This window comes from Paenibacillus violae (assembly GCF_032461945.1).
GTDB classification, from domain to species: Bacteria; Bacillota; Bacilli; order Paenibacillales; family NBRC-103111; genus Paenibacillus_E; species Paenibacillus_E violae.
This window is the reverse complement of sequence record NZ_JAWCUD010000012.1, coordinates 170,050-226,004: the sequence shown is the minus strand read 5'-3', so window position 1 is coordinate 226,004 and position 55,955 is coordinate 170,050. Positions and strand designations below refer to the sequence as shown.

The window sequence follows — 55,955 nt, the reverse complement described above, 5'->3', positions numbered from 1 at the left end:
GGGTGATGAGCAGATCCTTTACGCTGTTCATATCGATCCCGTACTGTAGTGAGTGCATCAAGGTATCAGGTGGAAAATCGACCTTCAAGTCGTCGTCAAACATGACGGAAGTGCGGGAACGAATATTTTTACCTCCGCGTTCGCGGGCTTGTTTGCAGGTGAGACATTGGCAGAAGAGCGAGGGGATACCCTCATATGCTGCTGTTCCCAAAAAATGAACCTTCATGGATGAATCCTCCTTAGCGCATAGACATTGTTGTTTCATGATCATTTAATGTTGTTTATTGTGTGAATGTTGTTGTATTCTTGTTGTTTAGTGCCAATTGTATCCCCGCATGGCAGCGCTGTCAATGGAGAAAATTGATTACTACGATTCCAAACAAAGGGAAGAATAAAAAAACAAATCCCGTTGGTTGGAGGTCATCAGCAATGAATTCGTTATTTAAATTGAAAGAACGGGGCACAACGGTGCCGACGGAACTCATGGCAGGGGTCACGACGTTTTTGACGATGGTTTATATTGTGATTGTGAATCCGGGGATTCTAAGCAAGGCGGGGATGGATTTCCACGGGGTGTTCATTGCAACGGTGTTGGCAAGCATTGTGGCGACGCTGATTATGGGAATTTTTGCGAATTACCCGATTGTGCTTGCGCCAGGAATGGGGTTGAATGCGTATTTTGCTTTTAGCGTTGTAGGCGGAAGCGGTGTCAGTTGGCAGACTGCGCTTGGTGCTGTTTTTGTCGCTGGAGCCTTGTTCATTGTGTTATCGTTAACTTCTTTCCGATATATGCTGCTGGACGCGATTCCCACAAGCTTGAAGCATGCCATCACTGCGGGGATCGGCTTGTTTATCACATTTATCGGCCTGCAAAATGCCAAGGTTATCGTAGCTTCTCCCTCAACGCTGCTAACATTAGGTGATCTTAGAGAACATATGACCTCGTTGACGATCATTGGCCTTATCGTTTCGCTGATCCTGATGGCTTATCAGGTGCGTGGCTTTTTGTTCTTCGGCATGTTGATTACCGCTGTATTGGCCTGGATTATGGGACTTTTGACGATGCCGGGATCATTCGTTGCAGCGCCGACGGGGCTTTCTGCGACGGCTTTTCAACTAGATATCAAGGGTGTTTTTTCGGGAGGGATGTACGCTGTCATTTTTACATTTTTATTGATTACCTTATTTGATACAACGGGAACGATGCTTGGGGTTGCCGAGCAAGCGGGGCTTCTCAAGGACAATAAATTTCCGCGCTCAAGAGGCGCACTGCTGGCCGATGCGATAGGAACTTCGACAGGGGCATTGCTTGGAACGAGTCCCACCTCCGCGTATATTGAGTCCAGTTCCGGCGTTGCTGTAGGCGGGAGAACCGGGCTGACGGCGATCACGGTGTGCGTATTGCTGGCCTTAACCTTGTTTTTCTCGCCAATCATTGCCGTGCTTGCCAGCATTCCGGCCATTACTGCGCCTGCGTTAATTATCGTCGGTTTCCTGATGATGAATGTGCTCCGTAAAATAGAGTGGCAAGACTTGGAGGAAGCCTTTCCGGCTTTTCTTATCGTGGTGTTGATGCCCTTGACGTATAGTATTGCAACTGGAATTGGCATCGGATTTATCGTATATCCGGTATTAAAGCTGCTCCGCGGAAAACGAAGCGATGTGCATCCGATTTTTTATCTATTTGCGGTGCTGTTCTTTATTCAGATTGTGTTTTTCAGTCATTGAGCAAGAATTTTGCCTATTAATTAAATGAATGTAACAGAAGGCACCTTAACCGGTGTCTTTTTTTATAGTGGCTAGCTTATCGCGGACGGAGGTCTCCAGCTTATAGATTCGCTGTTTCTCGTCATTGACTTGACGCTGGAGGGAAACCATGGAGCTCATGGTGCTTTGGACCCCGATCGCATCCCCTTTCTTGGCGCTTTTCTTAAAAGCGCTCCATAGCGGAGACAAGCTTTTGCGAGAAGATTGGACAGCGCTCATTTTAGCTTTAATCTGCACGTTAGTTGTATTGATGTCCTCGAGACGGTCACGTATGTCCTTCGTTGCTTTGGAGGCTTTATCTTTGGCTGCCCGGTGGGCTTTCTCCTTCGATTGAATGTCTGCGCGCGCTAGCTGGGCGGGAATTTTCAAAGCCGTGGCCTGAAGACGGAGCATGGTGTTCAAGCTTTTGTTTTTGAGCGGCCGCACATCTTCGATTTGTTTATTAATTGCGGTGTAACGGGATAATAATGGTTTGTAGCGTTCTCTCGTTCGCAGTACATCCTCTTCCAGCTTGGCTAGTTGAGCAGCGTCGATTGCTTTAGCCTGTTTGCTTAGCGCTGCCAGTGTCTCTTTATTTTGATTGTGCTGCACCGTAATTGAATGATCCCATTCTTGTTCTTGCTTCTGAAGGGTGACCAGTTCATCCTGTAAAGCGTGAATACGATTGGTTTGAGCTTGGGTGGAAGCGGCTAGCGTTTTATCCAAAAGTCCTGTCGTGAAGCTGAACGGAGCTGCTGCAGACGCCTCTCCCGGAAGGGCTGAGACTAGAACAAAAGCGGCGAGAAGCAAAGTGAATAGGTTCAGATACAAGCCTCCTTAAGTTTCGAGGAAAGACAAAAAAAGCACCTGCAAGAAAAGGCCAAAGCCTTATCCTACGGGTGCTTCCCGACGTAAGTTTTCACTCGAAATATGATAAATGTACTATATCAAGCGACCGCGCAAAGTGTCAATACGAACACCAAAATTTGCTCACGGACCTTTCGTACCTTACACTAGATAAGACTGGTAAAATAACCACGATTAAAGGATGGAACTGCCATGATGAATCAGCTTTCTATGAATGATTTGAAACGATTTAAGCACGAAATTACAAGGTTTATGATGACGTACAAATTCGCTTTGGACGCCATGGAAACCCGCGTAGAAATCTTAGTGCAGGAATTCGAGATGCTGCATGAATATAATCCGATCGAGCATACCAAATCCCGCTTGAAATCGCCCGAGAGTATTTTTCATAAGCTCAGCAGGAAGGGAGGAGACATGTCTTTTGACGGGATCAAAGCATGTGTGAAGGATATTGCCGGCATGCGGATTACATGCTCATTCGTCTCGGACATCTATGCCATTTCCAATATGCTCAAAAACCAAAGCGACCTGAAGGTGCTGGGTGAGAAAGATTACATCAAGCATCCGAAACCGAATGGCTACCAAAGTCTTCATTTGCTGGTTGAAGTGCCGGTGCATTTGACGGATCGGCAAGAAAGCGTGTGTATTGAAATTCAAATTCGTACCATTGCGATGGACTTTTGGGCCAGTTTGGAGCATAAAATATTTTATAAGTTCAATGAAGGCAATCAAGCTGTTCCTGCACGATTGTTGGAGGAGCTTAAACAAGCAGCTATGGCAGCATCTGCGCTTGATCTGCAAATGGAACGTCTGCATGCGGAAATCGAAGAGATTAAAGAAGAGCAGACCTCCAGCATTTTGGCCAGTGACGCGCTCAATAAGATCGTCATTAACAATCAGCAGTTTGCGCTGCCGCAGGCATTGCTGGAGCTTTTGAGTGATGATGACGGTAAGTAAGACCGCATCCTACAAATGGATGCTTTGTCTGCGTACTTCTGTGCTATAATGAAAGGATTGGAACAGAAGGGTGTTGCTTCGGACATGCAGGTATTTGAGGATTGGAATCAAAAAGTGAAAACGACGTTCAACGCGACAAGTAATGAAGTTGTATTAACGGTGATGGAAGCTGGGAAATCGCTAGGTCTGACCAAGGATCAGATGAAGCAGTATGTAGACAAAAACAATTTAACCAAGGTGCCAATTATGAGAAGTGTGCATCGCTACTTGCTCTTGAAAAGCGAGATTGATGAGATTGTGGGGAAATCATGAAAAACGGCGAACAAACGTATGCAAATCACCGCAGAATGCATCCATTGTTTCATTATGTGTTCTCTTTGCTAGCGTTAATTCTATTGGTTACGTCGATCGTAGAGTTAATTAGATCCGTGCAATCAGGGGATCAATTGCTGCCTTCCTTTCTTTTTCTACTCATTTCTATCATTGTGATCATTGTATTTCTGCTGATTCGTTCCTATCCGTTGAAAGCACAGGATCGTGCGATTCGTGCAGAAGAGAATCTCAGGCACTATGTGTTAACTCAAAAGCTGCTGGATGCGAGATTAACAGTGGGTCAGATCGCTGCGCTGCGCTTTGCCTCCGACGAAGAGTTTCCTGCTCTATGTCAGAAGGCGGCTGACGGGCAATGGTCATCGGATACGATTAAGAAATCCATCAAGAGCTGGAGAAACGACGATTATCGCATATAGTTTGTAAAACTGAAAGGGGCTTCCCAGAATGGTCATATCTGACCTCCTGGGAAAGCCCCTTTATTTGTTGCGCAGACGTTCCTTGCGCAGCAGGTAAATAAAATACGGCGCGCCGATCACGGCCGTCATGATCCCTACAGGCACTTCCCGCGGGAGGATGATGATGCGGCCGAGGAGGTCGCCGAGCAGCATCAAGTCCGCGCCGATGATAGCTGCCAGCGGGATCAGCCACTGATGCCGGCTGCCGACGAGGCTGCGCGCGATGTGCGGGGCGATCAGGCCGATGAAGCCGATCGCGCCGACCGCCGACACGGAGATGCCGGCCAAAGCAACGGCAAGAAGCAGCAGCAGGAAGCGCTGCTTCACGATGTTGAGGCCCAGCGAGGCGGTGATGTCATCGCCAAGCAGAAATACATTCAGCTTCGCAAAGTTCGCCCACACGATGGGCAGGAGCACTGCGATCCACGGCAGCAGGGTGTAGACATCGTGCCAGCTGCGGCTCCACAAGCTGCCGGAGAGCCAGAGCAGCGCCATGTTAATATCGCTGGGGTGCCTGACAATCAAGTACTGTGTGCCAGCTTGGAACACAGTACCGATCGCTACGCCCACCAAAGCTAATGTGGAGGGGTTAAGCGTTAACCGGCGGCTGAGCAGCAGCAGGAGCAGGAAGGCTAGAAAGGCGCCGGCGAAAGCCGCAATCGGCAAGACGTAGCTTGGCGATTTGGGGAATAGAAAGAGCACCGCTGCCGCCATGAAACCGGCCCCTTTCGTAATCCCCACGACGTCAGGGCTGGCCAGTGGATTTCGCACTAAGCCTTGCAGAATGACGCCGCCGGCGGCTAACCCGAAGCCCGCTAAAATCGCAACTAACACGCGGGGCAAGCGGACTTGATGCACGATGAAGTAAGACTGGCTTTGTGCATCTGTTAACCCGGACCACACATCGCCAAACGGAATGCGCACAGCACCTACATGGACATACAGGGCAGTTAATACAAACATGATAATCAGAGCCACAATCAGTGAGAGGGAGGAGGTGTGTGTGTATTTTCTCACTTCGCACCTCCTTGCTTACGTGCCAAGTAAATGAAATATGGTGCACCGATCACCGCAGTCACGATACCGACCGGCGATTCGAAGGGAAAAGCAATGAATCTGCTGAGAAAGTCGGCATAGACGAGCAAGATTCCTCCGAGCAGAGCCGTCATCGGCCCTAGAATTTGCAGGTTCGGCCCAATCATCGCCCGAGCGATGTGTGGAACAAGCAAACAAATGAAGCCGATCGGGCCGCATAAGGCCACGGCAGATCCGGCGAGCAGGAGCACAAGCACGATGCTGATGCCGCGCACGATGTTGACGCGCTGACCTAAGCCCGCTGCAATGTCATCATCAAGCAGCAACAGCTTGAATGCCGGCAGCATAAGGCTGAACAAAGCCATTCCCCCTATGAAGAAGGGTAAAATGATTCGCACATCCGACCACCCTGCTTGATTCAGGGAGCCGACCAACCAGAAAATCATGCTGTCCGTGGCATGCTGATTCATAATAATGAAACCTTCCGTCAAGGAAGACATGAGGAAGTGGATTGTGATGCCGGCTAACGCCAGACGCACATACTGCTGGCGTCCTGCGCCTGCTAACGACCAGATCAGCAGCGCGCTTAGTGCAGCACCGACGAAGGCAAAGCCGATGAGCCCGAAGTTTCCGAAATGGGGCAAAATGACAAGCCCGATCACAACGGCTAACGCCGCCCCGGCATTAATCCCGAATATGTGAGGGGATGCCAAAGGATTTTTGGTTGTGATCTGAGTCAACATACCGGCCAAAGCTAGCTGCATCCCAACGATACACGCCATGATGGCGCGTGGTAGACGAAGCGTTTGGATGTACAGATGGGTTTTGTCGCTGCCCTGGTAAGTCACCGCTTCGTACAAAGTGTGCCAGGAGACATAGGCCTGGCCCCATTTCAAATTGCAAATCACGCCGATCAGCATCACAAGAACAGCGGCAGAAAATAGGAAGAGCAGAGGCCATTTCTGGCTCTGCTTCTCAGTTATAGGCTTCATTGGACTATTGCCCCAAATTCTTCACGATATCATCAAGAATTTTCTCGGATCCGAGGAATCCGCGTGATAGAGACCAGTCACGACGCTCTACAGTAAATACTTTCTTGTTAGCTACAGCGTCAATTTTCTGCCATAGCGGATTTGTTTCCCATTGCTTAACAATCGTTTCTTTCTCCGTTGGCATCAGGAATAGCACTTGCGGATTTGCTTCTACGAGCTGCTCAAGTGTAATTTGCGGGTAGGCGGCAGCATTTTTAACTGGATCCGTGTAACCAAGCATCGCTAGGAAAGAACCGCTGTAAGCGTGATCTGAGTGTGCGAAGAATCCTTTGGGATTCACAACCGCTGGAAGTACGCGAAGGTTTGTAGCGGTTAGTTTCTTTTTCACTTCATCAACTTTAGCTTGGTGTTCAGCCAGACGTTTCTTGCCTTCCTCTTCCTTACCGACAGCCTTGGCGATAATGCCAACGTTTTTCAGCATTTGATTGTAGTCGGCTTGGAAATCATCCAATACCAGAACAGGCGCGATACCTTTAAGTTGGGCAATGGCATTCTTATGTTTGTTAATGTCAGCAATGATCAAATCTGGTTTCAATGAGGAAATTAGTTCAATGTTCGGCTCATAACGGGACCCTACGGACTTGTAGGTTTTGAGTTGGGCTTTGACAGAATCCATCAATAGATCCGGGCTGTCATCATCTGCAACACCAACCGGCTGTACGCCTAATGTGACGAGGGTGTCCGTGAATCCGAATTCCATAGCTACGATGCGTTCAGGTTTCTTAGGTAGTTCAAGTGTTCCTGTAGCATCCTGTACGGTGATTTTACCGTCCGTCTGAGCGGCAGGTTTCTGGCTTGCTGCAGCAGACGTTGTTGCTGCCGCGGATTCGATATTCGTAGATTTGCCGCAAGCCGCTAGGCTCAGTGCAAACACGGTGATCAGTGCAAGCAAGCTAAAACGTGTAAAATAGTGTTTCATTTTGTTGACTCCCCCATGACAATGATTATTATTCTCATTTGAAATAATACGCTCAATTTCCGCGTAAGGACATGTCTGATTTGCATAATCAGCATGTCTAATATTTAGATTAATTTTGATTGGCGACGAATTCCGACGGGGAGGTGCCGGTCTTCTTTTTGAATACTTTGCTGAAATGGAAATAGTCGATGAATCCGACACGTCCTGCCACTTCTTTGGCCAGTAAATCGGTGTGAAGAAACATTTGTTTCGCTTTCTCAATACGCAGGGTATACAAGTAATTCATCATCGTCATCCCGGTTTGTTTTTTAAAAAGAACGGTAAAATAGCCGACACTCATGCCTGCCCGTCTAGCCAGCATCGGAAGCGAAAGCTCCAACATATAATGCTCGTTCATATAGGAAAGGATCTCTTCAATGGATTCGCTGGATGACTTCTTGTCCTGAGTTAAATGAGATTCATATAGATAAATGAAAAGAATACGCTCCAGCATCATGCGCTTTCGAATCGTCTGAGCAGCTATTTCCTCTGCCGATAGTGGATGGATATCCTCCGTTGTGCGGAGCAGCTCGTCCAACATATAGTGGATTTTGATTTCACTCAAGGTTGTGAGAGGGCCATACAAGGACCAGGGGTAACCGTCAGGTATCATCCTGTAGGTGATAACGATGTATTCGGCGGTTTTGGTTTTGGGAACTTGTATCGTGTAGGGACCATGCTCGGGATGGCAAGCATAGGCTTGCGAACAAACCGACGGTTCTTGGTTACTTTGATGCAGCGTTATATGACCGCGACGAACAATAATAAGCTGGTACATGCCAGCTGGACATCCGAGTGTAAGGGAGGTGCCGCAGGTCTCGATTTGCTCAATGATCGGGACGAGGGGGATAAGCTGTTGAAAATTCATATTCGGAATCCTTTCCAATCCTAGAAAATGCTTTCTTTGATAGTGACACAGAAAGGAGTTTGCAACAAGTGGAGAAAATATGCAAATGAGGGCGAGTTCCGGCCGAATCTGGCGAAATAGCGTCTCCTGAGTCCGTTACAAAATGTGGGCTACTTGGGGGGCTGGTGGATGAGCTGCATTGGTGGGATTTGTGGCACTTTAACTAGTTGTGGAACTGGTGGATAAAGCTGCGACTGGTGGGAATTGTCGTACTTTAACTAGTTGTGGAACTATTGGCGGAGTTTTTTAATCGCTAACTTGGCACGTGTGAGCAACAGCCGTCGGCTAACGGACTGAGATGACGCTATTTGCTGTTTGTAGGAGTGGATTCGCATCTAACGGACCCAGGAGCCGTTATTGGCCCGAAAATGTCCGAAACAGCAGCAAAATCCGTGAATAATGTCTCCTCGGTCCGTTAGCAACTGGAAATAGACCAAATCTGGCGAAGTAGCGTCTCCTGAGTCCGTTACGGAATGGTAGCTACTTGGGGGCTAGTGGATAAAGCTGCAATTGGTGGGTATTGTGTTACTTGAACTAAGCTACCTGAGAAGCCAGCCAAAAGGAAAAAGGCCGTCTCAAAAGTAGAAATCTCTACTTTCGAGACAGCCCTCGACATACGCCGACTCTAAGCTGCAATTATAAGGCGTAGACGCTTCTCATGATGATTTCGGGCAGTTCAGCTTGCTGAGCGTAGTACTGCTCCGGTGTGATACTGCCGCTGGACAGGCGCTCATCGAGCTGTTCAATGAGCTCGGCGAGCTGAAGATCAATTACTTTTTGAACGTCGACCTTATTCGCCTCAGCGATATCGGCCAGTGACAGCCCATTATATTGGGCATTGTAAATGTCTTCCTCGGAAGCCAGCCCAAGAACGTGGAGCAAGTCATATTTTGCGGTTATAAGTTGTTTTTCCATCATAGATACCACCGTACACAGGTTATAGTCCAGCTGTTGGATTCAGCTGGAGGTTGTGTTCCCAAAAGGGTCCTGCTCCAGTATATGCAGGCGTTCACGATATGGCTTGGGGACTTACCTTATTACACCAGTTTGGTGGGATTGAATCACGGAAAAAGAAAAAAAGAGCTATCCCTGCCAAGCACCTATAATGATGCCGCCGATGACATAGGCCACCAGGTGGTAGCCTACGGTGATGAAGTACAGCGGGAGCTTGGCGTTTTCAAATAGGTAATTCATGCCGATTTTCAGAGAGATACTCAGACCGATCAACGCGCCGACCGCAAGTCCGGATACCCAAGTGGTTTCAGTGCCCATTGTCAGCAGCAGAGCCAGAATAAAGCAACCCCCAAGAGCGGTTAATGCAGTAAGGATGTAGGTGAGCGGGCCACCTCCGGACATCTCGTCCATTTTAAGATTACGCTGCTTAGCCCATGCATGACCGAATAAGACGGGCGAATACCACAGGAAACCGAGCACCATCGTGACCGCTGTAGCAACAAGCACAGCAAGATAGTTCACTTCTAATAAATTCAAGATAAACCCTCCACTAATCATGTATGTTAGATCTTTTACAGACGAATTGTATCGTGGCGCTTCATTCTTGTAAATGAAGTTTCTCTTCGATCTGGTACGAAAGTATACCATCGACCCCCCGCCAAGGTAGTAGTAATAAATTACTCTTGTGTGGGAAGGCGCAAAATGGATGCTGAGCTACAATAAATTTGTAAGCAAGTGCAGAACACGAAGGAGGCAGGGCAGCGCGATGATCCGTTTAAAACGAAAAGTGATGATCGGTTCATTGAGCCTCTCGACTTTCCTCATCATGAGTACGGCCTATGCCTACTCCGATGCGAGCTTGCCGCTGCAAAACTGGTACAAGGCGAGTTTTCAGACGGGCAAGAGCGAAGTGAATAGCAAAGCTATTCGTGCTTTGAACGAAAGCAGACAAGCCATGCAAGCACGGGCCGATGAGATGCGCTCAAGCCATGCCGCCAGACTGAAACAAGTTCAGGACGTCCAGAGTCAACAAGCGAGGAACCGTGTAGAGGCGGTTAGGCAAGACTACGTCAGCCAAATTGAAAGTAAAGCGGAAGAGCTGATGAAGACAGAAGGGCCGGCCCAATTTGACAAGTATGTTCTTGCTTCGAACGAGAAGCTTGACCGTGAAGTGGATCAATTGACCATCCAGGTGCTTCAGGAATTAACGTTAACGCCGGGCAAGTAGTCAGTCATTGTGAATTATGATTCAACAAATAAAATGATGCCAAGGGAGATTGATGAACGATGAAAGCATTGAAAAGTAAATTAGCAGTTGGGGTTATCGCAACAGGATTAGTAGCGGGTATGGGGACAGCTTTTGCTGCAACAGATGCTGGCGGACAGCTTCAAAGCTGGTATAACAGCGCCACTAAAGTAACAAAAGCTCTAGTAGCCGGAGATGTAGCAAGCTTCGTCGCTTCCAATAACGACAAGTTGGTTTCGGATTACAAAGCGATCAACAATGGTGCTGTTAATGATGTGAAAACAGCGGGCACAACAGAAACGACGCAAACACAAGGGGCTATCAACGGTCAAGTAACGGCGTACTCCAATTCCATTGACGCTAAAAAAGGAAGCATTGTAGCTAGCATGCCTGGCGAGTACGACAAAGTCGTAAATGATGCCAACAACTTTAACAATGGTGTTATTGATGGCCTTGGATTTGCCGGCAAATTAGACATCATCCACGATGTAAACGAGCAAGGTAAAAAATCCTTGAATGCTCTTGAAGCAGGCGTTGCAACAACGCAAGCGCAAGCAGCGGCGACATTGACTACGAAAATTGAAACGACAAAAACAGAGCTCAACAACTTGCTGAGCCAAGAAAGAACAGCAGCATCCAAAGAAATTAAAGATAACTTAACGGCTAAAATTGCAGCTAAATTGGCAGAACTTCAAAAACTTGCTGATGATCTGGAAGCAGCTAACATCAAAACAATTACAGATAAAGGCGACGCTCTTGAAGCTTCAGGTAAAACAGCTCTAGAGAACATCGTACTTAACGGTTTGAAATAATAAAATGCCATAAGCGGAGGGGCCCCGGTTTCGGGGCCATACGCTTACTTTGAGAAAGGGAGGAATGAACATGATGAGGAGAAATGAGAAGAAGCGTAAGGTGAAGTCCAAGCAGATTGTCGCAGCCGGAATTGTTTCTTTAACTGTCGTTCTCACGGCGTCCGCCGGAATTTCCTATGCGGATATGGATATTGCCGGTGCAATGGCTTCTTGGTTTAACAAGAAGACGGAGCAGGTCATCCAAGGATTGGATCAATCCATGAAATCAGAGACGGATGCGCAGAAGGAATTGTTAAAGAAAGAATTGCAGCTTCGACTTGAAGCATCCACTAGAAGTCTTCAATCTTTCACTGATACGCAGAAACAGCTTTATCTGCAGGCACTCGAGCAGCATGCACAATACCTGCTTGCCGGCACGGAGGTCAAAACGGAGCAGGACCGCAAACAAATTTTGGATAAGCTGCAAACCATTCTCGACAGCGCCAAAGATGCCATGGATTCATTAGCAGGCAGCTACGTACCGCCGGCTATGGTGTTCACGCAGAGCCCGCCTATCATTTTGGTTGCGCCGCCACCTAGCGCACCAGCGATACCACCGGCAACACCGCCAGCAGCACCACCGTCTGTAGTACCGCCGACTGCACCACCTTCAGTGCCACCTGCGTCACAATCGGAGATCCAACCGCCAACGGTCATTTCGGATGTCTATGGGCAACAGCGATAGGATGCAACTGTAAGTCATGTCACGTACAATCAATCATAATTTAGCGAGAAAGTTAGCGAGGGTGGGAAAGTATCATGGCAGATGAAGTTTTGGCACGTAAGAAGCCGGCAGCGACTAAGCATAAAAGTGAATTCTGGGGTTGGGTTCGATTCATTTTACTGCTCTCTCTAGCCTTTATATTGATTAATAACATGATAGGACTGACGAGGGTTTCTGGTAATTCCATGAATCCGACGCTGCAAAGCGGCAATGTTCTGCTGATGAATAAAGTATCGCTATTTTTTAAAACGCCGAAGTATGGCGATGTGGTTGTAATCAAGGATGATCGGTTAGAATTCAGCATTATTAAACGTGTCATTGCCGTTCAAGGCGATCGCGTATTCATTCGAGATGGCGTCATCTACGTCAACGAAACACCGCTGCCTGAGCTGTATACAGCCGGCAAGTCGGAAAATATGGACGTACAGACGATTCCAAACGGCTACCTGTTCGTAGTTGGAGACAATCGCAACTTGGGCGAAAGCAAGGATAGCCGTGACCCCTCGCTGGGTCCTGTACACATCAAAGATGTGAAAGGTTATGCCGTCTTCTCGCTGCTGCCGATGCATCGCATTGCTGAGCCTCTTGACCTGTAAAGCCAAAAAAAGATCCGGCGGGTTATCCCGGCGGATCTTCCTTTATGTATAGGCGATTAACGCTGCATTTCGAATTGAACCAGCCCTTTGGATAAGGCGTACAAGGCGGCTTGCGTCCGATCCGCTAGTTCTAACTTGGCCAGAACCTGGCTTACGTGCTTCTTGACGGTAAACTCCGTGATATAGAGGGCGTTAGCGATTTCCTTGTTCGAGCGGCCTTTACCGAGCGACATCAACACTTCAAGTTCTTTGGGAGTCAATTCAGACAACTCTTGCTTTTCCCTGCCTGATTTATGCTCCATGATCGACCCCATCAACACCGGATCGTAGTACTTACGACCGCGAGCGACAACTTCAATGCCGTACAACAAATCTTCTGGAAACGCTTCCTTTAAACAGACGCCTTCAATTTGCATGGACTGTGCGAGCTGAAGCTCACTTTGCGTAATGGACGAAGTCAAAATGATATATTTACAAGCATGTCCTGCCCTGCGTGCCTCTTGTATGAAATCGATGCCGTTCTCATTTCCCAAATTTAAATCTACGAGCACAAGATCGGGGTTTGTCTGATCAAGAAGCCGTAGAGCTTCCTTCGTATTCGCTGCTTCCCCAACAATATTCATGAACTGACCAGATGAAACAATGGTACAAATACCTTTGCGTACAAGCGGATGGTCATCAAGGATAATCATATTCATCGATTGGTTTCCCTCCAAAATGATGCGATCTATGATATACTGAAACTAGGTATAATTTCCTAGTGCTTTTTACCTATTATTGTAGTTGACTGCTTCATTGTATAACAAATGCAGTCGAAAGACCATTAAGAATTGATAAAGTTTAGGAGTATTTGTCGATGTTTCTAACTACCAAATCAAGCTTGTATGTTTTTTTTGGAGGCAGATGGGTGCTGCTGTTGATGGGGCTCCTGATTTATACCAAATCGGGGAACGTGACACCGGGATTGTTGTTGGCTGCCGTTCTTTTTCACACGGCCTACAGTCTGTTATATCTTTTTAAAATGGGTAAAAAAGCCGCGATTGCGGCATCTGCTGTGGATATTAGTTTTGGGATTTACCTGCTTTGGTTAACAGGAGGGTTGTCCTCACCGTTCTTAATCTACTGTTTTACCGGCTTATTAATGGTCAAGCGCTTCGTGACATGGCGGGGGTATTACCGGATCTCTTTTTGTTATGCGCTTTTACTCCCGTTGATCTTTGCGCTGACTTCTGATGCGGCCGCGTACATCTATCTGCTGAACCATTTTGATTATAGCTTTGTTATCCTTGGTTACTTTTGTTTGATAAGTTTTGCGCACTACACTATCCAAGCAGTGCGTAAACAGTATCGCAAGATGGTGATGATTTATTCCTCTCGTTTTATGGCTCGGCAGCCGAGGAAGCAGGGGGGTATTCTTTATTTAGAAGGTCTGCTCAAGAAAATTTTGGATGAGCGTGAAGTCATGCTCTGTATGGAAAGAGATAGACAGAACGAGAAGGCGCTGAGCTGGAAGCATACCTATTTCACGAACTATATGAAGCAAAATGCATCGCTGCACGGTCAGAGGATGTACGCCCAATTGCCTTCTCCTACAGGTGAATTAGAGTCGCTGTACATCCAGACACTGCTCGATCGGGGCGGGAAATCGTATGGCTGGCTGTTGGTGAAGGCGGAGAAAAATGAATTATCCATCCTGCACAAAATGTACATCCAGTTCATTCTTATGAGGCTGGAAGCCATTCATTTCAGCGACGAGGAGCTGCTGGAAGCAGAGGAAGCAGCGGTCGCGATAGAGCGCAATACGATCGCACAGAACATTCATGACGGCATTACACAAGAGCTGTTCTTCATCTCCATTCAGCTGTTTCAGTTGAAGAATGCCCTACCCGCGCATGCGCGAGATGAAATGCTCCCTTATGTCATCGAGATCGAGAAGAAGGTGAAAGAAAGCCACCGCGATATCCGGCAATTCATAACGGAGCTTAAGGACGAAAAAAGAACGCTGAATCTCCATTACGCGATTGAAAAAATGCTGCAGCGCATCACAGAGAACACGGGAGTGAAGCCGATTTTTGAACATGTCGGTTGGGTTTCGCAAGAACAGGTGGACGTCGAAGGTGCGATCTATCACTTGGTGGAGGAAGCGGCCAATAACGTCATCAAGCACGCAAAAGCGAAGCATCTTCACGTTATGATTGAAGTTACGAGTGTGCAATGGACCGTTATGATTAAGGATGATGGAATCGGAATGAAGTCCGAGGACAGGCATCAAGAGGGAAGGTTCGGACTGGGCGGCATGGAGAGCCGGATTAGAGCCTTGAATGGCTCAATCACATTCCAATCTGAGGAAGCCGTAGGAACAACAGTTACCGCATATATACCGCGCGAAAGGAGTACTGCTTATGTATAAAGTCATTATTGCTGATGACAGTTCCATTGTAAGGGCAGGTCTTCGCATGCTGTTGGGCAGCTGCGGCGCTTACGCGGTAACCAGTGAGGCTACCAATGGCAGTGAAGCTATTGAGCAAGCCCTCTCCATCGTGCCGGATCTACTGTTGACGGATCTCAAAATGCCCGGCATACCGATCATTGAAGGTGCGAAGGCACTTAAGAGCATATATCCGCAGATGAAAATCATTATCCTGACCGCATTTGATGAAAGTGAGGATATTTATCGTGCTTTTCAAGCCGGTGTGGACGGTTATTTAATGAAGGATACGAGTCCAGAGGTCATATTATCGACCATTGAAGAGGTCATGAAAGGAATTTCTTATTTCCAATGCAAAGAGTACGGAACCTACCCCGTCTCCAAAAGGAGTTCGCTCATATGAACATGCAGCGCCTCGAGAATCAGCCCGTCGATCAACTGATGATGTTCATTATCGCAAGTATGGCTTCGTTATGCACGATTGGCGGGATACTCTACTGGCTCGTTATCCGAGACTCGGAATCTTATCTTTATATGGTAACCTCGCTTACCGTGTCGCTTTTCTGTTGGGGAATTCTTGTGATTCAAAAGAACTTGCCCAAAGAGAATGTGTATACAAAGCTCATATCTCCAATCATTATCTTTGTTGTTGTTGTCGTGACTACGCTGTACAACCCTTTGTCCTTATGGCACATGTGGGTGGCGATTGCCTTTTGTCCCATTCTGCTTAGTTTGCTGGTAGATTCCAAAATATATGTATACGGCTGCCTCATTATTATGATGTACGTCGTACTTCTCTCTATATTCGGGCCAACTTCCGTTATAGTTGGAGACATTTCACCGATTATTGCTGCAATAACCAGAGGTGTATATACATTTGGAAGCGCGATCTTGGGAGGGGTCATCCTTGTTTCGCGCAATCAGTTTAAAAAACGTGTCGAGGCTTTGGCTTTCCAGCAGCAGAAACAGCAGGTGATTAACCTTCTGCAAAGCTTTATTCCCGTTGGGGAGCGGAAAACCCAGACATCACGGAAAGAAATCGGAGAGATGAGCATGCTGCTCAAATCACTGGTGAAGGCATATGGGGGAATGCGCGTACAGGACTGGGAGATTGATCTGCTGTCGCTTCTGCATTTTGTTAGCAGGGTCAAGCTGCCGGATTATATGTTCGAAAAGGAAGGCAAGCTGTCCGAATTCGAATTCGAAGTCGTTCAGGAGCACTGCTACATGGCCAAGGAATTATGCGAAGGCATCCCTGACTTTCAAGAGGTGGAGAAGGCGTTCCTGTATCATCATGAAAAAGTGGATGGCACCGGCTACCCGTATCGGCTTGCTGGGGATCAAATCCCTCTGCTATCGCAGATGCTAGGATTAGTGGAAGTATTCCTGGCGCTAACGACGCCGCGTTCCTACAGGGAAGAGATGTCCCAGCGGGAAGCCTATGCCGAAATTCAAAAGCTGGTGGGGCACTCGTTCCGCGCGGATATCGTGGAGATTTTCGGCAAAGTCATTGATTGATCCGATTAGAGGATTGGTGCCGAGCATCCAATATTACCCTGCTCGAATCACGCCTACTCCAGCCTTTCCTGTGGAATATTAGTAACAGTCTATGAAGGCTGAACTCAACCACAGAAGGCAAGGAGTGAATCTGCACCCGTGAATTACATCCGTATCCTTACCGTCGTGATTGCGATGCTGCTCGGACAGGCCACGCTCGTATCCGCTGACGGGTCTTATCATTTCGGCTTCAAAAAAAGCACCAACGGACAGCGTCCTTCCATTGATGAAGAAGGCTTCAAGAATCTGTTGAAGCAGCATGGGGCTATCTTTACAGGTGATTTAGCGGTCAAAGAATTGTACCTCACGTTCGATAATGGGTATGAGCAGGGGTATACCGGCAAGATTCTGGACGTGCTAAAAGAAAAGCAAGTGCCAGCCATCTTTTTTGTGACCGGCCATTACATCAAAACCGAGCCGGAACTGCTGAAACGCATGGCGCAAGAGGGGCACTTGATTGGCAACCATTCTTGGAGCCATCCGGATATGAGCCAAATTTCCGCCGATCGGATCAAGAAAGAGCTCGATCAAGTGAGGGATGGCGTGAGCGCTGTCACTGGACAGAAGGAGATGCATTATTTGCGCACGCCGCGGGGCATCTTCAACGGTCAGTCGCTAGCCGTCAGCCAGCAGCTTGGCTACACGAACGTGTTCTGGTCCATTGCGTACCGCGACTGGGAGCCCAAGCAGCAGAAGGGCTGGGAGTATGCGTATAGAAATGTGATGGCGCAACTGCACCCTGGCGCGGTGATTTTGCTGCATTCCGTATCCAAAGATAACACGGAGGCGCTGGCCAAAATCATTGACGACGCCAGAAGTCAAGGCTATCAGTTCAAGAGCTTGGACGAGATGAAAACTCGTACACCGTAAAATGAAAAAGGATGCCCCATGGGCATCCTTTTTTGCTGCTGGTCGTGGAGGCAGCCGCCTCTGTCTTCACGTACAGTGGAATAGATGGAAGGATACGTTAAGCTCCTTTAGGCTTGCTCAAATAGTTCTCAACCGTCGACTGCGATTTCTTATCCTGCAGCCATGTGGTGGAGAGGGAAGCCAGTTTCTGAGTGGTGATCGCCGACTTAATATCTTCTTTTTTCTCCTCCATTGTAGGGGTGGAGGCTGCTTTGTGGTCTGTTACTTTAATGATGTCGTAACCCGTGCTTGTCTTAACAGCGCCGCTGGTTTCGCCAACTTTTAAAGCAAAGGCCGCGGTATCGAAAGCTTCGTCCATATTGCCGCTAGAGATGTAGCCAAGGGATCCACCATTATCTTTGGTAGCTGTGTCTAAAGATTTGCTTTTAGCTACCGTGGCAAAGTCGGCCCCATTTTTCAAATCGGCTATAATAGCATCCGCCTCTTCTTTCGTCGCTACGGAGATGTGAGAGGCTTGAACTTGCTCAGGAACCTTCAAGGTTTCGAGGTTTTCATCGTAATATTTTTTGATTTCATCATCTGTAATTGTGATTTGAGGCGTTAATATCTTTTTCAAAAGGACCTGCGACTTCATGCTTTTCTTGAGATCGTCTATAGTCATACCGTAAGAAGTGAGCGCTTGTTGAAATTCAGCGTCAGAGCCATAAGAGCCTTTTACATTGGCAACTTCTTTATCAATATCTTCGTCGGTGACGGTGATGCCTGCTTTTTGACCTTCTTGATTAATGAGCTCTTCAGAGATCATGGAATCAAGAGTCTGCTGACCGCCGCTAGCGAGCATAGCTTGATATAACTGTTCGGAGTTGATGCTGACACCATTGACTTTGGCGACGGGCTCTACTGTCCCCGCGCTACCCGCAGCGTGTTTAGTTGGTGGGTAGAAAGCGATATATGCGATAAGGCAGATCAGCAGTACAGCTGATACCCATTTCCATGTGCGATTAGATCTTATTTGTGTTTTATTCATATTTGCTCCCTTCAGTATGTGTCTCTGGATGACATGGTTCTATTATGCCTATGGAATCTGAAGCCCACATGAAGTCTAACTGAATGTTTTATGAAGGCTTAACCGGTTTCTGGAAGGAGTAAAGGTTTCTACCTTCATATTTAATTTGTATGCAATTTAATTGTTGACAAATTTAAATGAAATTGATATGATCTGTTCATAAGGTTTGCATCAAATTAATTTGCTAACAAAACGATGGTAAGAAATGAGAAAAGAGAAATAAGAAATGAGAACTAAGAAATAAGAAATACGAAATAGACAACAAGCAATCAACAATAGGAAATAAACAAATATCGATGAATAAAAGGAGGCATTTGTATGCACCACAAATCGATCATTATCGGAACAGGCCCGGCCGGATTAACGGCTGCGATCTATTTAGCGAGAGCGAGCATGGAGCCGCTTGTCATCGAAGGCATACAGCCTGGCGGTCAATTAACCACTACAACGGAGGTGGATAACTTCCCAGGGTTCCCGGACGGTATTATGGGCCCTGAACTGATGGACAACATGAGGAAGCAGGCGCTGCGCTTCGGCGCTAAAATCCAGTCAGGGCGCGTGACGGAAGTGGATATGTCGAAACGGCCGTTCACGTTATTTCTAGAAGGTGGGGGTCAACTGACGGCGGATTCAATCATTATCTCTACAGGCGCTTCAGCTAAGAAGCTGGGCATCCCCGGCGAATCTGAGAACATCGGAAAAGGAGTCAGCACTTGCGCCACTTGTGACGGATTTTTCTTCAGAAATAAGAAAATTATCGTGATTGGCGGCGGGGATACCGCGATGGAAGAGGCACAATTTTTGACCAGATTTGCATCTGAAGTGCGCGTCGTGCATCGTCGTGATGATCTGAAGGCGTCGAAAATCATGCAGGATCACGCCCGCGGCAATGAGAAAGTGGTTTGGAGCCTGAACCGCACCCCGCTGGAAGTAGAAGCCGGACCGCTTGGGGTCAAAGGGCTTAAAGTGCGCAACAACGAAACAGGCGAAGAAGAATTGCTTGAAGCAGACGGCATCTTCCTGGCAATCGGTCATACGCCGAATACAGGATTCTTGGGTGGTCAACTGCCAACCGACGAACTCGGTTACCTGCAGGTCATCCCGGGAACTTCCAAAACAGCGATACCAGGCGTATTTGCCTGCGGTGATGTGCAAGATCACATTTACCGGCAAGCCATCACTTCAGCAGGCAGCGGTGCTATGGCGGCACTAGATGCTGAGCGATATAATTCAGTAAATGCTGTTGCTCTTGTAAGCAGCAAATAACCAACATCAAACAACTTAAATCCTAGGAGGAATTAATCATGTCAGTTAACCAAATTTCCGATGCAACCTTTCAAAGTGAAACAAGTAGTGGAACCGTGCTCGTCGATTTCTGGGCACCTTGGTGCGGCCCTTGTAAAATGATCGCTCCGATCTTGGATGAACTCTCCGCCGAGGTTGGCGACAAAGCCAAAATCGTAAAAATCAACGTGGACGACAACCCGGAGTCCGCTGCTAAATATAACGTCATGAGCATTCCAACATTGCTAGTTTTCAAAGACGGGCAAGTGGTGGATCAGCTGGTAGGCGTGCAACCCAAAGAGAAACTTAAAGCTGTAATCGAGCAAGCTTAATCCCTTTTCCCAGCATCAAAACATATAAACGACATCAACCATTCAGGAGGAACTATCATGACACAAGTACAAGAACGCACAGGAGTAGCAACTGTTGGAGGAAATCCAGTCACTTTGCTAGGACCGGAGATTAAAGTTGGGGATAAAGCGCCTGATTTTACGGTGAATAAAGATCTTATGACAGAGGTGAGCCTGTCGGATTATGCGGGTAAAATAAAGCTGATTTCCGTTGTTCCTTCCGTGGACACAGCAACTTGCGATGCGCAGACGCGCCGATTCAATGTGGAAGCAGATAAACTGGGGGATAACGTTGTCATTCTGACGATTTCCGTGGATCTTCCTTTTGCGCAAAGCCGTTTCTGTGGGGCTGCCGGAATTGATAAAGTTATTACACTTTCCGACTACAAACATCGTAACTTCGGCCAAGCGTATGGCGTATTGATTAAAGAGATCCAGCTTGATCAACGGGCCATCTTCCTTGTAGATGCTGACAATACAGTTCGTTATGTTGAGTATTTAACCGAAATGAAAGAGCATCCGAATTATGACGCGGCGCTTCAAGCTTTGAGAGAGCTTGTTTAAATAAAAAAAGGACGAGGCAGGTTCATTCCTGTTTCGTCCTTTTTTTTATGCGTGAATACCGGCAGACTGCTGAAGTCTTGCGGCAATTTTCATGAAGTCTTCCGGGAAAATGCCAGGGGCAAACTCTTCCGGTGTGTCTGCATACTCTGGAATGGGGCCTCCTTCCGGAATGCCCTCCTTGACGATCAAATCGCCGCCATCTTCAGGATGTGTGCCTTTCCAGATCTGCTCCAGGTCGCGGTAGTCCTCATCGCTGAAGCGATACAAGACCCGGTGGACGCCTTTTTCCTCATACTTGCGAGTTTCGTTGAACGCTCTGTTGTCCAGGCTCGGAATGGGTATGAGTTTGGTCACGTCTGCACCGGTAGCTACTTCAAGCGCCTTGGCGTAAGCGACCACATGCACGCCTCCGCGAACTAGCAGGTAGCCGATCATCGCGCGAGCAACGGGGTGAGTGGTCATTTCGTAGACGCGCATTTTGTGTGTGCGAGCTCCGCACTCCAAGAAGAAGTTGTGCAGCAAATCTAGAATGAGATTACCGCTGTTAAACACATTTTCGCCGGTCCAAGCTTTGCCCATCGAGTCCACGGGAAGCGCATTTTGACCGGCAAAGATGAAATGCTGCGTATTGCGCACATCCTTGGCAGCTGCCAAAGGTGTTGAATCCGGATCACCTGGTTTCGTTGCACCAGCCAAACACAGGTTAATGGTGTGTGAAACGAGCTCAACATGGCCGAATTCCTCAGCAGTTATGCTGGAAATCAGGTCGTAGAAAGGTTTCAGCTTCGTCTTATTCTTGAAATTAAACGACTGAAACATGTAATTGTTCAGCGTGGACATTTCTCCGAATTTACCGCCAAGCAGCTCTTGTACAGCGGCTGCTGCGTTTGGATCGGCTGTTGTCGGCTGCGGAAGCTCAATAGCTAATCGATTGAATCTTTTGATCAAAATGATCCCCTCCAACTGGTCAGATACGGATGTATTCTAACCAAGCAGGGGTCATATCATGCAATCCCCCGAGCTGGCGAGCTGGCGGGCTAGCGGGCGAGTGGGACGAGCCTGCTGCCCTTGACCATGGCCCCGCCGCACAAGGGGCACGCCTTCGCCGTTCTCCGCGATTCCTGCGGCGAAGAAATGCGCGACCAGGCCTTGCAGCCGGCCTGGCCGCAAACCCACGCCGCGACCGACTCCGTCGTGGTGGGCTTCGTAACCGCCGACGTTCTCGGCGCGGCTGACTTCGTCACAGCCGCCGCCACAGGCTTGCGGCTGTCCGTCCCGTCCGCGTCAGGGAACGCGGACAGCAGGAAGCGGGAAGGCTCCGCCTTCTTCCCGCGATAATACGCCGGCGAGCTGATGAGCAGCTCGGCCTTGGCGCGCGTGACGGCGACGTAAGCGAGTCGCCGTTCTTCCTCCAGCGCGGCGGCGGTTTTGTCGCGCGCGGTGACGCCGGCCAGCTGAACATCGTTCAGCTGGTTCGCTTCCAGTGCCGAGCTATGCGGCATGTTGCCCTCGATTGCACAGAGCAAGTAAACCACTTTGAACTCGAGGCCTTTCGATTTGTGAATCGTCATGAGCGAAATTTTATTCGCAGCTTGCTCTTTTGGCAGTGCGCTCATTTCCGTGCGTTTTTCTGCGACTTCATGGATAAAATAAAGGAACTGCTCCACCGAATCAAAACGCTTGGCAGAGGACTCGAGCTCGTCCAGGGTCTCCTTCAGCATCTCCCGGTGATGCGTAAGCTTGCTGCGCTTATTCGTCTCCAGAAAGGCGTCGTAGAAGTCTTTGCGGATCGCCTGGATGGCTTCCAGCGGCTTCATTTCGGCAAGCGACTTGATTAGACGGATGCGGCTTTTCAGCTTTTCTTTTTGAAAATCCTTCAGCTGCGGCAAGCCCAGAAGGTGGATCAGCGGCCACTTTTTAGCCTGAATCGCCTCCTGTTCCTGAATAATCCGCATGCCTTGGTCACGCCCTATATATAATGAAGGTAGGACACCCTCTATCGCTTCAAAATTGCGGCGTTCATGAGCGATCCGAAGATGATCGATAATCGGCTTGACCATCCATTGTTCATAGAAAGAATCGCTGCTGCCATAGTCGACAAACGGCAAATTATGCAGAATCAACTGCTCAATAATAGCCCTGCTGTTGCTTTGCGTGCGGTATAGAATGGCAAAATCCCCAAACGTGCAGCCGCCTTCAGCGACCTTAACGCGAATATCGTTGATCAGCCAATCCGCTTCGTCATCGCTGCTGGCAGGCCTTACATACAACGGTTTCGTTTCACTTTGTTTGGTGGCTAGCAGTGTCTTGCTCTTGCGCTGGACGTTATGCCGAATAATAGCATTGCCGAGTCCAACGATACTCGAAGTGGATCGATAGTTAATATCGAGCGTGACGGTCGTCGCAGTAGGATACTGTTCATGGAATTGTAAAATAAATTCATTCCGAGCTCCATTAAACGAATAAATGGTCTGGTCATCATCCCCGACGACCATCAAATTTTGATGATTTCGAGCGATCATTTTAATAATCTCATATTGCACGGTGTTCGTATCCTGAAACTCATCGACGCTGATATAAGAAAACTTTCGCTCCAGCGAGCGCAGGATATCGCCATTGTCATTCAGCAGCTGATGCGCGAGAATCAAAATATCGTCGAAATCGATCTTCATCTGCTCCATTTTCCACTGTTCATATTGCAGAAAAATTCGCTTCATCTCCTGATCTTCTTCCGTATCTTCGGGAAGGTCGCTGACGTTGATCAGCTGCATTTTGTAGGAAGAGAGGATGGTAATGAGAACCTCGGGTTGATAGGTATCCTGAAGTCCCATGCTCAGCATGATGCGTTTGAAAACAATCTGCTGATAACGGCCGTCGCTCAGAATCTCCTGATTGAACCCATTCATTCGCAGCAACCGGAGGCAGAAGGCATGAAACGTCCTCACTTGCATCGAGTGAGTCATACTCGCATCCAGGCCAGGCAGGGAAGCGAGGCGCTCCCGCATTTCTTCAGCGGCTTTTTTCGAAAAAGTAATCAGCAGCACATTCGACGGATGCACCCGGTGAACGCGCAGCAAATAAGCGACTCGGCATACCAGTACGGTTGTTTTGCCAGAACCTGCTCCCGCTAACGTGAGAAGAGGACCCTTGAAATGGCGCACAGCTTGTACCTGCGCTTCATTCAACAAAATGCGATGGCGTTCCAAATCGCGGAAAAAATAAGCGTCCCGATCCTCGTCGGGCACAAAATCCGAGCTATTCGTTAACCGAGCCATCTGAGCATGCGGAATCTTTCGCTCAGCAGCCGGTTTAGAGCTTATTGGAGTAGGGTAAATAGATAGAGAGTTCATTGATAGGGTAATCACCTGTTCCTTGCAGGACTGAACTACCTATTTTATCACAATTCTTGAGCAATGAAAGGATAACTCCGCCAATGGTTATATCTAACTTAAAATTGCTCTGGCACCAATTCCAAAAGCACGATGCTACGGGGCTGGCTGCACAGTGCGCCTACTATTTCCTGCTGTCGCTGTTCCCGTTTCTACTCTTTATTCTGAGTTTGCTCGGGTATTTGCCGTTCTCATCTGACGATGTGGTGTCACTAATCAAAGACTACATACCAGGCGCCGTTTCCAGCTGGCTTGAGGATACCTTGACCAATTTGCTCGATGTAAAAAGAGGTGGGACCTTGTCCTTCGGGTTAATCCTGGCCTTGGTGAGCGCTAGCGCAGCGATGAATGCGATCGTGATAGCCGTGAATAAAGCCTACGGCTTGCCGGAGCGCAAAAGCTTTATTCACTCGCGTTTTTTAGCGGTTATGCTGACGCTCGGCATGCTTATTGTTATTGCTTCTGCGCTGCTTCTGAGCGTATTCGGCCATTGGATCGGCGACTGGGTACAGGCCCATGTTCATCTGGCGGCAACGAAGGTTAACGTTTGGAACAATCTTCGCTGGATTCTGAACTTCATTATCCTGTTCATAGTTTTCACAGGTATTTATTACATAGCTCCGAACACCTGTCTGACATGTAAAAGTGTGCTCCCCGGCGCCTTATTCGCCTCCCTTGGCTGGCAGGGGACAGGTCTGGGTTTCTCTTTCTACGTGAATAACTTTACGAATTATAGCGCCACTTATGGCAGTGTCGGGGGGATTATTGTCCTTATGACTTGGTTCTACATCTCCGCGCTGCTCATTATTATTGGAGGGGAGATCAATGCCCTGAAGCATGTGAAGATGCAGGAGCATGTTCATACGGTATCGTTGGATAAGCGGGATTGGCAGGATAAACAGGATAAAAAGGACATGCAGGATAAGAAGGATAGGACTGTGTGGTGACGCTCCGATTTCCAGGGCGAAGCCCCATACCACCGACTCCTAGAGGTGCGGTCACACTGACATAGCTGGAAAATCTACCTCTAATCCAAGCTGCGTCGGCTCAGGAAACGGAATAACTGGAAAAGCTCCATCTAAATCATCGGTGTTTCCGGAAAATGGTTCATTTTGAACAAATTAACGTTAGAGAATCCATCTATCTGTGCAAAAATGAATGAGACGAGGAAAATAACGGGAGTAATCGGCGTTAATACCTGTTGCTTCCCCTCACTAATCCCACGGCTCAACCGAACCCAAAAAACCGTAGAACCAAGCGGAATCCGCTCCGTTCTACGGTCTTTCTTTACCTATCTACCACTCCAAAATGCCTCCATCAATCCGCTTAATCCCCCGGATCTTACCCAGCTGCTCCGCCAGCTGGAATAGAGAAAGATCCTTCATCTTCGCCTCTATCATGACGTCGACGCGGTCCAGTCCTGCCTCCTTGCAGCTTTTGAGGAAAGCGACCAGCTGCTCCGGCTCAATGTAGTCAGCATGGGAGCGAAACTCCTTCGTGTCCTTGGGAGACTTCGGAGACGAAATATGGATTTTCATAGGGATATCGCCCCAAGTCTTCGCGATCTGCGGAAGCAGCTCCTGAGGTGTGGCCTCTGATGGGTTGCACCAATCATGATGCAAATCCAGCATACAGGGACGCTGCAACCGCTGGCTCACGGCGAGGGTTTCCTCGAGGGTGTAGGTTTTATCGTCATTTTCAAAAGTAAGCCGCTGCATGATGTGATCCGGCACCTCGGGGACCTTCGCAAACAGCCGCTCCGTCGCGGCGGCTTTGTCGCCGTACACGCCTCCGACGTGGATGTTGATGATGGCTGATTCATCCAGCCCCATCCCATCGAGAATAGCAGCATGGTAGCGCAAGTCTTGAATCGCCGCCGCAACCACCGAGTCGCTCCCGTTCAGCAGGGTAAACTGGTTGGGGTGCATGCTGAGGCGAATGTCATGTGCCTTGGCGAAGTCGCCGAGCTTCTTGAGCTCTTTTTTATATTCGCCGGCTACGTCAATTTGCACATCCGGATGCGTGGCGAGCGGAATGAGCGAGGAAGAGAGACGAAACAAGCGAATCCCATGAGCGGCATTGTAAAAGAGGATGCGCTGCGTGGCTTCGAGGTTTTTGCGTCCGATATCAATCGCACGCTGAAGGGCTTCCTCGCGCGGACGCTGTGAGAACAGCTTATACGTAAATGTCGAGCTGGGTGTATTATTAAAAATCGCGAGCGCAATCGATACGAATCCAAGTCGGATAATCATGGAGCCTCCCGTTAAAAGTGCATGATAAAGTTACCGTTAATTTGCCCCTTGGCTGAGGTTTTAAGGCATTAAAAGAGAAAAGACACCCATAAGGCGCCTTTTCTCTATTGTGGATCTCTTTGTTCTCTCTGATCCATCTATTCTCTCTTTTTATCCGATTCTCTCCAAACGATCCTTTAAACCAAACGATTTATACCCGCTCAACCTTCAACAGGTTGGTTGTTCCCGATTTCCCCACAGGAACACCTGCGGAAACGACGGTAAGGTCGCCTTTTTTCACGTAGCCGAGGGTTTCGGCATGTCCGATAGCCGAGCGAATCATCGCATCCGTCGATTCGCAGAACTCGCCATGGATGGGGATTACACCCTGTACCATGCTAAGCAGATTGATCGCGTACTCGTTGGACGTTACCGCAATAATCGGCGCCTCCGGACGATACTTGGCAATCATCCGTGCGGTAAATCCGCTCTCTGTAGGCGTCAGAATCGCTGCAGCCTTCAGCTTATTCGCAGAAGATACAACCGCTTGGCACAGCACTTCCGTCACTTCGTTGTTCGATTGCAGCTGTGCATCGATCATGGAGCTGCGCTCCATCGTCTGCTCAACGCGCTCGGCAATTGTCGCCATCATCGTCACGGACTCGACGGGATATTTGCCTGCTGCGGTTTCGCCGGAAAGCATGACCATGTCACTGCCGTCAAGGACGGCGTTAGCGACATCGCTCACTTCTGCACGCGTCGGACGCGGGTTACGCTGCATGGAATCCAGCATTTGCGTTGCTGTAATAACCGGTTTGCCGGCTAGATTACAAGCACGGATCATATCTTTTTGCGCGATAGGGACTTCTTCTGTTGGAATTTCTACCCCAAGATCACCGCGCGCAACCATGATGCCGTCGGAAGCCTCGAGGATAGAAGCGAAGTTCGTCATGCCTTCTTCATTCTCAATTTTGGAGATAATCGGCGTATTGCCTGCGCCATGCTGCTCCAGAATGCCGCGAACTTCCTGAACATCGTTCCCGTTACGCACGAATGACATGGCGACGATGGAGATGTTCTCTTCGATACCGAATTTAATGTGCATCACGTCACGTTCAGTTACACCTGGCAGAGATGTGCGAACACCTGGCAAGTTAACGCCTTTACGCTGCTTCAGAACACTTTGGTTCAAGACGCTGCAGATGACTTCCGTGCCATCGATGGATTCAACGCGAAGCTCAATGGAGCCGTCGTCGATAAGCACAAGATTGCCTGGCTTAACGTCCTGCGGGAGGCCAGGGTAATTCACGGAAACGCGGTTGCCGTCCCCGACAATTTGTTCTGTCGTCAGGACGATGCGATCGCCGGCTTTCAAATCATAGGAAGCATCTTTCAGTTGTCCGATGCGGATTTCCGGTCCTTTGATATCCATCAGAATCGGAACGACAACACCTAACTCCTGAGCCGCTTGACGAACGCGCTGAATGCGTCCGCGGTGCTCATCCAAATCGCCATGAGCCATATTAAGTCGGGCAACGCTCATACCGGAGCGAATGAGTTCCTTTAGAGTCGGGACGGAATCGCAAGCAGGTCCCATGGTACAAATGATTTTCGTTTTACGCATTGTTTAGGACTTCCTTTCGTTGTGGACGAATCAATTTTGGCTTCATTATATGCCTTATTTCGACAAAATTCCATGAAATATAGTATGCTATATGAAAAATAGTATGCAGGTGGTGGAAGATGAAGGTAACAAGTTACACGTATGATAAAAGCAGCAATTGGTATGGGGAATCACAGGAGGGGTGCGAGGATTGGACGCTTGTGCTTGTTACTTACGGCCGCTGCGTTTATTGGATCGAGGAAAAAAAGCAAGTGCTGGAGAAGGGGCAATGGCTGCTCATCCCAAGCAGTATTCCCTTTTACGGACGAAGTGTTCCAACCATGCTGCACGAAAAATATGTCGTTCAATTTGATCCGAGAGCCGTTCAAGCTCATGCGTCATTTCCGCTTTTTAAGCTGTCCAGCGCCACAAGTCGATTCACGAGCAAATATGAACTGATTCTCGACCGGCTGCGACATATCCATCAGCAATGGCAGGACAAACAGCCCTATTATCAGACGCTGTGTGAAGCGCTGCTAACAGAGCTGTTCGTTTATTTGCACAGAGAGTGGGACCAAGAAGCTGCAACGAGCGCCACGCTGCAACTAGTCGAGCAGATGAAGAGTTACATCCAGAACCACTACCGGGAGCATGTCAGTAAGGAGGAACTGGGTGTCTGCATTAGCAGATCGCCGAACTACACAGCTACCCTATTTCGCAAAGTGACAGGACAGACGATCAGTGAATACGTGCATGCAGCCAGGATCAAAACGGCTGTGTACATGCTCAGGCATTCGGCGTTAACGGTGACGGAAATATCCGATTTCATCGGGTACAATGACCCGTCCTATTTTTATCGTGTGTTTAAAAGGTTGACCGGACTAGTGCCAACTGATCTGGTTTCCGACCGCGAAAACGTCCGTAAATAGCTGGAGTTCGTCTACTTGGATGGTTACATCGTTCCGCCGCCACGGCGCACTTCAGGCGGGATCTTCTCAGGACCTTTATCGATATACTGGTAAATGAAAGTTCCCACGCTGGCTTCGTCAAACTTAGGAAGCTGCATCGTTTTCGTCCAGGCCGTTACGACAACCTCTTTATCGCTGGGCACATCCGGGTTAGGCACAGCCAGCACACCGGCGCCTGCTTGTTTGAAGTGGCTCAAATATTCGAGGCGATCCTTGAGTTCTTGAGGTGCATCGGGATGATAATAGATGATGATGTCACCGTGCTCCAAGTTATGCACAAGCATAGCATATGTCGGTTTTTCCTTGTAAAAACCGAACTTTAAGTCATGGGGGCTATGCGTGCCTGAAGTCGGGATTTTCATCTCGTAGGTCAGCATACCCTCATCATGATTGCGCCCGTAATCCTTATCCGTCGTGACCTCGATAGGCGCATTGTAATTAAGCTTTTCGACGCTATATTTGTTGGATGAAGACTGGATCAGAGAAGTTCCCAAAGAACAAACGGCCAAAATCATAAGAGTATGAGAGAGAAGCATCCAAGTCTTGCGTTTTTTGTGCAGGGCCTGCTTCTCGGCCTTTTTCAGCTTGCTCGTGTTCGCTTTGTTCGTCTTCGCGGCAAGCACGTAACCAAGGATGGCCAAAATGAAAAGAGCAGCCCCTATATAAATTAGAATTGCAGTAATATCCGGTCCGTTCTGTATGGTGCTAGTGTCCATTCGATATGAGCTCCTTTACGTTATAATCCGTCATACACTACATATTGTAGTTTCGATAGAGACAAGAAGTCAAATTCTTTGTAAAGATCCCGTTTTCGGTATACAAAAAGGAGGATTTTCCCTTTCAATTGTTGAATGATGTAAGTAAATGTCTATTTTTGTAGAAAAATTTATAGAAAAAAGGGGGGAAGACCAAATGACAGCGCAGATGCTGGAACTACATAAAAGAAACGGATTAATGGTGAAGCTGTTATGGGCTTGTTTGGTGTTAGGAATGGGGGCTTCCTATAGATCCATGGGAGTCGTTATGACGCTGCTGACTTTTGGAGCGCCTATTGCGCTAATTTGTACACTGCTGATCTGGAGGAAAATCGGGGTCACTTACACCAAGTATATCATTGCCATAGGCCTTAATGTGATTTCATATTTCTTCATGACGCATAATATCGCTTTGTCCAGCATGCTTATCTTGTATTTAAGTTTAGCGCTGGTCTCCTTGTATATGGATTATAAACCGTTACTGCTTAATGGCGTTATCGGGATCTTAAATTTGAACTATTTCTGTTCCACGTTGTCAGGTCCAATTGACTATATTGCTATCAATGTTTTTTATGTGCTAATCATCATTACGCTAATAGGTCAAGGCCAGATAGGAAGCCGATTATTAAGCCGTGTAGCACAGAGCGCTCGGGAGTCCGAGGTGTCACGCATGAAGACGGAAGAGGTTCTGACAGGCGTCCGTACGACAACAGAGGCGCTGGGAACTTCCAGTAATACGCTTCATGAAAATGCATCCGTGACAGGCAGAATCACAGAAGAAGTTGTTGCGGCTTTCCAAGAAATTTCCATCGGTATTGAATCTCAAGCAACTTCCATTACAGACATTACAACGGCTATCCAAGAAGTGAATGAGACGGTGGAGATGACCTCTTCCGCATCGAACACGATGAGCAGCAGATCCAGGGATACAGCCCGCATGACGAATGAAGGTAAGAACCAAATGGAGGATTTGACGCATAAAATCAAGGACATCACCGTGATCGTAACGGAAACGTCCAACATCATGAATGAAGTGAACGAAGAAAATGTGAAAATCGGAAATATCGTGACAACGATTGCCGATATCGCGAATCAAACGAATCTGCTGTCGCTCAATGCGTCCATCGAGGCTGCACGAGCCGGGGAACATGGCAAAGGGTTTGCGGTAGTTGCCGGTGAGATTCGGAAGCTTGCGATGAACGCTCACGTAGCTTCAACGGATATTTCAGAGATTCTAGGCTCCATTCAGCAGAAGGTGGAAACCGCTGTTGAGAAAGTAGCTGTCGGCAAGCTAGCGGTAGAATCGGGCAGAAAATCAGCGGAAAGTGTTGATCAGCTATTCGAGGTTATTAACACGAATACAGCTGAAGTCATGGAGCAAGCCGAGAATTTGCAGCGCATGAACCAGCAATTGCAACTATCTTCCCAGAAGGTGGCCGAGGAGATGACATCCGTGGCAGCCATTACGGAAGAGTCCGCCGCATCCGTGCAGCAAGTGCTTGCTAGCGCGGAAGTGCAGCAGAAACGGGTGGAAGATATTGTTGACAGCATCCGCCAGTTATATGGATTGACATTGGATTTAAAACTTTTGATGGAAAAATAATTTCTCCTAAGGCATTGCTAAATATCGGTTAATCCGCTACAGTTAAGCCAAATGAATAGCAACACGGGTGCTTGATGAAGTCAGGCTGAGATAGTGGCCCTATGCCACTGACCGTTAATCTGATCTGGGTAATGCCAGCGTAGAGAATTGGAGTGCCTCTTTTTGCACTAATTTTATGCCTGCCGCATCCCGGTAGGCTTTTTTTGTCGTGTTCGCCTATCTCATTTTAACAAAAAAGGTATCCAGGAAAAGGAGTGGGAAGAAGAAATGGCACAAAAAGAAACAAGAGCAAAAGGGTTAAAATTGACCGATATTTTGGTTACCATCGTGATCGCGGCAGTATTTGGGGTGATTTATCGCATATGGGGACCCATGTATGATCTTCTAAAACCGATCGGTCTGCATGCAGAGCAGTTAAGCTACGGCATGTGGTTCATGGCGGCTACATTTGCTTTCCTCGTTATTCGTAAACCAGGCGTCGCCTTATTGGCTGAAGTTGCAGCCGCGACAATTGAAGCCCTTTTTGGAGGATCATGGGGAGTATCGACGCTTGCGTATGGCATTCTTCAAGGGCTTGGCGCAGAGCTGGTCTTCGCGTTTTTCTTGTATCGCCGGGCGAATGTGGGTGTAACAGTCCTAGCATCCTTCGCATCCGCAGCGCTTTCCTTGCTTGTAGATAAATATTATGGCTATATCGATCAGCTAACGTTCTGGAATTATTGCTTATTTATTGGGCTTCGTCTCGCAGGCTCCGCCATTATAGCTGGGGTGTTCGCCTATTACTTGGCTAAAGCATTAGCTCGCACGGGCGTGCTGAACTTGGTTAGACCCGTCTCAAAGAACGATTACGATGTACTGGGGTAATGCGGATGAGCGAGGGCATGGGGGTTACCAATCTGCGGTTAAAATATCCCGGTGACGAGGTTCCCCTGTTATTTCAAGGGGTTTCCTTTTCAGTAATGCCGGGGGAAAAGGTGCTGCTGCTCGGGCCAAGCGGCTGCGGGAAATCGACACTGCTCCAAGTGCTGAGCGGGATCGTTCCCGATATTATCGAGATTCCGCTGAAAGCGGATAAACTTGTCACACCAAGCCGCTGGGGGTACGTGTTTCAAGATCCAGACGCTCAGTTCTGCATGCCGTATGTGGATGAGGAAATTGCTTTCGTTTTGGAAAATAGGCAGGTTCCCCGTGAGGAAATGCCGGAACGGATCGCGCATTATCTGAGCTTAGTGGGGTTGCACCTGGAAGACGCTCATACCTTAATTGGTCAACTGTCACAGGGGATGAAGCAGCGATTGGCGATTGCAAGCGTCCTAGCGCTGGAGCCGGAAGTGCTTTTTCTAGATGAGCCTACAGCGTTATTGGATGATGAAGGCACGGGGCTTGTTTGGGAAACGATCCGGTCCATTAGCGCTGACAAAACCTTGGTCATTGTGGAGCATAAAATCAGCGGCATTCTCGATCTCATCGACCGTTTGATTGTTCTCTCTCCGGATGGGGAGATTTTGGCTGATGGCTCGCCACAAATCGTATTTGAAAGGTACAAAAGGCAGCTTGCCGACTACGGGATTTGGTATCCGGGCGTTTGGAGCGAACTTAACATGGAACGCTTAAGCAGGAGCAAGTTGCCCGCGGAAGTCGAAGCTGATGCTGAGAATCGGCAGCCGGTCATGTCCTTTCGCGATTTTACCGGGCTTCGCGGCGGAAAGATCAAGACCTCTGTGGATAACTTGAGCGTCTATCCCGGTGACTGGATCGCGATCATCGGTGCTAACGGCGCCGGCAAAAGCTCGCTCCTGCTCGCCATCATGCGGCTCATCCCGACCAAGGGCAGCTGCTGGATCGATGGCGTGAAGGGCAGCAGAATCGAGCAGCTTGCGGAGCAAGTCGGCTTCGTGTTCCAAAACCCCGAATTCCAATTCGTGACAAATTCGGTAGAAGAAGAACTGCTCTACTCCCTGCCGGAGGCGGAGGGAGGGAAGGATGCACAGCAGGCTGCTCTGGAGGAGCTGCTGCGGCAGTACGATTTGCTCGCGCTGCGCAAGCGGCATCCGTTCCAGCTCTCGATGGGCCAGAAGCGCCGCTTAAGCGTAGCTTCTGCGATGGTTCGCAGCCCGCGTATCCTGCTGCTGGATGAGCCCACCTTCGGGCTCGACGCACACGGTACGATGCGCATGTTGGAGCAGCTGGAACGGCTGCGCGCAGGCGGGACCGTCATCGTGATGGTGACGCACGATGAGGAGATCGTCAAACGCTGCGCCACACGCGTTTGGCAGGTTAAAGCGGGCTGTGTGACGGAACAGTCTGCGACTTTCGCAGCACAAGCCGAGGAAGGGGCGCCGATGGTATGCAAATAACGTTCACGTATCGTGAAACCTGGCTGCATCGGGTTAATCCGGGAGTGAAGCTTGTCCTGTCATTGCTTCTGTTTGTTCTTGTTGTATTCACGCATAATCTGAATACGATGATGTATTTAACGGCGGGCGCCTTGGTGCCGCTGTTCGTTTATTCAGGCCAGCCGCTGCGGCGTCTGCTGCTGTATGCTTCGCCGTTCCTGCTCATTTTTATCTCCTCCGCGGCGGGGATGATGATGTTCGGCAGCGGGGATACAGAGTGGTTTCGCCTCGGATTCATCCGAATCACGGAAGAAAGCTTTTACCGCGGTCTGCATCTGGGCTTCCGCGGCTTACAGGTTGCCGCTGTCGGCTTGCTGTTCAGCTTGACGACACGTCCTGTTGCCCTGTTCTATGCGCTGATGCAGCAGTGGAAGGTGGCGCCGAAGTACGCTTACAGCTTCCTTGCCGCTCTTCGCATGCTGCCGCTTATGCTTGAGGAATTCCAGACGCTGCGTTACGCGCTCAAGGTGCGGGGCAGGAAGCAGAGACGCAGTTGGCTGACAGGTTGGTACACCTTGATGCGCATGTATGCCATACCGCTTCTTGCGCAGAGCATCCGTCGCGCTCACCGGACAGCTGTGGCCATGGAAGCGAAGCGTTTTTCTACACAAATCAAACGAACTTATTATTATCAATCCAGCTATTCTAAGTTAGATTTTTATTATCTGATGTACTGGCTGCTTCTTGTTATCTTCGCGTTTTGGGCGGGGACGGCGTGGCCGATTTGGAATGCTTTCGATGTACGATAAAGGAAGTCGGCTATTGCCCCCATTTGAGTGCTAATGTTACCTCACAGCAGGGGATGTCAGGGGTTTGCGGATCAATCGTAAACTTCACGGAGCTTGGGGAATAACTAGTGACAACAGCAGATTTCACGCCGAAGGAGTGGACAATACGATCCACTTCTTTTTGATTGCCCTGTTGGGCATGTGTCATAAGCTCGTGAGCGATGGCGGGTTCAGATAGCTTTTGAATGAGAAGCGAAGCGTCCTTAAGCAGATGATGAGAAGATGCAATCGAGTTGGATAGTATTTTAGAATCAACCGTTGGATAATCACGAGGAATGATCGTATTTGTATGGAAATAGGGAAAATGCTGCTCCCAACCTGTCCAAACTTCCAACTGATCTTGGTGTTCATACTGGCCATTTAGTCGAATATAGGACGAAGCGGACACAGTCGGGGAATGACGATATAAAGGCTGTTGAGGAATGAAATAAGCAGGGTAGTTGTACATGGGACGGACCCCTTTTCTTAAGAAGTTGAGCTTGCGCATGCATTAGCAATATATGTGAGATGGGCATGTTGGTGCATGTGAGGCACAGAACGCAAAAAAAGACCGCCACAAAGTAGTTACACTACTTCGGGCAGCCCATTTTGAAAGTGTGATTAGTTGCGTTTTAGTGTTACATAGCTTACTGCTTGTTGGCCGGATGGAGCTACAATGGATAATTCAAAAGAAACGACGTTTCCTTCAACGTGAACCATGCCATTGTCGCCAACCGTTACAGTACCTACTGGGTTGACTCCGTCACCTTTTATAGCTCTGGCAACAATAAGTGTGCCAAGTCCAAAGTTATAATCGGCAATCTCATTGTTTTCGTATTTGATACCAAAATTATCTATTAGAGTAAGATCCATTTCTGTATATGGATTAATGTCAGCTGTGTAGACGCCGTTACTAACCGTCATCGTTTTCTTGATGGAAGTTTCATCGGCTTTAATTTGTTTCACACTAATCGAATCATTCGTAACCGTTACGGGTACGTGCAATTGTTTGGAATCGTTATTACCGATTTTGACAACCACAGTGACATCCGCTGTACCGGCTTTGTTGCCGAGTACGTAGGCGTGATGGTCAGCAGTTAGACCTACTTTAGCAATACCAGTGTTCGATGAGAATACGGATTGAACAATCCCTGGAACGGCAACAATGTCGCCGCTAGCGTTTTTCACTTGAATTTTGATTTCTTTAGCAAATTTACTTTGTGTTGGATCTTCGGCAATCGCCTTTGTGATCGAGCCAGTTGCTGAATCTGTTAGACCGCTATCGATTACAGCTGCCAATGTGTAGTTATCTTCGATAGTAACATTACCATTGTCAATAGGGGCTACGCTGAAGCTTCCAGTAGCTGTTTTAATCGTAGATGCGTCAAGGCCGCCAAGTGTTACTGTATAATCTCCTGTAGCAAGGGCAGCGTCAACAGCAAGCGTTGCTGTAAGGCCGTCTGTCGACCAAGTCGAAGTTGCAGGAACAGTAGTCGTGCCGGTTTTAAGTGTGAATGTTGCTTTGGCTGTGTCTACTTTAGTATTCAGTGTAACTTGAACCTGTTTATTGTCGGATGAAGCTTGAACTTTTGTAATCGAAATAAGGGCTTTGTTGTCATTGTCGAAAGCTTGCTGTGCTACGTAAGAGCTAGTAACTAGGTCAGCGCGGTTAGCAGCTTGATCACCGGATTTTCCAGTTGGGTGAATGCCAAGTTCTGTTGCTTGTTTCACAGCATCCGCATACCAAGGTGTGCCTGTTACGGAAACAGTTTTCCCTAGTCCTTTAAGCAGCAAAGTGTCGAGCTGACCCGCAGTGACAGAATCGCCAGGAACGAAGGTTGTGTCGGTAACACCGTCGATCAATCCAGCTTTTTTCGCAGCTTCGATGTAAGGAATTGCCCAACCATTAGCGGAATCGTCCGCATGGACATCAGTAAAGCTGGATACCTTAACAGTAAGATCGACAGGAATGTCGTAAATCAGCGTTGCTACTTTTGCAAATTGTGCACGAGTCATGTTTTGCGTAATACCGAACGTGTCTGAGGATACACCTTCGAATATATCGGATGCCAACATAGCATCGATTTTGGCTTTTAATGAAGCATCAATACCGGCCAAATCTGTGAAGTCAGCGCTTGTTTTGCCAGCTGCAGAAGCAGGGTGTGTTAGGACAGTGGATGTGAACAAAGAGAAAGCCATAGCAGCTGTCGCAATCATCGTTAATTTTTTCATGTAGATGTAGTACCTCCTAGGTATAAATATATGATTCTAGCAAGCAATCTTGTTCGTTCTGTTGCTATAACTATAGCTTGCCTGATAGCCATTGTCATTGTCAAATTCTTGGCAGTCGAAGAACGAGAGTGCTAAAAGTGAACGAAAGTCGGCTGTTTTTTCACTTTCCTCTAACATAGACGTCAATATGGCTAAAAAAGTTTCTGTAGTTCTACTAAGCTTCCCAAAGAAATTCTCATAAGATACCCAAGCCTGATGGAGCTGGAGATTTCTCCGATCCGTCAGGTTTTCTTATTGTCATATTGTCCTATACCATTATTTTTGAGTGACCTGTATGTTTGCTGTTGCAGGATCGTACATATAACAATAGACTTAGAGTAGGTACATTAATGAAGTGCATTTCTAAGAGTGGAGTGGGAGAAACATGGAATTGAAAGAAGCAATCCGCAATCGCCGAAGTATCGGGAAAGTCAAACAGGATCCTGTTGACAAAGCGCTGATTGAAGAGATATTGGAAGCAGGCACTTGGGCGCCAAACCATTGCCATACTGAACCGTGGCGGTTTTGGGTCATGACGGGCGAAGGCCGTGGACTGCTTGGAAAAGGGTATGCGGAGGTCGCGGCGTCTGAAGCCGACCCAGCATTGACGGAGGAAGAGCTGGCTGTGCTCAAAGGCGCTCAGATGAAGAAAGCTTTCCGCGCACCTGTGGTCATCGCCGTGGCGGTTACGCCTTCGGCACAAGCCGTTGTGCCGGAGATCGAAGAGTACGCGGCTGCACATGCCGCCGTACAAAATATGCTCCTGACCGCGCACTCGCTCGGTCTGGGTGCGATCTGGCGGACGGGAGCGCCGACCTATCATGCGAAAATGCGCGAAGCCTTCGGCCTCGGCGCGAAAGAGGAGCTTGTCGGTTTCATCTACCTCGGCTACCCGGACATGGCTCCGCCGCCGAAAGCAGCGCGTACACCGTTCGAGCAAAAAACGCTTTGGGTCAGCGAGTAGTCTTCGCTGACAAATAAAAAACCCTCCATGTCCACGATGATCGATCGTGAGCATGGAGGGTTTTGTTTATTTGCTCTTGAGTGCAACCGCAACCTTCGCGGCGGTTTCTGCATTGTGGTACACGAGCGCGATGTTCGTCTCCAAGCTGCGGCCTTCGGTCAGCTGCTTGATACGCGCTAGCAGGAAAGGCGTGACCTTCTTGCCGGTCACGTTCTGATCTTTAGCTTCAGCAAGCGCCTGCTGGATGAAGCTTTCGATCTCAACATGGTCCATTGCGGATTCCGCAGGGACCGGGTTGGCGATGATGGCGCCGCCAGCAAGGCCGAGCTCCCACTTCGTGCGGAGCATGGCCGCAACGTCGACTGCCTCATCGAGGCGGAAGTCTACGCCGTAGCCGCTTTCGCGGGCGTAGAAGGACGGGAACTCGCTCGTTTTGTAGCCAACCACGGGAACGCCGTGCGTTTCCAGATATTCGAGCGTGCGGCCAATATCGAGAATGGACTTCACGCCTGCGCAGACAACAGCAACGTTGGTCTGAGCCAGTTCAGTCAAATCGGCGGAGACGTCCATCGTCACTTCGCCTTCGCGGTGAACGCCGCCAATGCCGCCGGTAGCGAACACTTCGATGCCTGCAAGTGCAGCGCCGATCATTGTGGCTGCGACGGTTGTCGCGCCGATTTGGCCCGACGAGAGGATGTAAGGGAAGTCGCGGCGGCTGACTTTTTCCACATGAGGGTTCGTCGCGAAAGCTTCGAGCTCCTGCTCGTTCAAGCCGATCTTGATTTTACCGTCCATGATGCCAATCGTAGCCGGAACGGCACCGTTATCGCGGATGATTTGTTCGACCTTTTTGGCCATTTCTATATTTTGCGGGTAAGGCATCCCGTGAGAAATAATCGTAGTTTCTAAGGCCACAACAGGTTTATTGTTCGCCAAAGCGTCTTTCACTTCATCAGTAAACGTTAGGTAAGTTGTATTCATAATAGGGATTCGTCTCCTTTGGTCAAGTGATGTAGGGTTTGTTGCAGTCGTTCTTCCGTCAGCTCGCTCGCGACAGATTGGTCGGTTTGAAGCGTAATATGTGAAGCAGCGAGTCCATACATACACGATTCCATATAGGTGGATTGCCGCATGACCCCGTAAGCAATACCGGCGACAAAAGCATCGCCTGCACCTGTGACCTCCACAACCTTGGTGGGAATGGGAGGGAAATGCCGCTCGCCTTCCTCGCCGGCATACATGACGCCTTGACTGCCGAGCGTAATGAAGACGTGGCGGACGCCGCGAGCGAGGATCGCTCCTGCAATCGTGCTGTAATCGCTGTTGTTGCTGCTGTTGCCGGGCGCGATACCTGCCAATTGGCAAGCTTCTTCCCAATTCGGGAAAATCGCCGTTACACCGTGCAGCTCTTGAGGGAGCTTTTTGGCCTTTTCCGAAGACACGGGATCGATAAATAGCGGCAGGTTTTCTTCTTTGCATCGATCAATCAGCTCGGCTAGAGTCTCGGCGGGCAAATTTGTATCCGCAATGACGAGCTTGGCAGAAGCCACATGCGGCCATTTGTCCCGCAGCAGAGCAGGTGTACATTTATCGTAGATGTCCATATTGGCAAAAGCGAGGAACATCTCGCCTGTCGCGTCGAGCAGCGCTGTGTACGTCCCGGTGTTCTCACCCTGGAGTACGATGGCTTGACTGACATCAACACCGCGCTTCCGCGTTTCTTCTAGCACCCATTGGCCGGCCTTATCATCGCCAACAACCGTGAGCAGCGCCGTCTCGCAGGTGAGTCCCGCAAGCGTCTCAGCGATATTGCGAGCAACACCACCGCACGATTCCGTCACAGTGACTGGATTCGAAGAGGCCAAACGGATGGCTTGCTTGCTAGTCGCTTTGCTGTCTAGGTTCGCACCGCCGATACACATGACCGTATTCTCATCCGAGGTTACGTATGCGCGCCCGCGGATCGTCCCTTTCTTGGTCAGGGCCGCGATGTAGCCGGCGACAGCGGAGCGGGAAATGCCAATGATGCTGGCCATTTCATGCTGAGAGATGAATGGATTTTGACGAATGAGCGCTAAAATTTGCTGTTCACGATCCATGAAATGACTCCTTTCGATCGTTGACTACACCTCTAGTTTATATCAGTAACGGACAAATGTCCAACACTTAAACATTTGTCTGTAATGCGTTCGCAAATGAAAAAGAGCCTGTTTCCCGAAACCGGGAACAGCGCTCCTTGAATGGCTTATTCCGAATAAGAAGACTCCGAACGGCTTCGGATACCGAGCAGCCCCAGCAGTCCCAACAGGCCGATATAGCTCCATCCGCCCCATCTCTTATCTGCTTTGTCCTGCGTAGGAACCATTAATGCTTTCATCGAGGTTGGCGGTGTAAGTCCATATGCCGCGGCATGTTGATTCATATCCGTAGTCATATGCAGTCTTGCCTCTGCCCCAGGCATACCGAATGGATTGGTTTGATAAAAAGTGGGCGAACCTTGCTTGGCCGCCTCCCAGCTTTCAGCAGATGAGATCATTTGCTGATTATGAGGATGCTTGCGATAATGATGAGCCCCAAGCAGGACGGTGATGCACAGAAATGAAATCAAAGCTAGTTTCATAAATCGGGGAAACATGTTTCATACCTCCAAGCACTTCTTAAATAGTGGCCTGTTAATGCAGGTACGGTTAGCTTCCCCTATGCATGAAATTTTATGTATGAATAAATGAGGACAAGGTTATTGATTAATGAATTTCTCAAAAACGAAGCCGAAATCCTTCACTTTGTACTGCTTATGCGTGCTTACGAGCCAGTCGAAGGCGCCTTGATTCACCTGCTTGAATTCCTCAGAGAGTTTCTGCCCCTCGGTTTTCGTCGTACGGTTTAATGTGGCGGAAGCCAGCTCGATACTTTGCTTCGCGTAGTCAAGGAAGTGCTCGTTCTCCTGCGTAATTTCCGAAATTTTAAACAGAGCTTTATACAGGTCTTTCAGTTCTTCAACATGCTTTTTGTGAACATCAATCGAGAAATGGACAGAACCCAGCACGAATTTGATCTCCACATCGAGATCGACCGTACCTGCTGTTTCGAAAGAAACTTGGGAAAGGGCATACTTGCTGTAAGGGTAGCGGTTCAGCACCCGTTTCTTGCTTATGGCACTCGTGCCGTCAAGATGAATTAAAGCTTGGTTCGTGAAGCAGTATTCATCCGATTTGGATTTAATCAAAAAGAAAATTTTCTCATTATCCTCATGCATAACGTAATCATCGGCATCGACCTTATCGTAATTTTCAGGCTTGATCACGGAACCTACATCACTTAACCCCAGAATATCAGCTGCTACTTTACCAAACATAACATCAATCCTCTCATGAACAAATAAATACCTATTAAGTATAGTACAAAATATGGAAAGCAGGCGAGTGTTATGACGCAAAAAAAGGCTACCCAGAAGTAGAAGCATCTACTTGAGGATAGCCCTTTGCTTTATTTGGTAACCGTCACTTGAACCGTTGTTCTCATGTTGGAATACGTCACTGTAATTCTTGCAGTTCCTTTGCCGGTTGCTTTGATGATGCCGTCTTTCACATCTGCGATCATGATATTCGATGATGTCCACAAAGCTGGTTTCGTGACATCTTCTTCAGATCCATCCGTGTATGTGGCTAGTGCTTTAATGTTGGCTGTGCTGCCTTCTTTGAGTTCGACTTTGACAACATCGGTTTTCAAATATTTCAAAGAGTCGATTTCCACGGGAATAGCGACCATTTTGCCGCCGAAAGATCCGGTGATTGTTGTCTTACCAGAAGCTGTAGGTGTGAAAAGTCCATTTGTCACGGTACCCAGCTTATAGGCGCTAACTTTCCATGTCGCCGATTCTGTGACATCTTTCGTTGTGCCGTTCGACAAAGTTGCTGTCAATTTAATTTGGACTTGCTCGCCTCGTTTTGTGACGATGAAAGTCTTGTCTGCTGTGAGTCCTGCAACTACGCCGATTTCAACCGGGATCGAAACGCTTTTGCCGCCATAAGTTGCCGTAATGGTTGCTTTCCCTCGGGATACCGGAGTTACAACCCCTTTGGATACCGATACAATCGCGTTGTTGCTTGTTTTCCACTCTGCATCATTGGTAACTGTACGCGATGCGCCTGAGGAATCGGTAGCCGTCAGAACGATCGTGCGTGTTTCATTCATATCAAAAACCAGATTAGCTACATTCGCCGTTAGATCACTTGCCATATCGATTTGAACCGGAATAGTGACTGTTTTGCTGTCTAGTTGAGCTGTCAATGTAGCTTCCCCAGAAGCTATAGCTTTCACAACTCCGCCGTCCACCGTTGCGGTTTTCGCATTGCTGCTGGTCCAGATCACGTCGGAAGTCACATCTTTCTTCGTTTCATCCGTGTAAAGCGCTTCGGCTTTCAAGTTAACTGTGTCGCCTTTTTTCATAATCAGCTTCTCTTGGCTGACCGTAAGGCTCTTCAAAACGCCTACAGACACTTGAATCACCGCTGTGCGCGTTCCATATTTCGCCGTAATGGTCGCTGCGCCTGTCGCAAGACCGAAGATTTCGCCATTCTGAGCTTCGGCAACGTCCTTGGAGCTGGTTGTCCACTCGGCTTTGTTCGTGACGTCCACCTCGCGACCGTCCTTGAAAGAGGCCATCAAAGTGATTTTGTCGGAACCGCCGATTTGTAGATTAACGGTTTTTTTGCTTGGTTTGATAATTGTAGGGATATCAACTTCCACTTTCGTAGTAGTTGTTTTGCCACCGTATTTTGCAGTTACTGTAGCGATACCGGGTTTGTATGTTGTGATTTTTCCTTTGATAACGAAAGCTACGTTCTCATCATCCACGCTCCAGTCGGCACTATCCGTAACGACTGCGCTTGTGCCGTCGGCATAGGTAGCGTGAAGGACTAGCTGCTGCTCTTGTCCTGTTTGTAAGGAAACAAGATCGGTATCTACAACCAAGCGGCGCGGAACCTCTACGTCTACATTGGCCACAACGGATTTATCCCCGTATTTCGCATAAATCTTCGCTTCACCGATTGCGATCGCAGAGAGCTTTCCTTTTGAAACTTGAACGATTTCCTCATCACTGGACGCCCACTCGGCCCGATCTGTGATGTCTTCCGTTTTTCCGTCAGCATATGTAGCGGTTAATTTCAATACGCCAGTAGCATCTTTCTTCAGAAGCAAATTCTGTTTATCTAATTCGAGTTTGAGGGTGCTGTCCACGTCAACCGTAATTGTCGTAGATTTGGTACCGTAAGTTGCCGTTAGGTTGGCTGTTCCAACGCTATAGCCTGTAACTTTACCTTTGATAGCGTCGGCGACATTAGGTTTATCTGTTGTCCAAACCACTTTTTCGGAAACGTCGGCCATATCGCCGTTTGGATAAGTCGCCTTGATTTTAATATCGGCTGTTCCGTTCAAGAGCAAGGAAACGGTTGAGCTCTCCGCGTCAATACGGCGGACAACCTCAACATCAACAGGAACGGTCATGGATTGGTTCATATATTTGATCGTTACGTTTGCGCTGCCTGGATTTTGTCCTTTTACCAAACCGTTGGTAACAGTAACGATGGAGCTTGTATCTACCGTGTAGTCTGCTTTACTCGTCACATCCTCGGACGTGCCGTCATCGTAATAGGCGGTAATTAACAGCTGATCTGTGCCATTCAGACGAAGCTCGAGAGAGCGTTTATCTGTCGTTAACGATTTTACTTTTTTGCTTACAGTGACATTCACGATTTCGGTTTTACCCATATAAGTAGCCGTAATAACAGCTTTTCCTTCTTTTTTGGCTGTCACTACACCTGCATAGACGGAAGCAACATCTGTCGTACCGGAATTCCAATCCGTTTTGACCGTTGCATTCTCAGTAGATCCACTTACGAAAATAGCAGTTGCCGTTAGATTTGCAGTATCCCCAACTTGCAAAGCAAGCTCATTCTTGTTCAGGACGAGTTTGGAAATCTCATCAGCGGCAAAGGCGTTTCCTGCGATTAAAGATTGACTGGCCAAAATGAAAATGAATACCAAGGATAACCACTTGCTGTGTCTAAACCTCACGTTAATAATCCCTCCGATATCGTTCCGTAATAAGTTATGAATGAAAAACTGGGAACCTATTTAGTATCGGATAATCAGAGATCGAAATGAATAGCTGTCACAATATCTACCGAATTTTAACCTTGGGATGATAAAAAAAGTTTCCTTTTTTCATAAAACAACCTAAACCAATTAATAAAAATAAAATAAATAAAATTTAGTTGCTTTTATTGTCTACTTTCTGAATGACCTGTATATTTAAAAGCAGATTACTCAGGGGAGATGAGAAAATGAAGAAGATCAGGTTGATAAGCATCGTTGGAAACTTGAAAATTAGTATGAAAATATTGGCGTTGAATGTGTTGGCTGTCGTTTTCCTTATCGTTCTGACGGTGACGAGCTTCTTTTTTCTCAGTGAAATCAACAAAAAAGCGGAAGAGATGTACCAATTCGATTATTTGCCAACAACTTGGATCAATGAAGTGGAGAGTAACGTTCATACCATCAATGACAGGCTCCTGGAGCATGTCTTAACACCGGATAGCCACTACAAGGATGTACTAGATAATGAGATCAGCAAGACGCATGTTAAAACCAATCAATTATTGAAAGATTACGAAGCAACCTTGGAAGGGGAGCCCGTAGGGACTTTATGGATATCCAAGTTAAAAGAAGCGCTAATCTCTTATGAGGAAGATCAGCGAAAAGTGGAGTCTCTGTCGGCGTCAGGGCAGACCCAAGAGGCTTATAAGTACTATAAAACACATATCAAAGGTACGATGGAAGACATCCACGGTTATGTGGAGAGCTTGCTAAACGACCGTTTGGAAACATCGGAGGAGATAAACAAAGAGCGTAATCAGCAGTACCGGCATCTGATCTGGATATTGCTTATATCCTCGGTTTGTGCAATCGGCATTTTTTATGTGATAGGAAGATGGTTATCAGCGCTCATTGTCAGACCGCTGCATGTTATGCAGGGGCTCATGGCCGAAGCGGAAGCCGGTAATCTTTCCCTGTCCATTGAGGGGGCTGTTTCGAAGGATGAAGTTGGCAATTTGCAGCGCTCTTTCCAAGCCATGTTAATCAGCCTGCGGGCGTTTATCGGGAATGTTCAGCAAGGCGCGCATGTCCTCACTCAGCAGGCGGAGCAGTTCGCCAGCCATGCGGAGCAAAGCAAGCTGGCTGCGGAAACGATAGCTGTTTCGACAGACTCCTTGTCGCAAGGCATTCAAGAGCAAGTGGCTATTGTCACAGAGACGCTATTTACCATTCAAGTTGTGAAAGAGGAAATGGCTGCTATTAGCGCAGACAGCCGTCATATGGCGCAGTTGGCCGAATCTGCAGCAGATGTGTCATTAGCGGGTATGGAAGCTGTAGGGAGAATGCGCGAGCGGATTGGGCTCGTTTCTGATAAAGTATCGGCGGCAGGGACGATTGCGAATGAACTGCGTGACAGCTGTGGTCAAATAGGTTCTATCATTGGCGTCATTACGGACATTGCGAAGCAAACCAATATGCTGGCATTGAATGCTTCTATTGAGGCCGCCAGAGCGGGGGAGGCGGGCAAAGGATTCAGTATTGTAGCTGGAGAGGTGCAGAAACTGTCTGGACAAACGAATGAAGCAGCGAAACAAATTGCAGGTCTTCTTCGTGAGATTGAAGATAAAGCCGGGGATGTGGATACGGCGATGTGTCAGGGTATGAAACTGACGGAGGATGGCGTGATCGCTTCACAACAAGTGAACGACTCGCTACTGTCGATGAAGCAAGCCTTTGGCGGGGTCTTAATGAAAGTGGAGGATGTGAGTGCAGCGATCGCCCAAGTCACGACCAGCAGCGACGAAGTCGTTACGCATATGGAGCACGTTACGGAGTCTGCGAACATAGGGGCGGCTGCGAGCCAGGATTCAGCGGCTGCCAATGAAGAGCAGCTCGCCATGATGGAGGAGATCTCCACCTCCTCCAGAACATTGTCCGACATGGCAGGGCAGCTGCTGGAAGCGGTTGACCGTTTCCGTGTGTAAACGATTAAAGGATAGAGCCGTCAGTAGTCTTCTGACACTCTATCCTTTTTTTCATACGTGATTAAGCACGTTTGACGACTTTGAAATTTTCCTCCAACAGCAGCCAGTTCTGTGGAAATCGGAGTCCCAGCTTCCAATAACTGATACCGCGTAAGCCCAGTTCTTTCAGTAAACGGAACTTAGCCTGAATGGAGCGGGCATCCTCAAACCAAACTGTATGCTCTTTGCCGGCATCATCCCAATAGTTGAAGTGAGGAGCCTGCGCTGAGTAATCGTATAAAATCTGCGCGTTGTATTTGCGGGCCAAATCAATCGCAGCTTGCGGGGAGACGGCTTTGGCGAACGGACCGCCTTTCACGAAAGGCAGCGTCCAGTCATAGCCGTACAGGTTCTGGCCCATCATCACTTTGGATGACGGCATTTCACTTATGGCATACTCGAGCACTTTGCGCACGGGACCGATGGGGGAGACCGCCATAGGGGGACCGCCGCTGTAGCCCCATTCATACGTCATAATAACGACGAAGTCGGAGATTTGACCATGCGCTCTATAGTCGTGAGCGGAATACCACTCGCCTGCTTGAGTGGCGCTTGTTTTGGGGGCGAGCGCCGTCGACATCAGGTAACCTTGCTGATGAATCTGATCGGCCGCTTTCCGTAGGAAGCGGTTGTAGGCATCGCGATCATCCGGATATAGATGCTCTATATCGAAATGAATATCCTTGAAGCCAAGTTCCTTAGCCGTAGTAAGGATGGTTTGGAGCAGGCGGTTCTGCACGGTTTCATCCGTGAGAATAATATGCCCGAGCTCCGCGCTGAACTGATCATTTTCCAGGTTAGTCACAACCATCATCAGGGTGGCCCCATTCTGCTCGGCAATTCCCCTAAGATCGTCGAGAGGCGGGGCCTGTAAGGTGCCATCCCGCTTAATGCGGAAGGAGAAGGGGGCTAAGTAGGTAAGGTGTGGGGTTGCTTCCCTTGCGGCTTGAATCAGGGCAGGTGAGACTTCGTTCCCCCGTGATTCCAAATACGCATTAACTTCCGCTTGTGTGCGGGGAGCTGGGGGGATATATAATCGGAAGCCGACGGGTAAAGGCTGGTACAGGGTGAGTCCATTGATAGATGCAAGTTCGTGGAGGTCAAGACCGAGCTTATGAGCAATCGAATAGAGGCTTTCGCCGGGCTGCACCCAATAGTACGAGCCTACGATTGGAATGACCAATGCCTGTCCGATGACCAGTGATTGGCTGGGCGTCATCTCATTGGCTGCTGCAATCGTATCCACGGACACACCATATGTTTGCGAAATGCGATATAACGTCTGTCCTCTTTGGACAACGTGGATTTGCATGGGGATTCCTCACTTTCTTACGTAAGCAAGGAACCGGATCCGAGCCTACTTTTTTCTTTACCATATTCGAAATCGGGCGAGTGGGTGTATGTCTACTCACAAACAATTGTCGAAAAGGCATGCATATCTTACACACCAGCGAAGATAATAGAATAACTGGAAACTTATTCTTCATAAGGATGCTGCACATGCCACAGAAACCCCGCCGTCAAATCGCTTTCGTCAGTTTATTAGGCATTACTCAGCTGCATTTGCGGAATCCCTATATTATTGCTTGGTGGTCTGCGGCTTTCCCGGGCTTCGGGCATTTGCTGCTATCCAAGTACTTTCGCGGCTTTATGCTGATTGGTTGGGAAATGCTGATTAACAGCCAAATGCATTTGAACGAAGCTATTGTGTATACCTTCACAGGGCAATTCGAGAAAGCCAATGAGGTGTTAAACATCCGGTGGATGTCTCTCTATGCTCCTGTTTATTTATTTTCCATCTATGATAGCTATCGCACCGCCGTGGATATGAATCATCACTATTTGCTGGCCAGACGGGAAAACGCACCGATCGAACCCTTCAAAATGTCTGGAATGGAAATAAACTACTTAGATAAACGCTCCCCTTGGCTGGCCGTTGTCTGGTCACTGCTGATGCCGGGAATGGGGCAGCTCTATACCCAACGTATTATTAATGCCTTCTTTGTTCTTGGGAACTGGATCCTTGTATCGTATTGGTCTCATTTACTTGAAGGAATTCATTTTCTCCTATATTGGGACTTGTCTAGAGCGAGCAGCGTTCTGCATATGCACTGGATTCTATTTCTGCCTTCTATTTACGGGTTTGCCGTTTATGATGCTTACGTCAATACGGTCGAGTACAACAAGCTATTCGATCATGAACAGGCTGTGATGTTAAAAAGCAGCTACCAGCCCTCACAGTTTTCATTTCCTAAATCACCGCTTCGAAAATAAGGAGGATACCATGCATGTCATAGCATCATTTGAACACTCCATTTATTTGGAACTGGCGATAACGGCTGTTGAAGAAGCGGGTATTCTTAAGGAAAATATCTATGCGGTCCCGCTGCAGGAGAGACCCGGCAAGCCAGGGATGTTCGACAGCATCCATGGATCAGACGGCATCAGCTTATTTGATGCGGGTGCGGCCTTGGCAACAGCCTTCACGGTTATAGGCTCCACCTATGGTTTTGTGTTAAAAGGAGGAGCGATTCTATGGGGGCTGATTGGCGCAGCAGCGGGGTTCACGATCGGGGTTGTTATTGATATTTTGCATAAAAAGAAGAAAGGGGTGAAAAATCCAGCGCCGGGTAAGAAGACCGAAGTGGTCGTTCTCGTCAACTGCACCAAAGAGGAGGCGAAGTACATTCAGACGATGTTTTGGGAACATATGGCGTTGGGTGTGGCCGTTTGCGATTGATGGGTACTATTGGTAAATAGTACTTTTTGAGATGTTTTCATTCTCCTATACTAAGTATCAAGAGCAAGATACTAAACGGTTGCAGCAGCAGCCACAGGAGGATTTCAGAGATGATACTCAATACGCGCAAACGGAATACAACGGCATTTACATTTATGGCATGGGCATCTTTTATCGGCGCTTTTCTGGCCATGTTTATCGGAATATATACGTTAGAGGAATCGCTAAGTGTAAAAGGTTATTTTGCCGTCTGCGCCTTATTCCTAACGATGTCGGCGTTCGTCCTGCAGAAGGTCATCCGCGATAATTTGGAAGACAGCTACGATTCCCGGAAACGCAACACATCGGCTTTCACCTTCTTGGCCTGGAGTTCCTTCGCTCTTGCGCTGCTCGGCATGTTCATCGGCATTATTAATCTCGAACAACTACTTTCCGTAAAAGGGTATTACGCGGTTACGGCCTTATTTCTTACGATGTCTTCCTTCGTGCTTCAAAAAACAGTGCGTGACAACAACGACGACGCGCCGCTGCAAACTGTAGAAAAAAATACCGAAGAGGTGTAAGACAATCGCGCTTTTCCTAAAAGGACGACGAAGTCGTTTCTCCTTGTCTCAGGGTTAAATGGAAGCAATTCGGGCATATTGGGAATTAGGAGATTTCATGCAGAAAGGCTGAGTAGTATGACAGTGGAACGGGGTGTTTTAATCGTCATTTGGATCGTTTGCATCATTCTCATACCGATTAAGATACCCAAACATCGGACTCGGGAAGCCGTTCTGTTATTCTTATCTACGCAAATGGTCGCTTGGATCATGAGCTTGCTGTTAGTCGAATGGCAGGCCATTGCCAATCCGATTCGCGAATTTCCTGCTGCATCCGGGAGCAATTTCACTAATAACTATATCTTTTTCCCGATGGTCTCAACGCTGTTTGCGCTTTATTATCCAAGCCGGAACTCGGGCGTAATCACGTTTTTTTATCATCTTCGCGTCGTTTTGTTCTTAGCGATCTATTTAACTTTGGTTTCCAGTTTTACAAAAATTCTGAAATATGTGCATTTCAATATCGTCCTTCATACGGTTCTCTTATGGCTGGTCTTAAATGCGGTAAGAACGTATGTAGAATGGTTTTATCAAAGGAAGATACAGAAGGAAGGGTAGAACGACGGTTATGAATGTTAAGTTAGACTATTTCATTATCTTAGCCGTGTGGGCGATCTCTGCCATTGGAATGCTCCTTGTGCCCAAACGCGACCGTCGCAAAGCGCATGTTGCCTTTCTATTTCAGCAATTTTTAAGCTGGATTCTGGGCCTTATCGTTGTGGAACATAGATGGCTGGAATATCCGATTAGAGAGCTTCAGCGAAATTACTCGAGTCTAACGTTTGAATTTATGGGCTATCCGATCATTGCCGTTTATTTGAATATTTACTATCCGAAGGTGAAAAAGGGGTGGGCTCGCTTTCTCTTCGTGCTGGCCTTTCCGACAGCGATTACGGTGGTTGAGGTTATCCTTGAAACGCAAACCCAGCTGATCAAATATCATGCTTGGAGCTGGTATTGGACGTTCATTAGCATATGGGTGACTCTGCAGCTATCCCTTGTATTTAATCATTGGTTTTTTGCGCGTGACGACGGGGGGAAACAGCCGGAGGTGCAGCGGTAGGGTTGTAAAGCAAGATTAGCTGCTGCGGGAATGGCCGATCCTGCTGTGTTTCTTGCTGTAATGTTGTTTTTCAGCACTAAAGTGTGGTCAACGCTCGGAATATTTGCGTTAACGTTGTAAAACAAGCTTAGCTGCTGCGGGAATGGCCGATCCCGCCGTGTTTCTTGTTGTAACGCTGTTTTTCAGCATTAAAGTTTGCTCGACGCTCGGAAGTTCTGCGTTAACGCTGTAAAACAAGCTTAACTATCCCGTGGATGAGTCAATCCAGGTCCTTACAACGCCAGAGTCTTTCCTGTGGCTACGTCCCAGCAGCTATGTTGCACTTTCTGCAACCATTTGGCCGCAATTGGCTTGTTCGGATAAGCCACATTGCACTTTTTGCAGCGATTTGCCCTCAAAAGCTAACGTTTGAGCACAAATCCAATGATTTCATTGTATTTTGTACAATGAAGGGGAAAGAAAGCCGCGAACAACCCTAACTACGTTGCAGAAAATACAACAAGGGGGGCTTGAAGCACTACAAACAAGCTTCCCTTAGCCTGCCCAGTTGGCCCCCGAAGAGGCAGTAGATCCGCAAGCAAGCCAATCAACCAACCTGCCCAGCAGCCACAGTGCAGCAAGCAGACAAAAAAGACTGCCCCTCAGGCCATTTCTGGCCTTCGGAGGCAGTCTCATGTTGTGTTCGGCGCGTGTATCGCCTAACCAAGCAGGTAATTATGAGTTAATCAGGTACTGGTTAACCGTAGCTTTAATCAATTCCAAACGGCCGGATTGGTTAACGATGTTGTGGCTGTTCTCAAGCGCGTAAGCTTCAAGTGTCTTGAAGTTTGCTTTGCCGGACACGATATCCGCGCCGATGCCGGATTTGAAGGAAGCGTAGCGCGTGTCGAGAATGTTATCGAATACGCGGTCTTCGATCATTTTGGCAGCGACTTGCAAGCCACGTGCAAAGGAGTCCATACCTGCGATGTGAGCATACACCACATCAATAGGCTCGAAGGATGTACGGCGAACCTTAGCGTCAAAGTTCACGCCACCTCTGCCGATTCCGCCTTCGTTAAGAAGGATTTCGTACATCGCAAGTGTCGTCGCGTACAGGTCAGTCGGGAACTCGTCGGTATCCCAGCCGAGCAATAGATCGCCTTGGTTCGCATCGATGGAACCAAGCACGCCGTTAATACGGGCAACGCGAAGCTCGTGCTCGAAAGTGTGTCCAGCCAGCGTAGCATGGTTAGCTTCCAGGTTTAATTTGAAATACGGAAGCAAGTCGTATTTTTGCAAGAAAGAAAGCGTAGTAGCCGCATCGAAATCGTACTGATGCTTGGAAGGCTCTTTCGGCTTAGGTTCGATCAAGAATTGTCCGGTGTAGCCAATTTCTTTGGCATAATCAACCGCCATGTGCAAGAAGCGGGCAAGGTTGTCGAGCTCCAGACCCAGATCCGTGTTCAGCAGCGTTTCATAACCCTCACGGCCGCCCCAGAAAACGTAATTCTCAGCGCCGAGTTCTTTGGCATGATCCAAAGCTTTTTTCACTTGTGCAGCAGCATAAGCAAAAACGTCAGCATTATTAGTTGTAGCAGCACCGTGCACAAAACGCGGGTTCGTGAACATATTCGCTGTGTTCCACAGCAATTTTTTGCCGGAAGCCTGCATCTTGTCTTTGATCAGACCTACGATCTCATCCAGGTATTGGTTCGTTTCTTGCAGCGTGCTGCCTTCTGGCGCGATGTCGCGGTCATGGAAAGCGAAGTAGTCTACATCAAGAATGTGCAGCAGCTCGAAACATGCGTCAACGCGCGCTTTCGCCAGTTCAAGGCCGGAATATTGATCCCAAGCGCGAACAGCCGTGCCGCTGCCGAACGGATCGGAGCCGTTAGCGGAGAAGGAGTGCCAGTAAGCGATTGCAAAACGCATATGTTCACGCATCGTTTTGCCTAGAATCACTTGGTCAGGGTTATAAAATTTAAATGCCAGCGGGTTCGTCGATGTGCGGCCTTCGTATTTGATTTGTTGGATGTTATCAAAGTAGCTCATGAATTCAGCCTCCAAAATGAGTTTATAAATGCTTATGAAGTCATCATAGCATCATTCGCAAAGTTTGTAAATTCATTAAACAAACTTAGTTAGTGCGTGAGGATGCCATTCGTGTTAAAATCAGTTCAATTACAAGAAAAGACAAGCTATTGGAGCGGTGTGGGGGCTAGTTATGAAACAAACAGGCGATTTAAATTTAGTGAAAAAAATAAATAAATCCATCGTGCTGCACCATATTCGCACGGATTCGCCGATATCCCGCGCACGGATCGCGGAGATTACAGGGCTTACGAAGGCGACGGTATCCAGCCTCGTGAACGAGTTGATCGAAAGCAGCCTAGTCGATGAAATCGGCGCTGGCGAGTCCAGCGGAGGACGTAAGCCAATGATGCTGCTGTTCAATGGGACGGCCGGATATGCCATCGGCGTTGATCTTGGCGTCCATGATATACTGGCTGTTTTGACGGATTTAACCGGTAAGGTGATCAGCGAAAAAAGAGTTCAACATGACAACGCCTCGGTTGAATCCGTCATTCAGCTGTTGAAGGTAACGATCCGCAAGCTGATCGACAGTGCGCCGGCGAGCACTTACGGCATCATTGGCATCGGCATTGGTGTGCCGGGCATATGCGATGATGACGGCAATCTGCTGTTCGCTCCTAACTTAAGCTGGGAGAACGTGCCATTGCAAAAGGATATCGAGGAAGCGTTCGGCATTCCTGTCGTCATTGATAATGAAGCGAATGCAGGAGCTGTAGGAGAGAAGCAGTTCGGAGCGGGGAAAGACACCGCGAACCTGGTGTATATCTCAATCGGGATCGGGATTGGCGCCGGCATCATCATTAAGGGAGAACTGTACCGTGGAGCAACCGGATTCTCCGGTGAGATCGGGCACATTTCGATCCAGCATGACGGACCGAAGTGCCGCTGCGGGAGCTTAGGCTGCTGGGAACTGTACGCGTCCGAGCATGCGCTGCTAGAGCAAGCCCGCCTGGAGCTGGGAGAACCCGCGCAGCTCGATATGCTGCTGAGCAAGGCGGAAGCCGGAGATCAGAAGGTCATTGCACTGTTTGAGCGACTCGGGTATTATCTCGGCGTTGGTGTCGTTAACATCATTAACGGTTATAATCCCGAGTTCATCATTCTCGGAGGCCGTTTGGCCGGAGCGGAGAAGTGGCTCATGAAGCCGCTGCTCCAACTGTTGGAGAAACGTTCATTGCCGCTTCCACGGAAGCTGCTGAACGTGGAGTTCTCGCAGCTGAGCGACCGTTCGACGGTTCTAGGGGCGGCATCGTTTGCGGTATCGAAGTTTTTTGCCTCAACGACGGTGTCTATAGATGGTAATTGATCGTTAAGGTAGTTAATAAATAATCAGGTATGAGATATGTATGAAATTGCATTTGACCATCCCATCCGATCTTATGTAAAATAAGAAGGGTTTTGAGCCTCTTATGACTCCTATGACTCTCTTATGACTCACAATAAAGGACGGAAATCAACGATGCTTTTACGTTCACTCGTCATTTGCTGTTATTTAATGGGTGCTTACTGGGCGTCCTATCATTTTCCATCGCTCCGGATGGTCTTTTATCCCACGCTCGGTGCTTTCAGCTTCCTTTTCATGCATCGTGTGGATCAAATTAAAGATGTCGGACGAATCACCCTTGGGGCGATTATTGCGGTCACCCTTGGAAGCGTCATGTACAGCATTAGTCATGGCACGCTCTCCTTTTTTCTAACGGCTATTATTACGATTTCACTTATTCAGGTTTTAAAATGGAACGCTGCTCCGATCTTGTCGGTGTCGTTTATTCCTTTTTTTGCGCATACGACTTCGATTTGGGCTCTGCCGGCAGCCGTTTTGGTTTCACTGCTTGGTCTAATCATATTTGTGTGGCTCATCGCGAAAGTCGAGCAAGTACCGGTCGTCTCCAGATGGTCGGAAGCCTTCTCGCAGTTCCTCAACAAGATGATGCCTACCCCTACGGCTATAAAAAAAGAACTTTAAACAATCAAACAAATAAAAGCGACCAGCATAAGAACTGCTGTCGCTTTTTCGCGTAGAGGAGACTGAAAGGATGAAGCTTCACAAAGGCGAGACTTTGTTTCGTCAAGGGGAATCAGGGAGCTTATACCGGCTCAAAAGCGGTCTGCTCAAAATTGTCCGAGTACACGAAGACGGCCATGCCACACTCGTGAATATCATTGTGCCGGAGGAGACGATTCCTCACCATTCGCTGATTAGCCCCAAGCCTTATTATGGGACGGCGGTCGCACTGGTAGCTAGTGAAATTGAAACTATTCCTTCCGAGGAATGGTACCGTGAACTGGATCACAACCCGGAGCGCTTCCGAATCATTGCGCAGCAGCTGCAAGAGAAGCTAAGGATGATGCAGCAGCGGATTGATCAATTGACCGAAGTAACACCGACGGTGAAGCTGCAAAAGCTGGAACAGTGGATGCACAGTTATCTGGGCACCACGGTTTTAACGGATGTGCTTACACAAGAAGAGATCGGCCAATTGATCGGGCTGCGCCGGGAAACCGTGAACCGGCTTCTAAGGGAGAAAGTCGCGAAATTATAAGCTGCCGGCAGGGCCGAAGAACTCAAAGTGTCGGTCCTCTTCCGGGATACCCCACTCGCGAAGGGCGCTGTTTACAGCTTTCATGAAAGGCACGGGACCGCAGAAATAGAAGCTTGCCGCGGACGTAGGCACAACGCTTTGAAGCCAGTCAAGACTAACGTGACCTTCTCGATGAAAAGAGTTCTCTTCCCGATCTGATGCCGTAGGCTTATCGTAGCACCAATAATAGCTCAGTGCTGGATGCTGTAAGCCGAGCTCCTCAATATGCCCTTTGAAGGCATGATGCTGACTGTTCTGAGCCGCATGGATGAACGTCACTTGGCGCTCGGGATTCGTAGCGGCCAATGTTTGCAGCATGCTAACCATCGGTGTTAATCCTACGCCGCCGCTGATGAGCACGACAGGACGGGGATCCTGCTGATCCAAAGTGAAATCCCCCGCTGGCGCAGAGATCAGAACAACATCGCCTTCCTTTGTCTCATTGTGCAGGAACATTGAAACTTTCCCGTCAGGACGGTCGGCCATTAAATTTTCCCGTTTCACCGAAATTCGGTAATGGGCCTTTCCAGGAGCGTCCGAGAGGCTGTACTGGCGGATATGTGTGTACGTGTCGCCAGGAATATCAAGTTTGACACTGATATATTGCCCCGGTTCAAATGTTGGGAGTGGAGCCCCGTCCTCAGGCATAAGATAGAAGGAAGTAATCACATCGCTTTCCTTCACCTTCCGAGCAATTCGAAAACGTTTAAAATCCGACCAACCGCCCTCTTGCGCTTCTGTTTGGTGATACATATCCGCTTCAACTCCAATGAAAGCATCCGCGATGATGCCATAGGCTTCGGCCCAAGCTTGCAAGATCTCCGGCGTAGCCGCTTCTCCGAGCACCTCTTGAATGGCGGCAAGCAGATGCTGGCCGACAATCGGGTAATGCTCCGGCTTCACCCCAAGGCTGCGGTGTTTATGAGCAATTTGTTTCACAACGGGCAAAATGGCTTCGAGCCGATCAATATGCACCGCGGCGGCGTAAACCGCATTAGCCAGAGCGGTTTGCTGTCTGCCCT

At 48.4% G+C, this 55,955-nt stretch carries 56 protein-coding genes, 2 pseudogenes and 1 riboswitch (2 of these 59 only partly in view); of the genes and pseudogenes, 33 read left to right on the top strand and 25 right to left on the bottom strand.

Translation table 11 applies throughout. The features are described 5' to 3' along the window. Positions 1 to 226, bottom strand: the 5' end (the start) of a protein-coding gene (locus tag RQP52_RS29015; protein ID WP_315955077.1) for an MBL fold metallo-hydrolase. 584 nt of this gene lie to the left of the window's left edge; the window shows 226 of its 810 coding nt (coding positions 1-226); the start codon lies at positions 224 to 226; its stop codon lies off the left edge, out of view. A 203-nt stretch (positions 227 to 429) separates the two neighbouring features. Between RQP52_RS29015 and RQP52_RS29010 the strand changes: the two genes are divergently transcribed. After that, entirely contained in the window at positions 430 to 1,728 is a 1,299-nt protein-coding gene (locus RQP52_RS29010) for an NCS2 family permease (RefSeq protein WP_315955076.1), read from the top strand. Positions 1,729 to 1,773: 45 nt separating this feature from the next. Here RQP52_RS29010 and RQP52_RS29005 read toward each other — a convergent pair whose 3' ends face one another. Further along, positions 1,774 to 2,577, bottom strand: a complete 804-nt coding sequence (locus RQP52_RS29005) for a hypothetical protein (protein ID WP_315955075.1) — start codon at positions 2,575 to 2,577, stop codon at positions 1,774 to 1,776. 231 nt (positions 2,578 to 2,808) lie between these two features. On the opposite strand from RQP52_RS29005, the gene RQP52_RS29000 reads away from it, so the two are divergent. From RQP52_RS29000 to RQP52_RS28990, 3 genes are all read left to right on the top strand, one after another. Beyond that, complete coding sequence (locus RQP52_RS29000; RefSeq protein ID WP_315955124.1) at positions 2,809 to 3,570, top strand: GTP pyrophosphokinase; 762 nt, start codon at positions 2,809 to 2,811, stop codon at positions 3,568 to 3,570. 84 nt (positions 3,571 to 3,654) lie between these two features. After that, the gene (locus RQP52_RS28995) at positions 3,655 to 3,882 is read left to right on the top strand and encodes a DNA-binding protein (RefSeq protein ID WP_127457084.1); all 228 of its coding nucleotides are present in this window, start codon (positions 3,655 to 3,657) and stop codon (positions 3,880 to 3,882) included. Then, positions 3,879 to 4,319: a DUF6526 family protein gene (locus RQP52_RS28990; protein ID WP_315955074.1), complete on the top strand. Its 441-nt coding sequence runs from the start codon at positions 3,879 to 3,881 to the stop codon at positions 4,317 to 4,319. Before RQP52_RS28995 ends, RQP52_RS28990 begins: the two co-directional genes overlap by 4 nt. A gap of 60 nt (positions 4,320 to 4,379) precedes the next feature. Here the strand turns inward: RQP52_RS28990 and RQP52_RS28985 are convergent, their stop codons facing one another. From RQP52_RS28985 to RQP52_RS28960, 6 genes are all read right to left on the bottom strand, one after another. Continuing rightward, positions 4,380 to 5,321: a FecCD family ABC transporter permease gene (locus RQP52_RS28985; protein ID WP_315955123.1), complete on the bottom strand. Its 942-nt coding sequence runs from the start codon at positions 5,319 to 5,321 to the stop codon at positions 4,380 to 4,382. 50 nt (positions 5,322 to 5,371) lie between these two features. Continuing rightward, positions 5,372 to 6,385, bottom strand: coding sequence for a FecCD family ABC transporter permease (locus RQP52_RS28980; RefSeq protein WP_315955073.1), 1,014 nt, complete (start codon positions 6,383 to 6,385; stop codon positions 5,372 to 5,374). A gap of 4 nt (positions 6,386 to 6,389) precedes the next feature. Beyond that, entirely contained in the window at positions 6,390 to 7,364 is a 975-nt protein-coding gene (locus tag RQP52_RS28975; protein ID WP_315955072.1) for an ABC transporter substrate-binding protein, read from the bottom strand. 109 nt (positions 7,365 to 7,473) lie between these two features. Continuing rightward, entirely contained in the window at positions 7,474 to 8,271 is a 798-nt protein-coding gene (locus RQP52_RS28970; protein ID WP_315955071.1) for an AraC family transcriptional regulator, read from the bottom strand. A gap of 675 nt (positions 8,272 to 8,946) precedes the next feature. Beyond that, positions 8,947 to 9,225, bottom strand: a complete 279-nt coding sequence (locus RQP52_RS28965; RefSeq protein WP_315955070.1) for a hypothetical protein — start codon at positions 9,223 to 9,225, stop codon at positions 8,947 to 8,949. 168 nt (positions 9,226 to 9,393) lie between these two features. Beyond that, complete coding sequence (locus tag RQP52_RS28960) at positions 9,394 to 9,822, bottom strand: DUF1761 domain-containing protein (protein WP_315955069.1); 429 nt, start codon at positions 9,820 to 9,822, stop codon at positions 9,394 to 9,396. 208 nt (positions 9,823 to 10,030) lie between these two features. Here RQP52_RS28960 and RQP52_RS28955 point away from each other — a divergent pair, with 208 nt between their 5' ends. The 4 genes from RQP52_RS28955 (at position 10,031) to lepB (ending at position 12,681) form a co-directional block, all read left to right on the top strand. Beyond that, complete coding sequence (locus RQP52_RS28955) at positions 10,031 to 10,492, top strand: hypothetical protein (protein ID WP_315955068.1); 462 nt, start codon at positions 10,031 to 10,033, stop codon at positions 10,490 to 10,492. Between the two features lie 59 nt (positions 10,493 to 10,551). Beyond that, entirely contained in the window at positions 10,552 to 11,322 is a 771-nt protein-coding gene (locus tag RQP52_RS28950) for a hypothetical protein (RefSeq protein WP_315955067.1), read from the top strand. Positions 11,323 to 11,392: 70 nt separating this feature from the next. Further along, complete coding sequence (locus tag RQP52_RS28945) at positions 11,393 to 12,046, top strand: hypothetical protein (RefSeq protein WP_315955066.1); 654 nt, start codon at positions 11,393 to 11,395, stop codon at positions 12,044 to 12,046. A gap of 74 nt (positions 12,047 to 12,120) precedes the next feature. Then, positions 12,121 to 12,681: a signal peptidase I gene (gene lepB / locus RQP52_RS28940; protein WP_315955065.1), complete on the top strand. Its 561-nt coding sequence runs from the start codon at positions 12,121 to 12,123 to the stop codon at positions 12,679 to 12,681. Between the two features lie 56 nt (positions 12,682 to 12,737). On the opposite strand, the gene RQP52_RS28935 is transcribed toward lepB, so the two are convergent. Continuing rightward, positions 12,738 to 13,379, bottom strand: coding sequence for a response regulator transcription factor (locus tag RQP52_RS28935; RefSeq protein ID WP_315955064.1), 642 nt, complete (start codon positions 13,377 to 13,379; stop codon positions 12,738 to 12,740). Positions 13,380 to 13,537: 158 nt separating this feature from the next. Here RQP52_RS28935 and RQP52_RS28930 point away from each other — a divergent pair, with 158 nt between their 5' ends. The 4 genes from RQP52_RS28930 (at position 13,538) to pdaA (ending at position 17,536) form a co-directional block, all read left to right on the top strand. Further along, positions 13,538 to 15,091 (top strand): sensor histidine kinase, encoded by a 1,554-nt coding sequence (locus RQP52_RS28930; protein WP_315955063.1) that lies wholly within the window; start codon positions 13,538 to 13,540, stop codon positions 15,089 to 15,091. Beyond that, positions 15,084 to 15,512, top strand: a complete 429-nt coding sequence (locus tag RQP52_RS28925) for a response regulator (protein WP_315955062.1) — start codon at positions 15,084 to 15,086, stop codon at positions 15,510 to 15,512. Before RQP52_RS28930 ends, RQP52_RS28925 begins: the two co-directional genes overlap by 8 nt. Continuing rightward, entirely contained in the window at positions 15,509 to 16,627 is a 1,119-nt protein-coding gene (locus RQP52_RS28920) for an HD-GYP domain-containing protein (RefSeq protein WP_315955061.1), read from the top strand. Before RQP52_RS28925 ends, RQP52_RS28920 begins: the two co-directional genes overlap by 4 nt. 174 nt (positions 16,628 to 16,801) lie before the next feature. After that, entirely contained in the window at positions 16,802 to 17,536 is a 735-nt protein-coding gene (pdaA, locus tag RQP52_RS28915; protein ID WP_315955122.1) for a delta-lactam-biosynthetic de-N-acetylase, read from the top strand. A 97-nt stretch (positions 17,537 to 17,633) separates the two neighbouring features. On the opposite strand, the gene RQP52_RS28910 is transcribed toward pdaA, so the two are convergent. Continuing rightward, positions 17,634 to 18,563, bottom strand: coding sequence for a peptidylprolyl isomerase (locus tag RQP52_RS28910; RefSeq protein WP_315955060.1), 930 nt, complete (start codon positions 18,561 to 18,563; stop codon positions 17,634 to 17,636). 357 nt (positions 18,564 to 18,920) lie between these two features. Here RQP52_RS28910 and trxB point away from each other — a divergent pair, with 357 nt between their 5' ends. From trxB to tpx, 3 genes are read left to right on the top strand one after another with little or no spacing between them, the layout of a single operon-like run. After that, positions 18,921 to 19,868, top strand: coding sequence for a thioredoxin-disulfide reductase (gene trxB / locus RQP52_RS28905; protein ID WP_315955059.1), 948 nt, complete (start codon positions 18,921 to 18,923; stop codon positions 19,866 to 19,868). 38 nt (positions 19,869 to 19,906) lie between these two features. Continuing rightward, on the top strand, positions 19,907 to 20,218 hold the full coding sequence (gene trxA, locus RQP52_RS28900) for a thioredoxin (protein WP_315955058.1): 312 nt from the start codon (positions 19,907 to 19,909) through the stop codon (positions 20,216 to 20,218). A gap of 57 nt (positions 20,219 to 20,275) precedes the next feature. After that, positions 20,276 to 20,800, top strand: a complete 525-nt coding sequence (tpx, locus tag RQP52_RS28895; RefSeq protein ID WP_315955057.1) for a thiol peroxidase — start codon at positions 20,276 to 20,278, stop codon at positions 20,798 to 20,800. A gap of 45 nt (positions 20,801 to 20,845) precedes the next feature. On the opposite strand, the gene RQP52_RS28890 is transcribed toward tpx, so the two are convergent. Beyond that, the gene (locus RQP52_RS28890) at positions 20,846 to 21,748 is read right to left on the bottom strand and encodes a manganese catalase family protein (protein WP_315955056.1); all 903 of its coding nucleotides are present in this window, start codon (positions 21,746 to 21,748) and stop codon (positions 20,846 to 20,848) included. Between the two features lie 89 nt (positions 21,749 to 21,837). Continuing rightward, positions 21,838 to 24,150 carry a UvrD-helicase domain-containing protein gene (locus RQP52_RS28885; protein WP_315955055.1) on the bottom strand — a complete coding sequence of 771 codons (2,313 nt, stop codon included), beginning with the start codon at positions 24,148 to 24,150 and terminating at the stop codon, positions 21,838 to 21,840. 83 nt (positions 24,151 to 24,233) lie between these two features. On the opposite strand from RQP52_RS28885, the gene RQP52_RS28880 reads away from it, so the two are divergent. After that, positions 24,234 to 25,136, top strand: coding sequence for a YihY/virulence factor BrkB family protein (locus RQP52_RS28880; protein ID WP_315955054.1), 903 nt, complete (start codon positions 24,234 to 24,236; stop codon positions 25,134 to 25,136). Between the two features lie 348 nt (positions 25,137 to 25,484). Here RQP52_RS28880 and uvsE read toward each other — a convergent pair whose 3' ends face one another. Together uvsE and pyk are read right to left on the bottom strand one after the other, a co-directional pair. After that, positions 25,485 to 26,441, bottom strand: coding sequence for a UV DNA damage repair endonuclease UvsE (gene uvsE, locus RQP52_RS28875; RefSeq protein ID WP_315955053.1), 957 nt, complete (start codon positions 26,439 to 26,441; stop codon positions 25,485 to 25,487). 190 nt (positions 26,442 to 26,631) lie between these two features. After that, entirely contained in the window at positions 26,632 to 28,044 is a 1,413-nt protein-coding gene (pyk, locus tag RQP52_RS28870) for a pyruvate kinase (protein ID WP_157323652.1), read from the bottom strand. Between the two features lie 119 nt (positions 28,045 to 28,163). Between pyk and RQP52_RS28865 the strand changes: the two genes are divergently transcribed. After that, complete coding sequence (locus RQP52_RS28865; RefSeq protein WP_315955052.1) at positions 28,164 to 28,952, top strand: helix-turn-helix transcriptional regulator; 789 nt, start codon at positions 28,164 to 28,166, stop codon at positions 28,950 to 28,952. 23 nt (positions 28,953 to 28,975) lie between these two features. Here RQP52_RS28865 and RQP52_RS28860 read toward each other — a convergent pair whose 3' ends face one another. Further along, entirely contained in the window at positions 28,976 to 29,707 is a 732-nt protein-coding gene (locus tag RQP52_RS28860; RefSeq protein WP_315955051.1) for a DUF3105 domain-containing protein, read from the bottom strand. A 196-nt stretch (positions 29,708 to 29,903) separates the two neighbouring features. Between RQP52_RS28860 and RQP52_RS28855 the strand changes: the two genes are divergently transcribed. From RQP52_RS28855 to RQP52_RS28840, 5 genes and pseudogenes are all read left to right on the top strand, one after another. Then, positions 29,904 to 31,349 carry a methyl-accepting chemotaxis protein gene (locus RQP52_RS28855; RefSeq protein WP_315955050.1) on the top strand — a complete coding sequence of 482 codons (1,446 nt, stop codon included), beginning with the start codon at positions 29,904 to 29,906 and terminating at the stop codon, positions 31,347 to 31,349. 53 nt (positions 31,350 to 31,402) lie between these two features. Then, positions 31,403 to 31,512, top strand: a riboswitch (TPP riboswitch). Positions 31,513 to 31,616: 104 nt separating this feature from the next. Continuing rightward, entirely contained in the window at positions 31,617 to 32,213 is a 597-nt protein-coding gene (locus RQP52_RS28850) for an ECF transporter S component (RefSeq protein ID WP_315955049.1), read from the top strand. Between the two features lie 83 nt (positions 32,214 to 32,296). Beyond that, a pseudogene (locus RQP52_RS36615) lies at positions 32,297 to 32,695 on the top strand (ABC transporter ATP-binding protein); the annotation flags it as partial. A gap of 255 nt (positions 32,696 to 32,950) precedes the next feature. Next, entirely contained in the window at positions 32,951 to 33,706 is a 756-nt protein-coding gene (locus RQP52_RS36610) for an ABC transporter ATP-binding protein (RefSeq protein ID WP_407075623.1), read from the top strand. Beyond that, entirely contained in the window at positions 33,697 to 34,494 is a 798-nt protein-coding gene (locus tag RQP52_RS28840) for an energy-coupling factor transporter transmembrane component T family protein (protein ID WP_315955047.1), read from the top strand. The genes RQP52_RS36610 and RQP52_RS28840 overlap by 10 nt, the downstream gene beginning before the upstream one ends. Positions 34,495 to 34,504: 10 nt before the next feature. Here the strand turns inward: RQP52_RS28840 and RQP52_RS28835 are convergent, their stop codons facing one another. Further along, positions 34,505 to 34,981 (bottom strand): hypothetical protein, encoded by a 477-nt coding sequence (locus RQP52_RS28835; RefSeq protein ID WP_315955046.1) that lies wholly within the window; start codon positions 34,979 to 34,981, stop codon positions 34,505 to 34,507. Positions 34,982 to 35,133: 152 nt separating this feature from the next. After that, the gene (locus tag RQP52_RS28830) at positions 35,134 to 36,744 is read right to left on the bottom strand and encodes an S-layer homology domain-containing protein (RefSeq protein WP_315955045.1); all 1,611 of its coding nucleotides are present in this window, start codon (positions 36,742 to 36,744) and stop codon (positions 35,134 to 35,136) included. Positions 36,745 to 37,168: 424 nt separating this feature from the next. Between RQP52_RS28830 and RQP52_RS28825 the strand changes: the two genes are divergently transcribed. Further along, positions 37,169 to 37,747: a nitroreductase family protein gene (locus RQP52_RS28825; protein WP_315955044.1), complete on the top strand. Its 579-nt coding sequence runs from the start codon at positions 37,169 to 37,171 to the stop codon at positions 37,745 to 37,747. Positions 37,748 to 37,813: 66 nt separating this feature from the next. Here the strand turns inward: RQP52_RS28825 and RQP52_RS28820 are convergent, their stop codons facing one another. The 5 genes from RQP52_RS28820 to RQP52_RS28800 all read right to left on the bottom strand — a co-directional run bounded on the left by RQP52_RS28820 (position 37,814) and on the right by RQP52_RS28800 (position 43,825). Next, positions 37,814 to 38,728 (bottom strand): pseudouridine-5'-phosphate glycosidase, encoded by a 915-nt coding sequence (locus RQP52_RS28820; protein WP_315955121.1) that lies wholly within the window; start codon positions 38,726 to 38,728, stop codon positions 37,814 to 37,816. Then, complete coding sequence (locus tag RQP52_RS28815; protein ID WP_315955043.1) at positions 38,725 to 39,846, bottom strand: carbohydrate kinase; 1,122 nt, start codon at positions 39,844 to 39,846, stop codon at positions 38,725 to 38,727. Before RQP52_RS28815 ends, RQP52_RS28820 begins: the two co-directional genes overlap by 4 nt. A gap of 146 nt (positions 39,847 to 39,992) precedes the next feature. Beyond that, a complete protein-coding gene (locus RQP52_RS28810) occupies positions 39,993 to 40,382 on the bottom strand; it encodes a hypothetical protein (protein WP_315955042.1) in 390 nt (129 codons plus the stop codon). 102 nt (positions 40,383 to 40,484) lie between these two features. Beyond that, positions 40,485 to 41,102, bottom strand: coding sequence for a PH domain-containing protein (locus RQP52_RS28805; RefSeq protein ID WP_315955041.1), 618 nt, complete (start codon positions 41,100 to 41,102; stop codon positions 40,485 to 40,487). 131 nt (positions 41,103 to 41,233) lie between these two features. Continuing rightward, a complete protein-coding gene (locus RQP52_RS28800; protein WP_315955040.1) occupies positions 41,234 to 43,825 on the bottom strand; it encodes an Ig-like domain-containing protein in 2,592 nt (863 codons plus the stop codon). A 269-nt stretch (positions 43,826 to 44,094) separates the two neighbouring features. On the opposite strand from RQP52_RS28800, the gene RQP52_RS28795 reads away from it, so the two are divergent. Further along, positions 44,095 to 45,831, top strand: coding sequence for a methyl-accepting chemotaxis protein (locus RQP52_RS28795; RefSeq protein ID WP_315955039.1), 1,737 nt, complete (start codon positions 44,095 to 44,097; stop codon positions 45,829 to 45,831). Positions 45,832 to 45,892: 61 nt separating this feature from the next. Here the strand turns inward: RQP52_RS28795 and RQP52_RS28790 are convergent, their stop codons facing one another. Beyond that, complete coding sequence (locus tag RQP52_RS28790) at positions 45,893 to 47,182, bottom strand: glycoside hydrolase family 18 protein (protein ID WP_315955038.1); 1,290 nt, start codon at positions 47,180 to 47,182, stop codon at positions 45,893 to 45,895. 188 nt (positions 47,183 to 47,370) lie between these two features. Here RQP52_RS28790 and RQP52_RS28785 point away from each other — a divergent pair, with 188 nt between their 5' ends. From RQP52_RS28785 to RQP52_RS28760, 6 genes and pseudogenes are all read left to right on the top strand, one after another. Beyond that, complete coding sequence (locus RQP52_RS28785) at positions 47,371 to 48,144, top strand: hypothetical protein (RefSeq protein WP_315955037.1); 774 nt, start codon at positions 47,371 to 47,373, stop codon at positions 48,142 to 48,144. Between the two features lie 10 nt (positions 48,145 to 48,154). Next, complete coding sequence (locus RQP52_RS28780; protein ID WP_315955036.1) at positions 48,155 to 48,610, top strand: hypothetical protein; 456 nt, start codon at positions 48,155 to 48,157, stop codon at positions 48,608 to 48,610. A 110-nt stretch (positions 48,611 to 48,720) separates the two neighbouring features. Continuing rightward, positions 48,721 to 48,930, top strand: a pseudogene (locus RQP52_RS28775) (YiaA/YiaB family inner membrane protein); the annotation flags it as partial. Continuing rightward, complete coding sequence (locus tag RQP52_RS28770) at positions 48,919 to 49,173, top strand: YiaA/YiaB family inner membrane protein (RefSeq protein ID WP_315955120.1); 255 nt, start codon at positions 48,919 to 48,921, stop codon at positions 49,171 to 49,173. The pseudogene RQP52_RS28775 and the gene RQP52_RS28770, both read left to right, overlap by 12 nt. Positions 49,174 to 49,290: 117 nt before the next feature. Beyond that, positions 49,291 to 49,770: a CBO0543 family protein gene (locus RQP52_RS28765; protein WP_315955035.1), complete on the top strand. Its 480-nt coding sequence runs from the start codon at positions 49,291 to 49,293 to the stop codon at positions 49,768 to 49,770. Positions 49,771 to 49,780: 10 nt separating this feature from the next. Beyond that, positions 49,781 to 50,275, top strand: a complete 495-nt coding sequence (locus RQP52_RS28760) for a CBO0543 family protein (protein ID WP_315955034.1) — start codon at positions 49,781 to 49,783, stop codon at positions 50,273 to 50,275. A gap of 714 nt (positions 50,276 to 50,989) precedes the next feature. Here the strand turns inward: RQP52_RS28760 and xylA are convergent. After that, positions 50,990 to 52,309, bottom strand: coding sequence for a xylose isomerase (gene xylA, locus RQP52_RS28755; protein ID WP_315955033.1), 1,320 nt, complete (start codon positions 52,307 to 52,309; stop codon positions 50,990 to 50,992). A 172-nt stretch (positions 52,310 to 52,481) separates the two neighbouring features. Between xylA and RQP52_RS28750 the strand changes: the two genes are divergently transcribed. The 3 genes from RQP52_RS28750 to RQP52_RS28740 all read left to right on the top strand — a co-directional run bounded on the left by RQP52_RS28750 (position 52,482) and on the right by RQP52_RS28740 (position 54,894). Beyond that, the gene (locus RQP52_RS28750) at positions 52,482 to 53,657 is read left to right on the top strand and encodes an ROK family transcriptional regulator (RefSeq protein ID WP_315955032.1); all 1,176 of its coding nucleotides are present in this window, start codon (positions 52,482 to 52,484) and stop codon (positions 53,655 to 53,657) included. A gap of 153 nt (positions 53,658 to 53,810) precedes the next feature. Further along, positions 53,811 to 54,317: a hypothetical protein gene (locus RQP52_RS28745; protein ID WP_315955031.1), complete on the top strand. Its 507-nt coding sequence runs from the start codon at positions 53,811 to 53,813 to the stop codon at positions 54,315 to 54,317. 70 nt (positions 54,318 to 54,387) lie between these two features. Further along, positions 54,388 to 54,894 (top strand): Crp/Fnr family transcriptional regulator, encoded by a 507-nt coding sequence (locus RQP52_RS28740; protein WP_315955030.1) that lies wholly within the window; start codon positions 54,388 to 54,390, stop codon positions 54,892 to 54,894. Here the strand turns inward: RQP52_RS28740 and hmpA are convergent. Beyond that, positions 54,889 to 55,955 carry the 3' portion of an NO-inducible flavohemoprotein gene (hmpA, locus tag RQP52_RS28735; protein WP_315955029.1) on the bottom strand. Its footprint extends 148 nt past the window's final position, so 1,067 of the gene's 1,215 nt are visible here — the last part of the coding sequence; its start codon lies beyond the right edge, outside the window; it ends in the stop codon at positions 54,889 to 54,891. The two genes, RQP52_RS28740 and hmpA, sit on opposite strands and share 6 nt — an antisense overlap.

Bases quoted from the DNA above. Each gene is read 5' to 3' on its own strand.
- RQP52_RS28885 (WP_315955055.1), bottom strand. From the start codon at position 24,150: ATGAACTCTCTATCTATTTACCCTACTCCAATAAGCTCTAAACCGGCT.
- RQP52_RS28930 (WP_315955063.1), top strand. From the start codon at position 13,538: ATGTTTCTAACTACCAAATCAAGCTTGTATGTTTTTTTTGGAGGCAGA.
- pyk (WP_157323652.1), bottom strand. From the start codon at position 28,044: ATGCGTAAAACGAAAATCATTTGTACCATGGGACCTGCTTGCGATTCC.
- RQP52_RS28830 (WP_315955045.1), bottom strand. From the start codon at position 36,744: ATGAAAAAATTAACGATGATTGCGACAGCTGCTATGGCTTTCTCTTTG.
- xylA (WP_315955033.1), bottom strand. From the start codon at position 52,309: ATGAGCTACTTTGATAACATCCAACAAATCAAATACGAAGGCCGCACA.
- RQP52_RS28850 (WP_315955049.1), top strand. From the start codon at position 31,617: ATGGCACAAAAAGAAACAAGAGCAAAAGGGTTAAAATTGACCGATATT.
- RQP52_RS28765 (WP_315955035.1), top strand. From the start codon at position 49,291: ATGACAGTGGAACGGGGTGTTTTAATCGTCATTTGGATCGTTTGCATC.
- RQP52_RS28985 (WP_315955123.1), bottom strand. From the start codon at position 5,321: ATGTTTGTATTAACTGCCCTGTATGTCCATGTAGGTGCTGTGCGCATT.
- RQP52_RS28925 (WP_315955062.1), top strand. From the start codon at position 15,084: ATGTATAAAGTCATTATTGCTGATGACAGTTCCATTGTAAGGGCAGGT.
- RQP52_RS28740 (WP_315955030.1), top strand. From the start codon at position 54,388: ATGAAGCTTCACAAAGGCGAGACTTTGTTTCGTCAAGGGGAATCAGGG.
- RQP52_RS28810 (WP_315955042.1), bottom strand. From the start codon at position 40,382: ATGTTTCCCCGATTTATGAAACTAGCTTTGATTTCATTTCTGTGCATC.
- tpx (WP_315955057.1), top strand. From the start codon at position 20,276: ATGACACAAGTACAAGAACGCACAGGAGTAGCAACTGTTGGAGGAAAT.
- RQP52_RS28760 (WP_315955034.1), top strand. From the start codon at position 49,781: ATGAATGTTAAGTTAGACTATTTCATTATCTTAGCCGTGTGGGCGATC.
- RQP52_RS28805 (WP_315955041.1), bottom strand. From the start codon at position 41,102: ATGTTTGGTAAAGTAGCAGCTGATATTCTGGGGTTAAGTGATGTAGGT.
- RQP52_RS28950 (WP_315955067.1), top strand. From the start codon at position 10,552: ATGAAAGCATTGAAAAGTAAATTAGCAGTTGGGGTTATCGCAACAGGA.
- RQP52_RS28965 (WP_315955070.1), bottom strand. From the start codon at position 9,225: ATGGAAAAACAACTTATAACCGCAAAATATGACTTGCTCCACGTTCTT.
- RQP52_RS28840 (WP_315955047.1), top strand. From the start codon at position 33,697: ATGCAAATAACGTTCACGTATCGTGAAACCTGGCTGCATCGGGTTAAT.
- RQP52_RS28815 (WP_315955043.1), bottom strand. From the start codon at position 39,846: ATGGATCGTGAACAGCAAATTTTAGCGCTCATTCGTCAAAATCCATTC.
- RQP52_RS28935 (WP_315955064.1), bottom strand. From the start codon at position 13,379: ATGAATATGATTATCCTTGATGACCATCCGCTTGTACGCAAAGGTATT.
- RQP52_RS28910 (WP_315955060.1), bottom strand. From the start codon at position 18,563: ATGAATAAAACACAAATAAGATCTAATCGCACATGGAAATGGGTATCA.
- RQP52_RS28790 (WP_315955038.1), bottom strand. From the start codon at position 47,182: ATGCAAATCCACGTTGTCCAAAGAGGACAGACGTTATATCGCATTTCG.
- RQP52_RS28780 (WP_315955036.1), top strand. From the start codon at position 48,155: ATGCATGTCATAGCATCATTTGAACACTCCATTTATTTGGAACTGGCG.
- RQP52_RS28860 (WP_315955051.1), bottom strand. From the start codon at position 29,707: ATGGACACTAGCACCATACAGAACGGACCGGATATTACTGCAATTCTA.
- RQP52_RS28980 (WP_315955073.1), bottom strand. From the start codon at position 6,385: ATGAAGCCTATAACTGAGAAGCAGAGCCAGAAATGGCCTCTGCTCTTC.
- RQP52_RS28795 (WP_315955039.1), top strand. From the start codon at position 44,095: ATGAAGAAGATCAGGTTGATAAGCATCGTTGGAAACTTGAAAATTAGT.
- RQP52_RS28745 (WP_315955031.1), top strand. From the start codon at position 53,811: ATGCTTTTACGTTCACTCGTCATTTGCTGTTATTTAATGGGTGCTTAC.
- RQP52_RS28750 (WP_315955032.1), top strand. From the start codon at position 52,482: ATGAAACAAACAGGCGATTTAAATTTAGTGAAAAAAATAAATAAATCC.
- RQP52_RS28820 (WP_315955121.1), bottom strand. From the start codon at position 38,728: ATGAATACAACTTACCTAACGTTTACTGATGAAGTGAAAGACGCTTTG.
- RQP52_RS28990 (WP_315955074.1), top strand. From the start codon at position 3,879: ATGAAAAACGGCGAACAAACGTATGCAAATCACCGCAGAATGCATCCA.
- RQP52_RS29000 (WP_315955124.1), top strand. From the start codon at position 2,809: ATGAATCAGCTTTCTATGAATGATTTGAAACGATTTAAGCACGAAATT.
- RQP52_RS29010 (WP_315955076.1), top strand. From the start codon at position 430: ATGAATTCGTTATTTAAATTGAAAGAACGGGGCACAACGGTGCCGACG.
- RQP52_RS28970 (WP_315955071.1), bottom strand. From the start codon at position 8,271: ATGAATTTTCAACAGCTTATCCCCCTCGTCCCGATCATTGAGCAAATC.
- RQP52_RS28825 (WP_315955044.1), top strand. From the start codon at position 37,169: ATGGAATTGAAAGAAGCAATCCGCAATCGCCGAAGTATCGGGAAAGTC.
- RQP52_RS36610 (WP_407075623.1), top strand. From the start codon at position 32,951: ATGGAACGCTTAAGCAGGAGCAAGTTGCCCGCGGAAGTCGAAGCTGAT.
- lepB (WP_315955065.1), top strand. From the start codon at position 12,121: ATGGCAGATGAAGTTTTGGCACGTAAGAAGCCGGCAGCGACTAAGCAT.
- uvsE (WP_315955053.1), bottom strand. From the start codon at position 26,441: ATGATTATCCGACTTGGATTCGTATCGATTGCGCTCGCGATTTTTAAT.
- RQP52_RS28995 (WP_127457084.1), top strand. From the start codon at position 3,655: ATGCAGGTATTTGAGGATTGGAATCAAAAAGTGAAAACGACGTTCAAC.
- RQP52_RS28835 (WP_315955046.1), bottom strand. From the start codon at position 34,981: ATGTACAACTACCCTGCTTATTTCATTCCTCAACAGCCTTTATATCGT.
- RQP52_RS28975 (WP_315955072.1), bottom strand. From the start codon at position 7,364: ATGAAACACTATTTTACACGTTTTAGCTTGCTTGCACTGATCACCGTG.
- RQP52_RS28955 (WP_315955068.1), top strand. From the start codon at position 10,031: ATGATCCGTTTAAAACGAAAAGTGATGATCGGTTCATTGAGCCTCTCG.
- RQP52_RS28855 (WP_315955050.1), top strand. From the start codon at position 29,904: ATGACAGCGCAGATGCTGGAACTACATAAAAGAAACGGATTAATGGTG.
- RQP52_RS28785 (WP_315955037.1), top strand. From the start codon at position 47,371: ATGCCACAGAAACCCCGCCGTCAAATCGCTTTCGTCAGTTTATTAGGC.
- RQP52_RS28880 (WP_315955054.1), top strand. From the start codon at position 24,234: ATGGTTATATCTAACTTAAAATTGCTCTGGCACCAATTCCAAAAGCAC.
- RQP52_RS28945 (WP_315955066.1), top strand. From the start codon at position 11,393: ATGATGAGGAGAAATGAGAAGAAGCGTAAGGTGAAGTCCAAGCAGATT.
- RQP52_RS28920 (WP_315955061.1), top strand. From the start codon at position 15,509: ATGAACATGCAGCGCCTCGAGAATCAGCCCGTCGATCAACTGATGATG.
- RQP52_RS28865 (WP_315955052.1), top strand. From the start codon at position 28,164: ATGAAGGTAACAAGTTACACGTATGATAAAAGCAGCAATTGGTATGGG.
- pdaA (WP_315955122.1), top strand. From the start codon at position 16,802: ATGCTGCTCGGACAGGCCACGCTCGTATCCGCTGACGGGTCTTATCAT.
- trxA (WP_315955058.1), top strand. From the start codon at position 19,907: ATGTCAGTTAACCAAATTTCCGATGCAACCTTTCAAAGTGAAACAAGT.
- trxB (WP_315955059.1), top strand. From the start codon at position 18,921: ATGCACCACAAATCGATCATTATCGGAACAGGCCCGGCCGGATTAACG.
- RQP52_RS28960 (WP_315955069.1), bottom strand. From the start codon at position 9,822: ATGATTAGTGGAGGGTTTATCTTGAATTTATTAGAAGTGAACTATCTT.